At 42.7% G+C, this 55,529-nt stretch carries 73 protein-coding genes and 1 riboswitch (2 of these 74 only partly in view); of the genes, 19 read left to right on the top strand and 54 right to left on the bottom strand.

Annotated features, from left to right (window positions below):
- On the top strand, positions 1-550 hold the final stretch of the coding sequence (locus M1D94_RS10720) for a sodium:solute symporter family protein (protein ID WP_032725991.1). 941 nt of this gene lie to the left of the window's left edge; the window shows 550 of its 1,491 coding nt (coding positions 942-1,491); its start codon lies beyond the left edge, outside the window; it ends in the stop codon at positions 548-550.
- A gap of 33 nt (positions 551-583) precedes the next feature.
- On the opposite strand, the gene ctpA is transcribed toward M1D94_RS10720, so the two are convergent.
- Complete coding sequence (gene ctpA / locus M1D94_RS10715) at positions 584-1,984, bottom strand: carboxy-terminal processing protease CtpA (RefSeq protein ID WP_424935086.1); 1,401 nt, start codon at positions 1,982-1,984, stop codon at positions 584-586.
- Positions 1,985-2,136: 152 nt separating this feature from the next.
- Here ctpA and M1D94_RS10710 point away from each other — a divergent pair, with 152 nt between their 5' ends.
- Positions 2,137-2,838 (top strand): class I SAM-dependent methyltransferase, encoded by a 702-nt coding sequence (locus M1D94_RS10710; protein WP_014480045.1) that lies wholly within the window; start codon positions 2,137-2,139, stop codon positions 2,836-2,838.
- An 87-nt stretch (positions 2,839-2,925) separates the two neighbouring features.
- Complete coding sequence (locus M1D94_RS10705; RefSeq protein WP_014477099.1) at positions 2,926-3,177, top strand: hypothetical protein; 252 nt, start codon at positions 2,926-2,928, stop codon at positions 3,175-3,177.
- Between the two features lie 70 nt (positions 3,178-3,247).
- On the opposite strand, the gene ldcB is transcribed toward M1D94_RS10705, so the two are convergent.
- Both ldcB and deoD read right to left on the bottom strand, forming a co-directional pair.
- Positions 3,248-4,069 (bottom strand): LD-carboxypeptidase LdcB, encoded by an 822-nt coding sequence (gene ldcB, locus M1D94_RS10700; RefSeq protein WP_014480046.1) that lies wholly within the window; start codon positions 4,067-4,069, stop codon positions 3,248-3,250.
- 82 nt (positions 4,070-4,151) lie between these two features.
- Entirely contained in the window at positions 4,152-4,853 is a 702-nt protein-coding gene (deoD, locus tag M1D94_RS10695; protein ID WP_003241589.1) for a purine-nucleoside phosphorylase, read from the bottom strand.
- Between the two features lie 201 nt (positions 4,854-5,054).
- Between deoD and M1D94_RS10690 the strand changes: the two genes are divergently transcribed.
- The gene (locus M1D94_RS10690; protein ID WP_003231174.1) at positions 5,055-5,180 is read left to right on the top strand and encodes a hypothetical protein; all 126 of its coding nucleotides are present in this window, start codon (positions 5,055-5,057) and stop codon (positions 5,178-5,180) included.
- Between the two features lie 39 nt (positions 5,181-5,219).
- Here M1D94_RS10690 and yodL read toward each other — a convergent pair whose 3' ends face one another.
- From yodL to M1D94_RS10675, 3 genes are all read right to left on the bottom strand, one after another.
- Positions 5,220-5,534: a shape determination protein YodL gene (gene yodL, locus M1D94_RS10685; protein WP_004399431.1), complete on the bottom strand. Its 315-nt coding sequence runs from the start codon at positions 5,532-5,534 to the stop codon at positions 5,220-5,222.
- A 60-nt stretch (positions 5,535-5,594) separates the two neighbouring features.
- Positions 5,595-6,206: a phosphatidylglycerophosphatase PgpB gene (pgpB, locus tag M1D94_RS10680; protein WP_038828647.1), complete on the bottom strand. Its 612-nt coding sequence runs from the start codon at positions 6,204-6,206 to the stop codon at positions 5,595-5,597.
- A gap of 77 nt (positions 6,207-6,283) precedes the next feature.
- Positions 6,284-6,460 carry a YozD family protein gene (locus M1D94_RS10675; RefSeq protein WP_003231166.1) on the bottom strand — a complete coding sequence of 59 codons (177 nt, stop codon included), beginning with the start codon at positions 6,458-6,460 and terminating at the stop codon, positions 6,284-6,286.
- 118 nt (positions 6,461-6,578) lie between these two features.
- Here M1D94_RS10675 and M1D94_RS10670 point away from each other — a divergent pair, with 118 nt between their 5' ends.
- Entirely contained in the window at positions 6,579-6,722 is a 144-nt protein-coding gene (locus M1D94_RS10670; protein WP_003231164.1) for a hypothetical protein, read from the top strand.
- Here the strand turns inward: M1D94_RS10670 and M1D94_RS10665 are convergent.
- From M1D94_RS10665 to cgeC, 14 genes are all read right to left on the bottom strand, one after another.
- Positions 6,719-7,399, bottom strand: coding sequence for a hypothetical protein (locus M1D94_RS10665; protein WP_014480050.1), 681 nt, complete (start codon positions 7,397-7,399; stop codon positions 6,719-6,721). The genes M1D94_RS10670 and M1D94_RS10665 overlap by 4 nt on opposite strands.
- A gap of 147 nt (positions 7,400-7,546) precedes the next feature.
- Entirely contained in the window at positions 7,547-7,771 is a 225-nt protein-coding gene (locus tag M1D94_RS10660) for a YozE family protein (protein WP_003231160.1), read from the bottom strand.
- A gap of 86 nt (positions 7,772-7,857) precedes the next feature.
- The gene (locus M1D94_RS10655) at positions 7,858-8,136 is read right to left on the bottom strand and encodes a YokU family protein (protein WP_004399539.1); all 279 of its coding nucleotides are present in this window, start codon (positions 8,134-8,136) and stop codon (positions 7,858-7,860) included.
- Entirely contained in the window at positions 8,133-9,548 is a 1,416-nt protein-coding gene (kamA, locus tag M1D94_RS10650; protein WP_277708743.1) for a lysine 2,3-aminomutase, read from the bottom strand. The genes M1D94_RS10655 and kamA overlap by 4 nt, the downstream gene beginning before the upstream one ends.
- Positions 9,549-9,576: 28 nt before the next feature.
- Complete coding sequence (ablB, locus tag M1D94_RS10645) at positions 9,577-10,404, bottom strand: putative beta-lysine N-acetyltransferase (RefSeq protein ID WP_021481488.1); 828 nt, start codon at positions 10,402-10,404, stop codon at positions 9,577-9,579.
- The gene (locus M1D94_RS10640) at positions 10,382-11,692 is read right to left on the bottom strand and encodes a peptidase (RefSeq protein WP_080332525.1); all 1,311 of its coding nucleotides are present in this window, start codon (positions 11,690-11,692) and stop codon (positions 10,382-10,384) included. The genes ablB and M1D94_RS10640 overlap by 23 nt, the downstream gene beginning before the upstream one ends.
- A gap of 8 nt (positions 11,693-11,700) precedes the next feature.
- Positions 11,701-12,354: a 3-oxoacid CoA-transferase subunit B gene (locus tag M1D94_RS10635; RefSeq protein ID WP_004399417.1), complete on the bottom strand. Its 654-nt coding sequence runs from the start codon at positions 12,352-12,354 to the stop codon at positions 11,701-11,703.
- The gene (locus tag M1D94_RS10630) at positions 12,339-13,028 is read right to left on the bottom strand and encodes a CoA transferase subunit A (RefSeq protein ID WP_032725995.1); all 690 of its coding nucleotides are present in this window, start codon (positions 13,026-13,028) and stop codon (positions 12,339-12,341) included. Before M1D94_RS10630 ends, M1D94_RS10635 begins: the two co-directional genes overlap by 16 nt.
- 6 nt (positions 13,029-13,034) lie before the next feature.
- Complete coding sequence (locus M1D94_RS10625; protein WP_038828644.1) at positions 13,035-14,369, bottom strand: aspartate aminotransferase family protein; 1,335 nt, start codon at positions 14,367-14,369, stop codon at positions 13,035-13,037.
- The gene (locus tag M1D94_RS10620; RefSeq protein ID WP_003230835.1) at positions 14,350-14,505 is read right to left on the bottom strand and encodes a hypothetical protein; all 156 of its coding nucleotides are present in this window, start codon (positions 14,503-14,505) and stop codon (positions 14,350-14,352) included. The genes M1D94_RS10625 and M1D94_RS10620 overlap by 20 nt, the downstream gene beginning before the upstream one ends.
- Entirely contained in the window at positions 14,499-14,648 is a 150-nt protein-coding gene (locus tag M1D94_RS10615) for a YjcZ family sporulation protein (RefSeq protein ID WP_015251877.1), read from the bottom strand. Before M1D94_RS10615 ends, M1D94_RS10620 begins: the two co-directional genes overlap by 7 nt.
- 43 nt (positions 14,649-14,691) lie before the next feature.
- Positions 14,692-15,471, bottom strand: coding sequence for a spore maturation N-acetyltransferase CgeE (cgeE, locus tag M1D94_RS10610; RefSeq protein WP_041849936.1), 780 nt, complete (start codon positions 15,469-15,471; stop codon positions 14,692-14,694).
- A 28-nt stretch (positions 15,472-15,499) separates the two neighbouring features.
- Positions 15,500-16,780, bottom strand: coding sequence for a spore maturation glycosyltransferase CgeD (gene cgeD, locus M1D94_RS10605; RefSeq protein ID WP_424935084.1), 1,281 nt, complete (start codon positions 16,778-16,780; stop codon positions 15,500-15,502).
- Between the two features lie 64 nt (positions 16,781-16,844).
- On the bottom strand, positions 16,845-17,150 hold the full coding sequence (cgeC, locus tag M1D94_RS10600; RefSeq protein WP_172850596.1) for a spore maturation protein CgeC: 306 nt from the start codon (positions 17,148-17,150) through the stop codon (positions 16,845-16,847).
- Between the two features lie 204 nt (positions 17,151-17,354).
- On the opposite strand from cgeC, the gene cgeA reads away from it, so the two are divergent.
- Both cgeA and cgeB read left to right on the top strand, forming a co-directional pair.
- Positions 17,355-17,756 carry a spore crust protein CgeA gene (cgeA, locus tag M1D94_RS10595; protein WP_032726000.1) on the top strand — a complete coding sequence of 134 codons (402 nt, stop codon included), beginning with the start codon at positions 17,355-17,357 and terminating at the stop codon, positions 17,754-17,756.
- A 6-nt stretch (positions 17,757-17,762) separates the two neighbouring features.
- Entirely contained in the window at positions 17,763-18,716 is a 954-nt protein-coding gene (gene cgeB, locus M1D94_RS10590; protein WP_070547468.1) for a spore maturation protein CgeB, read from the top strand.
- 70 nt (positions 18,717-18,786) lie between these two features.
- On the opposite strand, the gene M1D94_RS10585 is transcribed toward cgeB, so the two are convergent.
- Positions 18,787-19,935, bottom strand: coding sequence for a phytase (locus M1D94_RS10585; protein ID WP_141949931.1), 1,149 nt, complete (start codon positions 19,933-19,935; stop codon positions 18,787-18,789).
- Positions 19,936-20,305: 370 nt separating this feature from the next.
- Here M1D94_RS10585 and M1D94_RS10580 point away from each other — a divergent pair, with 370 nt between their 5' ends.
- Positions 20,306-21,331 (top strand): SDR family NAD(P)-dependent oxidoreductase, encoded by a 1,026-nt coding sequence (locus M1D94_RS10580; protein WP_014477115.1) that lies wholly within the window; start codon positions 20,306-20,308, stop codon positions 21,329-21,331.
- A gap of 43 nt (positions 21,332-21,374) precedes the next feature.
- On the opposite strand, the gene msrB is transcribed toward M1D94_RS10580, so the two are convergent.
- Positions 21,375-21,809 carry a peptide-methionine (R)-S-oxide reductase MsrB gene (msrB, locus tag M1D94_RS10575; RefSeq protein ID WP_021481498.1) on the bottom strand — a complete coding sequence of 145 codons (435 nt, stop codon included), beginning with the start codon at positions 21,807-21,809 and terminating at the stop codon, positions 21,375-21,377.
- The gene (msrA, locus tag M1D94_RS10570) at positions 21,810-22,343 is read right to left on the bottom strand and encodes a peptide-methionine (S)-S-oxide reductase MsrA (RefSeq protein ID WP_041849940.1); all 534 of its coding nucleotides are present in this window, start codon (positions 22,341-22,343) and stop codon (positions 21,810-21,812) included.
- Between the two features lie 131 nt (positions 22,344-22,474).
- On the opposite strand from msrA, the gene M1D94_RS10565 reads away from it, so the two are divergent.
- Entirely contained in the window at positions 22,475-22,900 is a 426-nt protein-coding gene (locus M1D94_RS10565; protein ID WP_004398634.1) for a MarR family transcriptional regulator, read from the top strand.
- A 49-nt stretch (positions 22,901-22,949) separates the two neighbouring features.
- Here the strand turns inward: M1D94_RS10565 and M1D94_RS10560 are convergent, their stop codons facing one another.
- The 7 genes from M1D94_RS10560 to ilvA form a co-directional block, all read right to left on the bottom strand.
- Positions 22,950-24,287 carry an MATE family efflux transporter gene (locus M1D94_RS10560; protein WP_038828636.1) on the bottom strand — a complete coding sequence of 446 codons (1,338 nt, stop codon included), beginning with the start codon at positions 24,285-24,287 and terminating at the stop codon, positions 22,950-22,952.
- 71 nt (positions 24,288-24,358) lie between these two features.
- Complete coding sequence (gene ypmT, locus M1D94_RS10555) at positions 24,359-24,553, bottom strand: protein YpmT (protein WP_014480063.1); 195 nt, start codon at positions 24,551-24,553, stop codon at positions 24,359-24,361.
- A gap of 12 nt (positions 24,554-24,565) precedes the next feature.
- Positions 24,566-25,129, bottom strand: a complete 564-nt coding sequence (locus M1D94_RS10550) for a YpmS family protein (RefSeq protein ID WP_014480064.1) — start codon at positions 25,127-25,129, stop codon at positions 24,566-24,568.
- Positions 25,130-25,138: 9 nt separating this feature from the next.
- Positions 25,139-25,906 carry an SGNH/GDSL hydrolase family protein gene (locus tag M1D94_RS10545; protein ID WP_032726008.1) on the bottom strand — a complete coding sequence of 256 codons (768 nt, stop codon included), beginning with the start codon at positions 25,904-25,906 and terminating at the stop codon, positions 25,139-25,141.
- A 77-nt stretch (positions 25,907-25,983) separates the two neighbouring features.
- Complete coding sequence (gene scuA / locus M1D94_RS10540) at positions 25,984-26,565, bottom strand: cytochrome c oxidase assembly accessory protein ScuA (protein WP_282627237.1); 582 nt, start codon at positions 26,563-26,565, stop codon at positions 25,984-25,986.
- A gap of 146 nt (positions 26,566-26,711) precedes the next feature.
- The gene (locus tag M1D94_RS10535) at positions 26,712-26,963 is read right to left on the bottom strand and encodes a DUF2535 family protein (RefSeq protein WP_161619397.1); all 252 of its coding nucleotides are present in this window, start codon (positions 26,961-26,963) and stop codon (positions 26,712-26,714) included.
- 85 nt (positions 26,964-27,048) lie between these two features.
- Complete coding sequence (gene ilvA / locus M1D94_RS10530) at positions 27,049-28,317, bottom strand: threonine ammonia-lyase IlvA (protein WP_003230803.1); 1,269 nt, start codon at positions 28,315-28,317, stop codon at positions 27,049-27,051.
- A 248-nt stretch (positions 28,318-28,565) separates the two neighbouring features.
- Between ilvA and M1D94_RS10525 the strand changes: the two genes are divergently transcribed.
- Positions 28,566-29,561, top strand: coding sequence for a sigma 54-interacting transcriptional regulator (locus tag M1D94_RS10525; RefSeq protein ID WP_064671098.1), 996 nt, complete (start codon positions 28,566-28,568; stop codon positions 29,559-29,561).
- A 20-nt stretch (positions 29,562-29,581) separates the two neighbouring features.
- Positions 29,582-30,223, top strand: a complete 642-nt coding sequence (trhA, locus tag M1D94_RS10520; RefSeq protein ID WP_004398522.1) for a PAQR family membrane homeostasis protein TrhA — start codon at positions 29,582-29,584, stop codon at positions 30,221-30,223.
- Between the two features lie 39 nt (positions 30,224-30,262).
- On the opposite strand, the gene M1D94_RS10515 is transcribed toward trhA, so the two are convergent.
- The 10 genes from M1D94_RS10515 to M1D94_RS10470 all read right to left on the bottom strand — a co-directional run bounded on the left by M1D94_RS10515 (position 30,263) and on the right by M1D94_RS10470 (position 38,584).
- Complete coding sequence (locus M1D94_RS10515) at positions 30,263-30,883, bottom strand: hypothetical protein (RefSeq protein ID WP_032726009.1); 621 nt, start codon at positions 30,881-30,883, stop codon at positions 30,263-30,265.
- Positions 30,884-31,390, bottom strand: coding sequence for a dihydrofolate reductase DfrA (dfrA, locus tag M1D94_RS10510; RefSeq protein WP_049141329.1), 507 nt, complete (start codon positions 31,388-31,390; stop codon positions 30,884-30,886).
- 142 nt (positions 31,391-31,532) lie between these two features.
- Entirely contained in the window at positions 31,533-32,066 is a 534-nt protein-coding gene (locus M1D94_RS10505) for a phosphatidylglycerophosphatase A family protein (RefSeq protein ID WP_041849945.1), read from the bottom strand.
- Positions 32,067-32,083: 17 nt separating this feature from the next.
- Complete coding sequence (locus M1D94_RS10500) at positions 32,084-32,695, bottom strand: YpjP family protein (RefSeq protein WP_009967559.1); 612 nt, start codon at positions 32,693-32,695, stop codon at positions 32,084-32,086.
- 259 nt (positions 32,696-32,954) lie between these two features.
- Positions 32,955-33,728, bottom strand: a complete 774-nt coding sequence (locus M1D94_RS10495; RefSeq protein WP_041849946.1) for a class I SAM-dependent methyltransferase — start codon at positions 33,726-33,728, stop codon at positions 32,955-32,957.
- 41 nt (positions 33,729-33,769) lie between these two features.
- The gene (gene brxA, locus M1D94_RS10490) at positions 33,770-34,204 is read right to left on the bottom strand and encodes a bacilliredoxin BrxA (RefSeq protein ID WP_003230794.1); all 435 of its coding nucleotides are present in this window, start codon (positions 34,202-34,204) and stop codon (positions 33,770-33,772) included.
- Between the two features lie 106 nt (positions 34,205-34,310).
- Positions 34,311-35,987, bottom strand: coding sequence for a dihydroxy-acid dehydratase (gene ilvD / locus M1D94_RS10485; RefSeq protein ID WP_009967560.1), 1,677 nt, complete (start codon positions 35,985-35,987; stop codon positions 34,311-34,313).
- 288 nt (positions 35,988-36,275) lie between these two features.
- A complete protein-coding gene (locus tag M1D94_RS10480) occupies positions 36,276-37,409 on the bottom strand; it encodes a conserved virulence factor C family protein (protein WP_041849947.1) in 1,134 nt (377 codons plus the stop codon).
- Positions 37,410-37,468: 59 nt separating this feature from the next.
- Positions 37,469-38,086 (bottom strand): Mn(2+)-dependent (deoxy)ribonucleoside pyrophosphohydrolase, encoded by a 618-nt coding sequence (gene hdhQ / locus M1D94_RS10475; protein ID WP_041849948.1) that lies wholly within the window; start codon positions 38,084-38,086, stop codon positions 37,469-37,471.
- Positions 38,087-38,107: 21 nt separating this feature from the next.
- Positions 38,108-38,584, bottom strand: a complete 477-nt coding sequence (locus tag M1D94_RS10470; RefSeq protein WP_041849949.1) for a glutathione peroxidase — start codon at positions 38,582-38,584, stop codon at positions 38,108-38,110.
- 343 nt (positions 38,585-38,927) lie between these two features.
- Here M1D94_RS10470 and metA point away from each other — a divergent pair, with 343 nt between their 5' ends.
- From metA to cspD, 4 genes are all read left to right on the top strand, one after another.
- Entirely contained in the window at positions 38,928-39,833 is a 906-nt protein-coding gene (metA, locus tag M1D94_RS10465) for a homoserine O-acetyltransferase MetA (RefSeq protein ID WP_021481508.1), read from the top strand.
- Between the two features lie 230 nt (positions 39,834-40,063).
- On the top strand, positions 40,064-41,212 hold the full coding sequence (locus tag M1D94_RS10460) for a diglucosyl diacylglycerol synthase (RefSeq protein ID WP_003246153.1): 1,149 nt from the start codon (positions 40,064-40,066) through the stop codon (positions 41,210-41,212).
- An 80-nt stretch (positions 41,213-41,292) separates the two neighbouring features.
- Positions 41,293-41,439: a hypothetical protein gene (locus M1D94_RS10455; RefSeq protein WP_120028300.1), complete on the top strand. Its 147-nt coding sequence runs from the start codon at positions 41,293-41,295 to the stop codon at positions 41,437-41,439.
- A 15-nt stretch (positions 41,440-41,454) separates the two neighbouring features.
- Positions 41,455-41,655 carry a cold-shock protein CspD gene (gene cspD, locus M1D94_RS10450; RefSeq protein ID WP_003153604.1) on the top strand — a complete coding sequence of 67 codons (201 nt, stop codon included), beginning with the start codon at positions 41,455-41,457 and terminating at the stop codon, positions 41,653-41,655.
- Between the two features lie 51 nt (positions 41,656-41,706).
- On the opposite strand, the gene degR is transcribed toward cspD, so the two are convergent.
- Positions 41,707-41,889: a transcriptional regulator DegR gene (degR, locus tag M1D94_RS10445; protein ID WP_003230774.1), complete on the bottom strand. Its 183-nt coding sequence runs from the start codon at positions 41,887-41,889 to the stop codon at positions 41,707-41,709.
- 154 nt (positions 41,890-42,043) lie between these two features.
- Here degR and M1D94_RS10440 point away from each other — a divergent pair, with 154 nt between their 5' ends.
- The gene (locus tag M1D94_RS10440; protein WP_004398863.1) at positions 42,044-42,313 is read left to right on the top strand and encodes a DUF2564 family protein; all 270 of its coding nucleotides are present in this window, start codon (positions 42,044-42,046) and stop codon (positions 42,311-42,313) included.
- A gap of 27 nt (positions 42,314-42,340) precedes the next feature.
- Here the strand turns inward: M1D94_RS10440 and M1D94_RS10435 are convergent, their stop codons facing one another.
- Together M1D94_RS10435 and M1D94_RS10430 are read right to left on the bottom strand one after the other, a co-directional pair.
- A complete protein-coding gene (locus M1D94_RS10435; RefSeq protein ID WP_004399003.1) occupies positions 42,341-42,523 on the bottom strand; it encodes a zinc-finger domain-containing protein in 183 nt (60 codons plus the stop codon).
- On the bottom strand, positions 42,516-43,196 hold the full coding sequence (locus M1D94_RS10430) for a ribonuclease H family protein (protein WP_021481511.1): 681 nt from the start codon (positions 43,194-43,196) through the stop codon (positions 42,516-42,518). Before M1D94_RS10430 ends, M1D94_RS10435 begins: the two co-directional genes overlap by 8 nt.
- Before the next feature lie 82 nt (positions 43,197-43,278).
- Between M1D94_RS10430 and M1D94_RS10425 the strand changes: the two genes are divergently transcribed.
- The 3 genes from M1D94_RS10425 to sspL are packed head-to-tail and all read left to right on the top strand — an operon-like array spanning position 43,279 to position 44,536.
- On the top strand, positions 43,279-43,968 hold the full coding sequence (locus M1D94_RS10425) for a queuosine precursor transporter (RefSeq protein ID WP_014477139.1): 690 nt from the start codon (positions 43,279-43,281) through the stop codon (positions 43,966-43,968).
- Positions 43,968-44,366 (top strand): reverse transcriptase-like protein, encoded by a 399-nt coding sequence (locus M1D94_RS10420; RefSeq protein WP_015251853.1) that lies wholly within the window; start codon positions 43,968-43,970, stop codon positions 44,364-44,366. The genes M1D94_RS10425 and M1D94_RS10420 overlap by 1 nt, the downstream gene beginning before the upstream one ends.
- Before the next feature lie 41 nt (positions 44,367-44,407).
- Positions 44,408-44,536 carry a small, acid-soluble spore protein L gene (sspL, locus tag M1D94_RS10415; protein WP_003218255.1) on the top strand — a complete coding sequence of 43 codons (129 nt, stop codon included), beginning with the start codon at positions 44,408-44,410 and terminating at the stop codon, positions 44,534-44,536.
- Between the two features lie 7 nt (positions 44,537-44,543).
- Here sspL and exnP read toward each other — a convergent pair whose 3' ends face one another.
- From exnP to kdgT, 11 genes are all read right to left on the bottom strand, one after another.
- A complete protein-coding gene (exnP, locus tag M1D94_RS10410; protein WP_003230763.1) occupies positions 44,544-45,434 on the bottom strand; it encodes a 5'-3' exonuclease ExnP in 891 nt (296 codons plus the stop codon).
- 100 nt (positions 45,435-45,534) lie between these two features.
- Positions 45,535-45,681 carry a hypothetical protein gene (locus tag M1D94_RS10405; RefSeq protein WP_003230761.1) on the bottom strand — a complete coding sequence of 49 codons (147 nt, stop codon included), beginning with the start codon at positions 45,679-45,681 and terminating at the stop codon, positions 45,535-45,537.
- Positions 45,682-45,755: 74 nt separating this feature from the next.
- A complete protein-coding gene (locus M1D94_RS10400) occupies positions 45,756-46,013 on the bottom strand; it encodes a YpbS family protein (RefSeq protein WP_021481513.1) in 258 nt (85 codons plus the stop codon).
- A 64-nt stretch (positions 46,014-46,077) separates the two neighbouring features.
- Positions 46,078-49,659: a dynamin GTPase gene (gene dynA / locus M1D94_RS10395; protein WP_456280235.1), complete on the bottom strand. Its 3,582-nt coding sequence runs from the start codon at positions 49,657-49,659 to the stop codon at positions 46,078-46,080.
- A gap of 175 nt (positions 49,660-49,834) precedes the next feature.
- Positions 49,835-49,924: a Fur-regulated basic protein FbpC gene (fbpC, locus tag M1D94_RS10390; RefSeq protein WP_100069434.1), complete on the bottom strand. Its 90-nt coding sequence runs from the start codon at positions 49,922-49,924 to the stop codon at positions 49,835-49,837.
- 70 nt (positions 49,925-49,994) lie between these two features.
- Positions 49,995-50,501, bottom strand: coding sequence for an alkylpyrone methyltransferase (gene bpsB, locus M1D94_RS10385; protein ID WP_004398552.1), 507 nt, complete (start codon positions 50,499-50,501; stop codon positions 49,995-49,997).
- Between the two features lie 3 nt (positions 50,502-50,504).
- Positions 50,505-51,602: a type III polyketide synthase BpsA gene (gene bpsA / locus M1D94_RS10380; RefSeq protein ID WP_015714140.1), complete on the bottom strand. Its 1,098-nt coding sequence runs from the start codon at positions 51,600-51,602 to the stop codon at positions 50,505-50,507.
- Between the two features lie 72 nt (positions 51,603-51,674).
- Complete coding sequence (pbuX, locus tag M1D94_RS10375; RefSeq protein WP_041849951.1) at positions 51,675-52,991, bottom strand: xanthine permease PbuX; 1,317 nt, start codon at positions 52,989-52,991, stop codon at positions 51,675-51,677.
- On the bottom strand, positions 52,988-53,572 hold the full coding sequence (gene xpt / locus M1D94_RS10370; protein ID WP_041849952.1) for a xanthine phosphoribosyltransferase: 585 nt from the start codon (positions 53,570-53,572) through the stop codon (positions 52,988-52,990). Before xpt ends, pbuX begins: the two co-directional genes overlap by 4 nt.
- A 90-nt stretch (positions 53,573-53,662) precedes the next feature.
- Positions 53,663-53,762, bottom strand: a riboswitch (purine riboswitch).
- Between the two features lie 141 nt (positions 53,763-53,903).
- On the bottom strand, positions 53,904-55,409 hold the full coding sequence (gene ypwA / locus M1D94_RS10365) for a carboxypeptidase (RefSeq protein ID WP_041849953.1): 1,506 nt from the start codon (positions 55,407-55,409) through the stop codon (positions 53,904-53,906).
- A gap of 112 nt (positions 55,410-55,521) precedes the next feature.
- On the bottom strand, positions 55,522-55,529 hold the final stretch of the coding sequence (gene kdgT / locus M1D94_RS10360) for a 2-keto-3-deoxygluconate transporter (protein WP_015714144.1). It continues 985 nt past the right edge of the window; the window shows 8 of its 993 coding nt (coding positions 986-993); the start codon falls outside the window, past its right edge; it ends in the stop codon at positions 55,522-55,524.

The raw sequence follows: 55,529 nt of genomic DNA, 5'->3' as shown, positions 1-55,529 counted from the left end.
TCAAACATCTTACGGCGGCGTGGCACAAGGTTTTGCATATGCCACTATCGCTCTTGCTTCATTAATACCTTGTTCCATTATGGCAATCGGCGCATCGAATTTATTCGCCAACAACCTATACCGGGATTTGATTCATCCGAATGTGTCGCAAAGCAAGCTTACTCTTGTCACACGTTCAATGGTCTTTGTTGTCATCGGTCTCGCGCTGCTGTTTGGAATGCTGTTCCCGACTGCCTTAGTGACACTCCAGCTATTAGGTGTATCCGGCATGGTGCAAATTTTCCCTGCGATTGCTGTCAGTCTATTCTGGAAGCGTCAAACGAAAGAAGCGACAGTTATCGGATTATTAGTCGGCCTTGCGGTTACGTTTATTGTGTATACCACTCAATCCGCACATGGCATTTATGAAGGATTCTGGGGATTGGCCGCCAACATGATCGCTGTGGTGATCATGAATCCGCTGTTCGTTAAAAACGCGGGATCCAATCCTGTCATTGAAGGTTTATTTGGCAAAAAACAAGACGCTAATCCAAATCAAAAGGGTGCATAAAAAAACCATACGCGGCAGCCGCGTATGGTTTTTTTACATTTCTTTTTTCAGTGTTTCAATTGCCTTTTCCATTTGCGTATCATTATCAGACAGCTTCTTTTGAAGTTCTATCATTAATTTCGTTGTTGTATCGCCAGTCAGTATGCCTGTTTCTTTCAGCTTCTCTTTTTCCTGGAACTGTTTGACGACAGATACAAAATCCTGGTCATACGTACTGTTAACCTTTACCTTGTAACCAAGTGATTTGAGCATTATCTGAGCCACTTTGACGTTTGTCCCTGTATCACCTGATTTGTACGTTTTATCTGCGTCCAAATACGGCAGCTTCGCGTAATCAGGCAGCTCTGCTTTCACTTGAGGCTTGATGCCTTTTTTGTGAATCCATTCGCCGTCAGCAGTCAGCCATTTGGCAACTGTCAGTTTGACGGTAGAGCCATCATCATATTCTTTTGCCGTTTGTACTGTACCTTTGCCGAATGTCGTCTCGCCGATTAACGGTACGTCTGACGATTCATGAAGGGCAGCGGCCATAATCTCGGCTGCACTTGCTGTACCGTCATTTACTAAAACGACGGTCGGCTTGGTCACTTTCCGTTCTTTTTCGGCCTTCATGACTTCTTTTGAACCGTTTTTGTATTCAACCTGCATGATGTTTTTCCCTTTATCAATGAACAGGTTGCTCATCGTAATCGCCTGTTCCATTAAGCCGCCCGGGTTGCCTCTCAAGTCTAAAATATAGCCTTTGGCGCCTTTTTTCTCTAAACCGTCAATCGCATCTGTCAGTTCTTTAGCTGTTGTTTCAGAGAAAGAAGTGATTTGAATTTCTCCAATGTTGTTGTCTTTCATCTCTGAATAGACAGTCTCTACAGGAATGGTATCGCGCTTAATGGAAAGATCGATATTCCCCACTCCCGCTCTGTTCAGTTCCAGCTTCACCTTTGTGCCCTTTTTGCCTCGGATTAAAGCGACGGCTTCATTTACATTCATGCCTTTTACGCTTTTTCCATTTACCTTAATGATTTGGTCCCTCGGTTTGATACCGGCTTTTTCAGCAGGTGAACCTTTAATTGGGGATACAATAAGGATTTCTCCGTCTTTCTCCTCTACTTGGGCTCCGATTCCTTCAAAAGATGCTGAAATCGTCTCGTCGAATGATTTCGCTTGCTCTTGATCCATATATGTAGAATACGGATCATCCAGAGATTGAATCATTCCTTTAATTGCTCCGTCTACTAATTTGTCATCATCTGTTTTTTGGTAATAATCACTTTTGATTTGCTCATACGCTTTATTTAATTTGTCGAACTTGCTGTCTCCTGTGCTTGTTGATTTTTGGCCTAGGATACTGGAATTGCCCGTAATAAATAAAGTAAGCGCCGAAGCGACAACTGCAGTGATCAGCACAATAAAAAACAGTTTTAATTGCCGTTTCAATTAAACACCACCTTTTTCTTCTTACATTATTATCATGGACGAATTCTTATTCGTCAACTCGGAGCAGAAATGAAAGAGAAACGCCCTTCTTTTGCTTTTCATAAACCTATGTCTTTATACGACATATGATAAGGAAAAAGGAGGATTCGATATTGAGCCGATATTTAGAAATGCTGTCCTTATTCGGTGTCGCAGGGGCGCACCCAGGCGGGCTGGCTTTTTCAAAAGCGGTCTTGCAAAAGGCTGCACCCTCTCCGAATCAGCCGATTCTTGATGCCGGATGCGGAACAGGACAAACGGCGGCTTATTTAGGACATTTGCTGTATCCTGTAACAGTCGTTGATAAAGATCCTATTATGCTTGAGAAAGCGAAAAAAAGATTTGCGAATGAAGGGCTTGCCATCCCTGCATATCAGGCGGAGCTGGAACATCTCCCGTTTTCTTCTGAGTCCTTTTCCTGTGTCCTGTCAGAATCGGTCCTCAGTTTTTCACGCCTGACATCCTCTCTTCAAGAAATTTCAAGAGTTTTAAAACCCGGCGGGATGCTGATTGGTATCGAAGCTGCTTTAAAAAAACCGATGCCCCCTGCAGAAAAGAAGCAAATGATGGATTTTTACGGATTTACTTGCTTACATGAAGAAAGCGAATGGCATAAACTCCTAAGATCCTATGGCTTTCAAAAAACAGAAGCGATGACACTTCTTCCGGAAGACATGGAATTTGAACCAACCACAGAAATGGATTTATCGCAAACGATTGATCCCATCTATTACGATACGCTTCAAACACATTATCAGCTCATGCAGTTATATAGTGAGTACATGGGTCATTGTATTTTTATCGCGTACAAGTAAAACGGCGTATCGCCCCCTGTTTTCGTCCAACCTTTTTTTCCTATCTATCATATGCTGATAGAAAGTCAGGATAGGAGGGGAACAATATTGGAGAGATATTATCATCTTTGCAAAAACCATCAAGGTAAAGTCGTCAGAATTACAGAGAGAGGCGGGAGAGTTCACGTCGGCAGAATTACCCGTGTAACAAGAGACAGAGTTTTTATAGCTCCGACCGGCGGAGGGCCAAGAGGTTTCGGTTACGGATATTGGGGCGGTTATTGGGGATACGGAGCAGCTTACGGGATTTCCCTCGGTTTAATTACAGGGGTCGCTCTTGCTGGTTTATTCTTCTGGTAAGCATAGAACAAATGCTAGATTCACCAGACACAATGAAGCCCGCTTATCTAGTGTAAGCGGGCTTTTCATTTTAAATTTTCTTCACTTTTTCAAAGTACTCTTCAAGCGTTAAATCATTATCTTGGATGACCTTTGCGGCTTTTTTGCCTACATAGCGCAGATGCCATGGCTCATATTCATATTTCGTGATATCTTCTTTATTTTTCGGATAGCGAATGATAAAGCCATATTTATAAGCATTGTCCTGCACCCATTTCCCGTCTGCCGTGCTTCCGAACGCTTCATTTAGCTCAAAGCCATTGCTCCGGCTCGAAATGTCCATCGCAAGGCCTGTTTGATGCTCGCTTTCACCCGGGTAAGCGACCGCTTCCTTTGCCTTCTTTTCCCCTTTTAGGCTTACTTCATTGTCAAAAATGACTTTCTGTCTGTCATACGAACGGTACCCTGAGACAGCTGCCAGTTCATAGCCTTCCTTTTTGGCAGCATCGAACATTGTTTTTAATGCGTCGGCCGCTTCTTTTCTGATGTAACGTTTTTGAATCTTTTCTTCAAAAGAAAACTCTACATCAGGTATGACAAGATCGCTAGGTTCATAGTTTCCGGGCAGTGCATATTGTTTATTGACAAGCGCGAGTATATTTTCTGGATTTTGAATGGTTTCCAGACCATCGACTTTTTTAATATCATTGAAATACTGGCTTTCCAATGAAAACTCACTGTTTTGAGTGTTTGATTTTTTGCTGTCAGCTGTTTTTTGTTCTGTTTGCTTTGTTTCTGCTGTGGTTTTCGTATCCTTTTGAGCATCACCGTTCGACATGCTGCAGCCGGCTCCGACTATTGCCGTTACACTCAGAGCGGCAGCCAGTGAGAACCATTTACCGGACTTTTTCATATTACATTACCTTCCTTTTATCAATCGTTTCCGCATTCATAAAGAAGAGGCTGCCGGCACCCAGCACGCCTCTTGATATATTTTATTGTGATACGGAATGTAAAGCCACTTCTATCATATCATGAAATGTCGTTTGACGCTCTTCCGCTGTCGTTTCTTCTCCTGTTAATACGTGATCACTCACGGTGAGAATTGACAGGGCTTTTCTTCCGTGCTTCGCTGCTAATGTATACAATGCAGTTGTTTCCATTTCAACGCCAAGCACACCGTATTTTGCAAGTTTTTCAATTTGCGAATCGTCGTTGTAGAACTGGTCAGCTGTAAATACGCTTCCTACAGTCACCGGCACACCTTTATCCTTTGCGGCATCATAGGCATTTTTTAAAAGCTCGAAATCTGCGCAAGGCGCAAAATCAATGCTTCCAAAAGCGACTCTGTTCATTTGTGAATCAGTTGAGGAGGTCATCGCCAAAATGACGTCTCGCACTTTGACATCTTTACGAATAGCGCCGCAAGAACCGACTCTTATTAGATTTTGCACATCGTAGCTTTGAATTAATTCATTCACATAAATTGAAATAGACGGAACACCCATTCCCGTGCCTTGTACTGAGATTTTTTTACCTTTATATGTACCCGTAAATCCATACATGCCTCTGACTTCATTGTAGCATTCTACATTTTCAAGATACGTTTCTGCAATAAATTTTGCTCTGAGAGGATCTCCCGGCAAAAGCACTGTATCCGCAATTTGTCCTTTTTCAGCACCTATATGTACACTCATCTCATATCCTCCTGTAAATCTAAATTATCATCCAGCCCGTCCATTTTACAACGAATGTCATGATGAAACAAACTTCAGCATTGATTATAAAGGAATATGTCGAAAAAAGAAATGTTCGAGGATCTGTTTGGCACTTCCTCAGAAAAACGGATAATCGGGGTGTTAATTTGAAAACCTAACCGCAGGAAGGAGGGGTGGGACATGGGTAAAAAACATCGCAACCGGATCACCGGCCAAAAAAAGAACAATCATATACCTGAAAAAGATATCATTGCAGCTGAAGAAGCACACGGGAAAGAATATTCTGCTGCCAAACGCAAGCCTTAAAACTGCAGAAAACTGCGGGTTTCCGCAGTTTTCTTTTCATTATGTCGTTTGTACAATCAGACGATTGATTTTCCTCCAGCCGGCGGGAAGCAGTTGATAATATGTTTTCCCTTTTCTGCCTTCATCAATCAGGATCACGTCCCCTGTGGCCATAAATCTTGCATCATAATCACTCGGAACAGTGTCGAATACATTAAACAAAGAGAATGCTCTTTTCAGCACGTCTTGATGATCGCTCCCGTTCAGTTCAGTTCGATAGACGGCTCTGTAGCCCTTTTTTTCGCCAAACCGGGGTGTCTGAAATATTGTCACGTCATAGGAACAAGACTTCTTTTTAAACACGGATAACATCATCAAGATCCCCTCCCTTTTATTTCTTTAACATATTGGCGTTTTTGCTGTGTTTTCCTCTCTCTATTTTTGTCGAAACCGCTTAATCTTTTCGTCAAAACCTTTTACTAGGAAAAACAGAAGCAAGCCGAGGCTAAAGCCTCCTAACACATCTGTCACAAAATGAACCCCCAGATACACTCTGCTTATGCCGACTAAAACAGTAATTACACCGGCTATGATATATACCATTTTTTTATGCTTGGACAAAAACGGGAGATGTTTCACTAAAAAGTAGGCAATAACAGGATAGACACAAGCAGCATTCATGGAATGGCCGCTCGGAAAACTGAAGGATGATTCATGAACCAGCGGTGCAAAATCAGGCCTCACTCTTTCGATCCATTCTTTTAAGACTTTGTTTAACAGCCGATCTGTGCCGAATACTAAGAGCATCAACAGGCCGTCCCATGTTTTTCTGTAGAAAAACAGGCCTGCCCCAATGATGACAATTAGAGGGAGCAGAAAAGAAGAAGCACCAAGATGCGTGATCCCCGTCATGACTTCATTAAGCCATGGCTGACGGATCAAAACAGCTGCCTTGCTTATTGCTTCATCTGCAGATTGAACAGCATTTGTATGAATGGCCGCAGCTAGAATGAGAAAGAAAAGAAACAAACTAACGGGCTTGTACAATTTTAACCACCTCAATTTTCACAGAAGTCATAGAACATGAATAATAAAACCGGAGCTGACCGCTCCGGTTTTAAGCCTCACTCATCTTCATCCAGCTCTTCATCTATCATACATTTTTCTATCAAATAATCAAAGGTAATATCAGCGATTTCAAACAGCTCATCCTCACTCGGTATGTAGCCCCGTCTTGCAAGCTCTCTGTAAAAAAATTCAGCGATTTCTTCCGTATCAATCACAAGATCTATTTCTTTCATCTCCGTACCGCCTCCTTTTTTATGTTTTATGAAAAAACAGGCTGAATTATACCCGGTGTTCTAAACAATTCTTTCAGTCATATATTGAATAAAAAACGAGCCATGGGAGGCTGACGCTATGATTGCTAAAATGATGGAAGCACTGGACGGAGAAAGATTTGATATCATAATGGAAAAAACGCTCAAAGGAATGACGCGTGTGATGATTTGGGGCTGTCTGCCATATTTTTTATATGTCTTGATCCGTATGTTCACAAACTAACTGAAATGCTCTTTTAAACTTTCCAAAACAAACATCATCATGTCTTTATATTCTTCATCATGAAACATTTCGTACAGAATTTTGTAGTCATTATAAATATCCAGAAGCTCATCAACAATTGACACAGCAAGGATGTGAAGGGTATCTTGATCTTCATCATCGCCTTCAAACTGAAGAAGAGCAGACGATGCGATATCTTCGCCGATCTCATGGCCAGTTTCTCCGACATAATGGACAAACAACAGCTGATGCACAAACTGGTCCATTTCATATTTTCTAAGCACCAGCGTGAGATCCTCTTCCTCCGTTTCAAGCCACTCTCCATCCTTTAAACGGGTCAGCTCATAAATGATATCTTCCCAGCCATCTTCCAAATATCTCCAAATTTCTGTTCTATGGCCGATAATGCGAAAGAGTTCTTTTCCATAGTCTTTTACATAAACAACGTCCCCAATAAGGAATTCATACTCAATATCAAGCTTTTCCATGTCGACAATAACACCCTCATAATCTTTATAAAGCTGAATAGATGATTCAAAGTATAAAACTTCGTTATGATTGACTTCATAAAGATAGTGTTTATCAATTTGGTGTACTTTTGTGATGGTGCCGACTGTTCCATACATAATGACGACTACGATATCCCCTACTTGGAATTTCGGTTTATTTTGCTTCATGGTGTCTCCCCCTCGCCGCAACATTTCTCATACGCTATCGTATGCCGGGTGAAGCCAATTCGCATGGGCATGAAAACCAAAGGAAATATCCAATTATGGTATGGGGGACATAAAAAAATCCGCAGTGATCTGCGGATGAAACAGCTATTATCTGCCGTGCACTTCAGACTCGTATTGATCCCAAGCTTCATCAAACGTCGCCATCGTGTGAAGGTAATCAGCATTCAGCTCCAAATATGAACTGATTTCATGATAATCGGTTGATGTTTTTGGAAAGCTGTGATCCTCATACGCCTGATTGGCAAATTCACTGATGCTGTCCTTCGGCTTAGGGTGTCTGTATTTCAATAAATAGTGATAAAAGGATTTCATGGGTTTCCCCTCCTGGTGTCTGTCTTTTGTTGTTCTATTATACAGTTCAAGTGTAAAATTACAACAAAAGAATACTGAAACATGACTCAGGAGAAGTCAAAATAGTTGCGTTTCAAAATTCTTTCTGTCTCCATGAGCTGCTGATATGTCAGGCTTTCAGGCAGTTTTTTTGTTTGAATTAAAAGCAGCTGATCCTCAATCTCCTTAACCGTGTTTTCCTCTTGATAGGTCATACCGCAGGAAGAACATACCATGGCAGGGGTGTCTGTCAGTTCTATAGCCCTCGTTCCATCAGGGAGCTCCCAGTACACCGTGTTCCTGCCGGGCACCGCTTCAAGCTCGCCGCACCATTCGCATGTTTTCATGAAGAATCCCCTCCGCATTCAGCCTCTTTCTGTTTTTTCTGCTGCGCCAAAAATTTCTTTTCTTTGAGCTGATCTCTTTTCTCACGCCGATCTTTTAATGTTTCATGCTCCGGATTTGCGATGTATGCCTCTCTCCTTTTGATTCTGTCTACATTTTCAGGTGTAAACGAAACTTCTTTGTCAGCAAAAATGGCACTCAGCCCGATCGGCTCCTTTTTGTCAGCGGTTTCAGGGAAAACGGACTCAAAATAGGCGTCTGCCTGATTGGGGATATAATTTTCTGGTTCCGGATATGACGTAATCACACCTTCAAAATTTCTTAAGATCACTTTGTCAGGACTTTGTGACAGTACATAGTTTGGCTGCAGGGCGATTTTACCGCCGCCGCCTGGTGCGTCAACGACAAAGGTAGGAACCGCATAGCCTGAGGTATGACCTCTCAGCCCTTCAATGATCTCCAAACCTTTGGAAACAGGAGCTCTGAAATGCCCAATTCCTTCTGACAGATCACATTGGTAAATATAATAAGGACGGACTCTGATTTTTACCAAGTCATGCATGAGCTTTTTCATAATTGGAACCGAATCATTAATACCTGCTAATACGACAGCCTGATTTCCGACCGGCACTCCCGCGTTCACCAGCTTTTCACATGCCTCAACGGATTCTTCTGTCATTTCGATGCTTGTGTTAAAATGGGTGTTCAGCCAGACCGGATGATATTTTTTCAATATCTCGCACAGATGATCGGTAATGCGCTGCGGAAAGACGACGGGCGCTCTGGTTCCGATTCTGATGACTTCCAGATGCGGAATGCTGCGCAGCTCTTTTAAAATATATTCTAAAATTTGGTCGTTGATGAGCAGCCCATCACCGCCTGAAATTAAACAATCGCGGATTTCAGGTGTTTCCCGGATATAAGCAATTGCAGCATCAAGCTGTTTTTTTGGGACGCCCATTCCGATTTGTCCGGAAAAGCGCCTTCTAGTGCAGTAGCGGCAGTACATGGAACATTGATTCGTGACAAGAAACAGCACACGGTCGGGATAGCGGTGTGTCAGACCGGGTACCGGTGAATCTTCATCCTCATGAAGCGGGTCTTCCAGATCGTATTTTGTTTTGTGCATTTCTTCAGAAAGCGGCACAGACTGCATGCGTACCGGGCATCTCGGATTGTCGGGGTCCATTAAAGAAGCATAGTAAGGTGTAATATTTAAGGGGATCGTTTTGGTAGAAATTCTGACGCCTTCCTCTTCATCCTCGGTCAGATTGATGACTTTCTTTAAATCATCTAACGTTCTTACAGTGTGTGTCAGCTGCCAAAGCCAATCGTTCCATTTCTCTTCCGGAACGTCCTTCCATAACTCGATCTCCTTCCAATGCCGTTTCGGTTTATACCATTTGTTTTTCAAACGAACTCCTCCTCGCGCATATTTTGACTTACAGTTGCTTGCACCAAATATTCATGTTTTCAAGGCCTTCGGCTATAAAGCAATTATTGATCAGCCTTCCGCCATACTGATAACCTGAATGGTACAACACAGCATTCATCCCAAAAGACGAAGCACGGGCGAGAGAAAACACATGAAAGATATCCTTTCCAGCCATTTCTTTTTCTAACGCCTCGATTAAAAAGCTTGTTAACGAATGGCCGCGATATTCCGGCAGCACAGCGCAATCGGTTATTTCTGCATGCCCAAGCTCTGGATTGATTTCTGCGCTTGCTGCGCTGATCAGGCGGTCATGATCAAGCATGATATAATACACCGTATTTGCATTCATCGTCTTTTCAATATAAGCGGGGTCAAATACTGGGGTTGGGTACGTGCGAAATACTTTTTTATACAGCATCGATAGCTGGTACATGTCGTTTGTTTCTGCTTTTCTCATCGTAAAAACGGGTGTACTGTCGTTGCGAAGACGGGGCGCTGTGCGATATATGGCTTCGATGATCTCCTGTTCCTCTGTATAAGAATCTGTTTGTCTTCGGCTTTCTGACAGATAACGTACCATGACACAAGCCGAATGGCCGAGATAATAGCCCTTTAGATAGCCCTCCGGCGCAAATAATTGTTTGACAAGCATTGGCTCATCATGCTGCTTCGCATAGACGATGATTTTTTCTGCATTCTCTTCTTTTGCCGCTGCCACGATATCTGGCAGGGCCTTCTCAATGGCTCCGTCATAACGGACCACTCTGATTCGTTTATTAAAACCGTCATGGTCCAAAACTGCTGTGACACCGCTACTCTTTATTGACTTGAGCATCCGCATCCTCCCCATCTGTATGAAGCCCGCACCAATCCATGACAAAAAGTGCAATAATTTTAGCAGATTCTATCATGGCTTCAACCTCAATGTATTCATTGGCCTGATGAGCCGTTTTTGTTTCCCCCGGCCCGAAAACGATCACTGGTGTATCTCCTGCATGGTACAAAAGCCCTCCATCCGTTCCCCACGGGGAAGCCTCAATAATCGGCTCTGTCTGTTTCATTTTTTTATAGGCTGATTGCAGCACAGAAATTAAAGGGTGATCATCAGGTAAATCATTCGGCAGCCATTGAGCGCCAAACCATTCGACTTGTACGGGATGGCGTTTAAACCATTCGTCATGGTATTCTAAATCCTTCAGCCAGTTTTCCAATTCAAGTTTTACAGCTTCTGGTTTCTCATGGGGAGCAATTCCGCATCTCCCTTCTATGACGACACGGTCTGCAACTGAAGATGGCCAGGCACCGCCTGAGATGGTGCCGATATTCACCGGTACCGGTATTGGGATATTGTCATACAGCGGATCTGAAATTCTCGCATTGCGGACTTTCTCCAGCTCTTGTATCGCTGTGATAACGTGCATGCTTTTTTCAATCGCGCTTACCCCTTCGTAGCGTGTGCCCCCATGTGCGGATAATCCCTTCACAGTGATCCGAAACCACATTGAACCCTGCTGCTTAATAAATAGTTTCATATTCGTCGGTTCAGGAATCAGCGCCCCGTCAGCACGATAGCCTCTCATGATGGCGGACAGTGTACCGGCGCCGCCGCACTCTTCATCTACAACACTCTGAAACAATACATCTCCCTTCAGTTTGACATCGCAGGCGTGCAGGGCTTCTAAAGCAAAAAGAAGGGCTGTATTGCCTCCCTTCATATCCGTTGAGCCGCGGCCGTATATTTTACCGTTTTCTTCGACAGCTTGATACGGTTCATACTTCCAATCCTTTACGCTTCCTTCAGGCACAACATCGATATGGCCGTTCAAAATCAGGGACCTGCCTCCGCCGGCTCCCGTTTTTTTAGCCACGATATTCGGGCTCTCATGAAAATCGGATCGGTTAGATTTAAAGTAGGGATGCTGTTTTAATTGCTTTATGCTTGGCTCCCATACATCAATGTCCATATGAAATTGCCGCAGCTTTTCAAGCACAACAGCTTGGGCGTTAAACTCTGACCCCAATGTGCTTTTTTCCCCAATCAGCCTTTTGAGAAGACGAATGGCTTTGGCCGAATGCTGATCAAGCCACTCGATTACTTTTCTTTCAATGTCTTGCATCCTCATTCCCCCTCTTAAGAAAAAGGCATATCTATTTTGATTTCAGCTTCTGTCAGCCTCGTCACCTCATCTATTGTCGAGCCATTCATCAGCTCTTTTAAAATGAAGTGATGGCTATCGACCTCAAGAACCGCTTTTTCGGTAATAATCAAATCTACACAGCCTGCAGCAGTTAATGGCAGCGTACATCTTTCTGTTAATTTAGGCCTTCCCTTTTGATCTGTATGACTCATGACGACAACCACTTTTTTCGCTTTTTGGGCAAGCTCCATCGCCCCGCCCATACCAGGCACCTTTTTTCCCGGAACAAGCCAATTTGCCAAATCTCCTGATTGGCTCACCTGCAGGGCGCCTAAAATCGTAATGTCAATTTTGCCTTTTCTGATCATTGCAAAAGACATGGTTGTATCAAAATAAGACGCCCCTTTTACAGCGCGGACAGGATATCCCGCGGCGTTGCATAAATGCGCATCCTCTTCTCCCTTTTCGGGACTTTCTCCAATGCCAAGGACACCGTTTTCCGCTTGAAACATGACCTGCATGTCAGGCTTCAAAAAGTTCGGTACCAAGGATGGGATACCGATACCGAGATTCACAATCATGCCCTGCTTAATTTCAGTAGCAGCGCGTTTTGCAATCTGTTCTCTTTCTGCTACTCCCAAGCCCATTTCCACTTCACTCCCTCGCTTCGTACAACCCCCTCAACAAAAACCCCCGGTGTGACAATCATTTCTTCAGAAATCTCCCCCATCGGAACGATACGCTCAGCTTCGGCAAAGGTTCTCCTGGCGGCCATTGCCATAAGCGGATTCATATTGCGCGCGGTTTTGTCATACGTTAGATTGCCGAATTCATCTGCAATGTAAGCATTGATAAAAGCAAAATCAGCCGTCAGCGCCTCTTCAATCAAGTATCGTTTTCCCGCCACTGTTACGATGTCCTTTTTTTCGCAAACCATTGGATTATCAATGCCCACATCGGTTAAAATACCGCCAAGTCCCGCTCCGCCAGCGCGAATCCGTTCCGCAAGCGTTCCCTGAGGTGAAAATTGAACCTCTAACGTCCCCTCTGTCATCTGTTTTCCGGCTACAGGATTGGAACCGATATGCGAGGCGATCAGGGTTTTGACCCGTTGATTAACAATAAGCGGGCCGATCCCGATATCCGGGAAACCGGCGTCATTGCAAATCACAGTTAAATCCGTTACACCGCTGTCCAATATCGCTTCAATCAGTGAAGGAGGCGACCCGACTCCCCCAAAACCGCCAAACATCAGAACCGATCCATCCCGAACATCTGCAATTGCTGTGTCAATGCTGATTGCTTTTTGAAATGGCGCCATTTAATGTCAATCCTTTTTTAAGTTTTTTTCGACCGCTGCAACTGTTTCTGAAAAAATAGAGATAAGCTCTTCCATTTCACCGTCTGAAATGGTAAAAGGAGGAGCAATAATGACAGCATCTCCTTCTCCGCTGTCTATTCCAGCTTTGGAAGGATAAACAATCAGCCCGCGTTTTTTCGCCTCGCTGACAATAAGCTGGGTTACCGCCTGCTCTGGCGGAAACACTTTCTTCGTTTTTTGGTCTGCCACAAATTCAATGCCTAATAGCAGTCCTTTTCCGCGCACATCACCTATAATGCCGCTTTGAGATGCCGCCTCATCAAGCTTCTTCTTCAGCACAGCGCCCTTTTTTTCTGATTGTTTGATCAAGCCGTGCTTTAACACATATCGCAAAACTTCAAGAGCAGCTTTGGCTGAATAGGGATGTGCACTATATGTGTGACCGCTCATAATCACACCTGACCCTTGTTTTATCGTTTCAATAATAGAATCAGATACGACGGCAGCAGCAATAGGCGCATACCCCGCACCGAGTCCCTTCCCCAGTACAGCAATATCAGGTACGGTGTCCCAATGCTCTGTCGCGAGCATCCTTCCTGTTCTCCCAAGCCCCGTCATCACTTCATCTGCAATAAAAAGCACATCGTGTGTGCGGCATACCTCACTTAATCTCTCATAATATCCCGGAGGCGGAGTAATCGCTGCTCCTGCAGCACCAATAATAGGCTCAGCCACAAAGCCGGCGATGAATTGGCTTCCGATTCTTTTGATCATAGTGTCCAGTTCATCAGCTGCAGTCTGAACAAAGTCTTCTTCCGTCTCATAATTCAGCCGATAAATATGTGGAGCTGAGATAGCTGGATACCGCTCAATGAGATGGGTGAACCGGTATCTCCTTTCATAAAAACCAGACAATGAAAGCGCTCCCAAAGTTATTCCGTGGTAACTGCTCCATCGAGACAAAAAGATGGATTTTTGTGTTTGCTTTTTTTCCTGCCAATACTGAATGGCGATTTTCATAGCTGTTTCTATCGCTTCTGATCCGCTGTTGACAAAAAAAGACCAATTCACATCTCCGGGCAGCTCCTGTGCCAAGAGAGCGGCTAATTGCTCGGCGGGCTCACTCGTAAACTGTGAGCGGTAAGCAAAAGACACCTGATCAAGCTGTTCTTTCAGCTTCTCAGTCACATCACGAACTCCGTGGCCGATATTACATGTCACCGCACCTGACGAGCCGTCGAGATATTTTTTTCCGGTCTGATCATAAACATATGAACCCTTCGCATAACTGACAACCGGATAGGCCGAGCTAAGCTCTGGCTTAATCAAATAACTGCTCATGCTCCCACCTCAAAACCCCTTTTACCATATTGTATGAGTGTCCAAATGGCGGCATGACGTTCCCCGCAAAAACTTTTTCACATAAAAAGAGCCTTCCTAATAGGGAAGGCTCTTTTGAAATTTCAGCATCTAGCAAATAAAAGCGGCTCCAACAATAATTAATAAAATGAACAAGACAACAATTAACACAAATGTATTTGTCCCGCAGCCAAATCCGTAACCGTACCCAGAGTATCCATACATGCTGTTTTCATCCTTTCTTATCACGATATACGGCATTTTATGCGGGCCAAGTCCCAAATGGTTTGTGCAAACGCCTATTTCATGTAAGGAAATAATGAAATACAGTATGCACCCGCTCATATTTTTTAAACGTCAGCTTTTCGTAAAACTGAGTTGCACCGTCAGTGCTTGCAGCCACTAAGTAGGCTGCTTCCATTCCTAGTGATTTGGCGATGGACAGCATTTCTTTCACTAAGATACTGCCGTAGCCCTTCCTTTGAAACTGATCTAAAATTGCCACTTCTTCGATTTTAGCCGTTTTCTCTTGCTGATCGATAAACAGCTCGCCGCACCCAATGGGAACTTTCTGTGCCTGGTCGCTGTAACAAACAACAAGAATGATTATACCTGCTTCATAGAAAGGATATTTTCTTTTTAATTTTTGTTCAGCGATTGCTTCTCCAATATAAATGGAATCGTAAATTTTCATAATAGAAGATCCGTCGCAAAGACTTTTTGCCGTCCCCCATGCGGTTAAAGGATGTCCCATCTGCCCCTTCCAGTCACTAAGCTTCATGTCATATAGTAGCTCATCCTCGACGACAAAACCGCTTTTTACAAGCGACTGCTTCAAACCGAGCGGAAAAACATGCTGCGGCGACGCTTTTAAATGGAGATAATTCGCATCAAGCAGCTTTGGTACGGAGGGTAAAAAGTTAAGTAACCGCTCCAATGGAAACGTATCATGGAGCTGAACAAAGTTATGAGAAAAAATTTGCGGAAGCTGCGGATCTCTGTATACGCTGTAATGATCAAACGATGCCGATTCAGACGTTAACAATATATATTGATGTTCCGTTTTTGAATAATGTCCTGTCATGAACGTCTCCTTTTTATGACCTATACCTTTACTCTGTTGCAATATTCAATTTCTTTATAATCTCATCGTACACCGGATAAAACGGCTTTCCAATTGGAAATTGCTGAATATTTCGGAAAGAAGCGGAGATTGGCTTCTGATGTAAAAAAAACTTCCTTGTTACTTGTTCACTAATCGGGTGAAAGACGCCGTTTAGAAACAAAAACGGCTCGCGTTCGATGAAAAACAGACGTCGGCCAGGCGGATTTTTGATCAATTCAGATCGTTTCCACGTAATCGGCGGTCCTTCCGGAAGCGTCTCCATCTCTTCTTTTCCAATTGTCACTATGTCTTTTCTTTGAAATTGATAAAATTGAAACGCATACTGGTCCACAATTCGCCTTTTTTTTCCGGCTTCGATATAAAATATTGCAGGATGGTCAGCTTCCTTTACTAAAATATAATTCGGAATGTTTAAAATTTTTCCAATCCTATATTGGAATAAATATGGGTCTGGAACAGCGACAGTCCGATTTAGATACAAAAAACCCCACTTTTCTCCAACAGGATGCCTTACACCCTGATCAAAAAAATACACATTTTGATCTGAACCTTTTACAAAAGAGCCGTCAATCAAATCGGCGGGCAGAAACCGATATGCATTTTGAAATGAATCTGGGGTTTTATAGGTTGTGTCTAATACTTCATTTATCGGCAGAAATGGGGTAAAGTTGTTGAGTCTCGCCCAAAAAATTGCGTCGCCATGATTCCAATGCTTCATATCATCATCCCAGTAGCCTCCAAATTTATGGTGGATGAGATTAAGTAACGAACGGCGATGCATAACGGAGCAATGATCAACTTGAAAAGCGGCCTGATCAAGCACTGCATTGGCATTTCTGTAGAAATGTGAGATTTCCTCTCCCCTTTCGTTTACATGTACAACTTTTTGTTTTGAATAGACCGCCTGCGCTTCAGGCTTATGTGAAAACTCTTGCACCATACGGCTCAGCCGCTCAGGATGATAAACAGTGTCGTCAGTAAGATAGGAAATGTAATCGCCGTCTGTAAATGGGAGCGCACTGTTAATTAATGTGGCATAACGGGCTGTTTTTAATCGATCTGCAGGATACACGAAACTGTTATGATATTGAATACGCCGGTCATGAAGATACTTATGAATTACCGCATTTGTTTCTGCATTCGAATGATCATCCATGATAAAAAGCTCCCAAAGATCATGCGTTTGCAGTATCACGCTTTCGATCGCTTTTTGCAAATAATCGGGTTTGTTGTAACTTGTTAAAATAATAGACACTTTCTCTCCCATCTATACCGCCTCCCTCCGTCAAACATAAAAACGGCTCCGCAGCAAGCAGAGCCTCTGTCATCATTTAAAAAGCACCCCAGCTTACAACACTTGAGAGTGAAACATGAGATCTCGTGTTATTTAACGGGTTTTGGAAAATAACCAAATCAGTCAGAACTTCTTTTACGATGACATTTTGAAGTGTATCTCCGTTAATCAAATTGACTTTTGAAACCGGTACGCCCAGCTCTTTTGCAAAAACAAGCTGGCGTCTGAGGTCAGATGGATTTCCTTCAGAAGACGATTGACGTATCAGCAGAATCAGCAAAAGCAAAATAAAATGCAGTTCATCTAGATTTTCTTCTCGATCCACTTGTTTCTCTAAATCCAAATCATCCCTCTCCCTTATCCTTATCTCTGTTTCACAATATGTGCGACTCCGATTTATGGTATAGGCTATGTCCACTCCATTAAAAAATCAGCATTTTCCTTAAATAGATGAAAATTAGATCAGGTACGGCGTTCGACTCATACCAAATAACAGCCGGAAGAATATGATTAACGTGAGTTCACTATCGAATAGGAGGTGTGTGTAATGAGCTCTGAAAATGCACAGTTAAAAAAGGATTTAATTAAAGCCGTTTTAAGCCCTTTATTTCCAACTGCAACAGAAGGAGGAGAAAACATGGATAGTAACCTTAAAGACTTGCTTGAAGCTGCCATCGATCAAAGAGTAGATGAAAGTGAGATGGTTACGGCAGAATCTCTTTTAGACCCTTCCCTTCCGGCAAGATGGATTTTTGCCAGAGTTACGCCAGGCACGACAATCAGCATTGTAACCGATTCGGGAGACATGATCGGGCCGGTTGTCTTCGTTGCTTTCGATCAGGTTCACGGGATCGTATTTGTAACACAGGAAAGCTCCGTCACTCCAGCAGGCCAAGCTACAACATTAATTGATGTAGACAAAGTAGAAAGCGTTACGTTCTTTTCATAACATCCGATGAAAGTGTTGTATATCCAGTCGGGATACGGAGGAATATATTGTTATTTTGATCGCTGGGCTGAAGAATGTTTTCGGAACACTCATACAGAGTATATGTCTGCAGATACACTTGAAGCAGAAACTTTGGTGAAGATCGAAACGTTTCAGCCGGACTTCGCACTCTTGATGGTTGGAGACCGCGTTCCTCACGACTGGCTGACCTGGTTAAAGGGTAAGGGTATCCCCATATATGTTTGGCTGACCGAAGACCCATTTTATATGGATATCAGCCTACAGGTAATCAAGCTCGCTGACGCCATATTAACGATTGAACAAAATGCCGTTCTCTATTATCAAGGGCTCGGCTACCAGCACGTCTATTATGTTCCGATACCAGTTAATCATCGGCTGTTTAAAAAAATGGGCACCGAACATTCCTATCATTCAAATCTGTTAATCATCGGCTACCCTTACCCTAATCGGGTTCAGCTTATGAAAGAAGCGGTCCATCTGCCATTCACGGTTCGGGTAATCGGCAAGGAATGGAGAAAATATCTGCCTAAAAAAGTGCTCAAACAGCCGCATATTGATGTCGTCAGCACATGGGTTCCACCCGAACAGGCCGTTCATTATTATAATGGGGCAGACATCGTAATTAATGCGCATCGTCCCTATCATTTTGCTTTCAACCAAAATACTATGCGCATCAAAAATGCCAGTTTTAATAACCGAACGTTTGATATTGCTGCATGCGAAGCATTTCAATTAACAGATTTACCCGCGGCGCATCCTTTTTCATCCTTTATTTCTTATCACGGCATGAACGACTTTAAGGAAAAAGCCGCTTTCTATATCAACCATCCTGAAGAACGGCAAAAAGCTGCAGCAGCCAATTATAAAGAGACCGTACCCGCATTTACGTTTGATGAGCTTCCTGCAAAACTAAAAGCGATTCATCTGGCGCTTTCTTGAAAAATCGTTCATTGCTATGAACGATTTTTTTATTCATAGAAAAAAGCAGCTGCACAAGCTGCTTTCTATTCTAGCCGTCAGAACGGTCTTTCAGCTTCCTCGGATTTACCTGTTTATGAAGATCAGGCATTCCGCCGAGATGCTGTGCAATTTGTTCCCACGATACAATTTTGAAATTTTGATTGACGGCTTGTCCGTTATCGATATTTTCGCCATCCTGCGCCACAAAAATCCCGTACGGATATTTTGGGCCAAGTCCGAAACCGAGAACATCAATACCATCCGTGTCACTAGTACCGTCTATCTTCTCGCCATCTGTAATCTCAAAGTTGGCTACATAGCGATTTTTCCCCTGGCGTTCATACATTGCATAGCTGTTATTTCCTTGACTTGAAGCCATGAGATATCCTTTGCCATTTGGTGCATAATAGATTGTCAGTCCTTCAATATCAGCTGTCAAATGATCTCCTGTCGCACGGTCAACAACCTGCCCCTTTGACCCTCCGCCGGGCTCAGCGTTAAATTTCCAGATGGCCTCATCTTCCTCTGCTATGTATAGGTTTCCGTACTCATCATCCGCAACAAGGCCTTCGGTCTGAGAATTCAACTTAAATTCACGCACCTTTTTCCCTGTTACATAACCCTTTCCACCATCAACAATTTCATACTGCTCAAATTCCCCTTGTTTGCCTGTCACTAATGCGTAAAATGCTCCTGTTTTCTGGCTGTGATACAGGCCGAATCCATAAACCTCAGAAATATTGGTGGAAATAGGATGTTTCGGATCTGTAATGCTTTTCAATTTTCCTTTATCCCCGTCTATTGCATATACTTCAATTGTATTTTTTCCTTCGGACCGGTTGGATGCGGCAGCAATATCAATTTTTTCGCCGTTCAATGGAAAATCATAGCGCAGATCGACATTATTGAGCTTGCCAAACTCATAAGAATGAAGCTGTTTTCCGTCTAAATCATACACAACGAGCCCTGACTTCTTATTTGTTGTAATCAACTTGCTTTTTTCCGGGTGTTTTTCATGAACCCAAATGGCCGGGTCATCTGCTGCGTCATCGCCAGATGCGACCGGATCTGTCTCCGTGTGTGCAGTCACTTTGAAATGATGTTCCTCATTCACATAATGAGCCGACACCGAGGTTGCTGTCAGGCTAAGCAATAAACCCGCGGCAGTGCTTAGCAGCATTGTTTTTGAAACCTTCATTTGGTATCCTCCTCTTTTATCACTATCACTATTATTGTAAAATATATACATGTGATTACCGTGAGGAAAATGAACCTTTTTTTATAGGGTTTCTGACTCATAAACAACTTATTCCCCAAAGAGGTACGTGAGATGACTTTGCCAGCTTTGCTTTTGCGGAGCGAAATAAAAATATGTTGAATATTTAGTACATTGTTTTTTTAGTTTTGTTATTCCCTAGTTACGTCCGTTTTTCCATTTTCCATTAAAAAAGAACACTTTGTGACATGATCATTCCCCTAAATTTTGTTTTATTGGTTGCTTTCATTAATTCGATTACAAAGTTGAACATATGATGCATGGTAGAGAAACGAGAGTTGGAGGATAAGCCATGCCTAAACAGCAAACAGCAGAACTAAAACCATTTTTCCATAACAAAACAGTTTTAGTCACTGGCGGAACGGGTTCAATCGGGAGTCAAATTGTCAAACGCCTTTTGCTGCTTACACCTAAACAGGTGATTGTATTCAGCAAAGACGACAGTAAACAGTATGTCATGAGCCAAAAGTATGCGGAGGATAAGCGGCTATTATTTGTACTCGGAGATGTACGCGATCACAGAAGGGTGAATCAGGTGATGAAAGGCGTCGATATCGTCTTTCACGCGGCTGCGCTGAAACAGGTTCCGACATGTGAGGACCATCCATTTGAAGCGATTCAGACCAATCTCATCGGCGGACAAAATGTGGTGGAAGCTGCTCTTTCACACCGAGTGCAGCATGTCATTAATATCAGTACAGATAAAGCTGTATCTCCTGTGAACACAATGGGTGCCACCAAGCTGTTATCTGAAAAGCTGTTTCATCAAGCAAACCGCCACGTCCAAAACAAAGGAACCTTGTTTTGTTCGGTCCGCTTTGGAAATGTTCTCGGTTCCAGAGGTTCGGTCATCCCCATATTATTTGAACAGATGATGGAGGGTGAACCTCTGACCATCACAGACAAAAACATGACCAGATTTTTCATGTCAATAGACGATGCAGCTACATTGACATTACAATCGGCTGCTATTACAAAAGGCGGAGAAACCTTTATTTTCAAAATGGAATCACTGAAACTTGAAGAACTGATTCATGGGTTTGAAGAATATGCATCGCAGCACGGGCTCCCGCGGCCGGCTGCAGTAGAAGTGGGCAAGCGTCCAGGTGAAAAGCTTCACGAAGAATTAACATCTCCACATGAAATTGAATCACTGTATGAATGGGGCAACCTTTATGCAATCCTTCCAGAGCCGGAAAAACATCCTGACTTTCGCAAAGTCAATCTGCCTGGGTATCAATCAGATCAAGCCCCGCTCATTACGAAAGAAAGAATTGCTCAGATTATTGAAGAATTGCATCAAGAGAAAAAGGCATAAAAACAAGCCTGTCTATCCATTAGGCAGGCCTGTTTTTAACAGTTTATTTATTAAAGAGATGCAGATAGCTTTCGTATCCTTCTTCTTTCAGCTTATGCTTCGGAACAAACCGCAGCGCTGCTGAATTTATGCAGTAACGAAGTCCGTTTGGACCCGGTCCGTCATTAAATACGTGGCCAAGATGAGAATCAGCAGTTCGGCTTCTTACTTCTGTGCGAATCATGCCGTGGCTCGTGTCCAGTTTTTCTTCCACTTCTTCTTCTTCAATCGGCTTTGTAAAGCTTGGCCAGCCGCAGTGGGAATCAAATTTATCTTTGGATGTAAACAATGGCTTGCCTGACACAATGTCTACATACAACCCTTCTTCCTTATGATCCCAATATTCATTTTGAAATGGCGGCTCCGTACCGTTATTTTGCGTTACTTCATATTGCATGCGATTTAATGACTTCATTTTTTCTTCTTTATTGTACGCCATTTATTTAGCCCCCCAATGCTCGCTGATAAATCCCGCTCGTCCGGAACCTGTCCGGTAGCGCTGATAATGTGCTGGATTCTTTTTATAAAAATGCTGATGGTAGCCTTCCGCTTCATAGAAAGGTTCAGCTTTTAAAATGTCCGTTACAATCGGATCTTTAAAGATGCCGCTTTCAGCCAGACGTTGCTTGGAAGCTTCCGCAAGCACCTTTTGTTTATCATTATGATAAAAAATGGCTGCGCGATAGGAACTGCCGCGATCAGCAAACTGCCCCCCGGCATCTGTCGGATCGATTTGCTGCCAAAATAATTCAAGCAGTTTTTCATAAGGGAATACATCAGGATTAAACGTGATTTGAACGGCTTCACGATGTCCCGTCGTTTCACTGCACACCTCTTCATACGTAGGGTTTTCAGTATGGCCGCCTGTATACCCGGACACCACTTTTTCAATTCCCGGCTGTTCGTCAAAAGGTTTAACCATACACCAAAAACAGCCTCCTGCAAATGTGGCGATTTCTTTTTTTTCAGACATACTGGTGCCTCCTTTGTTAATACGTGGTATTATTATATTATAGCATGTAAAAATAGAATGAAAATGATTCTGCTTTTCAATAAAATCTATAGGTTTTAAGCAATATGCTTATGTAATGGAGGTTCACAAATTTGAAAGTAAGAACACAGATGATGTACGATATGGAAACTTTACTCCGTAAAGTCTTTAAACAAATACGCAATGAAATCAATGAAATTTTAGATAAAGAGCTGTCGCGGAATGAATTCACCATTCTTCGGATCCTCAGTGAACAAGGGCCTAAAAAAGTCACTGAATTTGCGCCTATTTTAGAAGTATCGGCAAGCCACATTACGGCTGTGACAGATGCGCTGGTAGAAAAGGAATGGATTACGAGAATCAGATCGAAGGAAGACAGACGCATCATCCGCATTCATATCACTGAAGCGGGCGAAAAAGTCCTTCAGCACTTTAACGAGAAAAAAACGGAATATTTCTTTAAACGCTTTGACTGCTACACTGATGCTGAACTTGCCACGTTAATCGAGCTCTTCAGCAAACTTGATAAAAAACGGTGAAAAAAAGCACATACCGATATATAGGTATGTGCTTTTCGCAGTGCTTCACTTATTTTTCAGTAAACAGCTTCATTGCTTTCCAGCGGCCATATCTATAATACAAAAATGCCGCGCAGCTGCTAAATAAAAAACTCATTCCGATTCCAAGCCCGATTCCTTTTTGTCCAAGCCAAGCTGAAAATAGAGCTGTGAAAGGATATCTCAACACCCAAAACGAGATCAAATTTAATACCAGAACCTGCAGCATCGCTCCCGCGGCCCTGACGATTCCGTTCAGCACAAAATTAATCCCAATAAAAGGGTAGAAAAACGCGATCCACTTCAAATATTGTTCACCAAATGCGACCGCATCGGGCTCACTGATAAATAACCTTATGAGATATTTACCAAATACCCAAATCATAACCGCAATCACCAGCATGCAGGAAATAACAGCCATCACACCTAGCCTTGCAATTGTTCCCACTCTTTTTTCGTTTCCGATTCCAATATTTTGCCCTGCCATACTGTTGACGGCCGTACCGGCAGCCATTGCTGGAAGCGTGATGATGCTATCAAGCCGCTGCACTGCGCCAAAGCCTGATACCACGTGATCCCCGTATGAGTTAACAACACTCATAATCGCCATCATACCGCCTGTAATCACCATCATCTGCAGACCTGCCGGAATCCCGAGTTTCAAAATCAGCGCGGACTCTTCCCACTTGGGCATTCTCGGAATTGAGAATGGCACAAGCTTGTGTTTGACGACATAAAACAACCCATATAGAAACGCAATTCCCTGTGACAAAATCGTTGAATAAGCCGCTCCCGCTATTCCCATGCGGAACACAGAAATAAAGAGCGGCGCAAGCACTGTATTCAGTACAACAGCAAACGCAATAAACCGGAGAGGTGTCTTGCTGTCGCCCAGCGCACGAAGCACAGTACTGATAAAGTTATAACCAAACAAAAATAAAATGCCGATAAATTGAATCTGTAAATACGTCTCAGCAAGCGGTATCATTGACTCCGGTGTTTTTAGAAGACGCAGCAAAAGCTCTGAGAGAAAAAAACCGGCAGCGCCGAATCCGATGCTTAGGCCTGTTAATAAAACAACAAAAGCGTTAATATACGATGCCATTCCTTTTACATCATCTTTTCCTTTTTGCTGAGATAAAATTGTTAACGTCGCATTGTTAAGGCCCAAAATAAAAGACAGCACGGTCAAAACAATCGTGCTTGATACCGCGGCTGCCCCAAGGGCCTTTGCCCCCAGTAAATTGCCGATCCACAAGCTGTCTATAAATTGAAAGGAAACCTGCAATGCGTTTCCAAGCATAATAGGCATTGAAAACAGTACAAGCTGTTTCAGCACGTTCCCCTGTGTAAAATCGTATGCTTTCATCTTTTCTCCTTGTGTTCTCAAATTTTCTTCCGACCGCACGAAAAAAGAGACGTTGTTTCATGTCTCTTTTTTCATGACTTATCGGGTTTTTTTCGGTCTCGCATACCGAATGTAAACACCATCACACTTAGGAACAAGGCACAATAGGAAACATTCAAATACATTTGATCCATATCTTCAGCAGCCAGATGATGATAAGCAAGCCAGCCGAAGTACAGGGAAAATGTAAAGGATAATAAACTGAAATACTGGTAAATCCGTTTCATTTTCAGTCACCTCTATTGTTTAGGATGGTAATAGGAAAACTCAATTTCATCTTTTTCTAAATTTATCTTATCCGCTTTGACATACATTCCATTCGTTAAAGGCATTTCTGACAAACGCACTTCAATGCTTTTTTCTCCGGGGTGAACATGGACAAATGACGGCAATTCATAAAAGCTGTCCATATAATTTAACACAAAGCTAATTGGTATACTCAATTTCCCTAACGAAAATTTCGTGACATTCAGCTCTACATCACCGTTTTTTTTCACAGTCGGCTCAAAAGCGATAAACGCATCAATAGACGTGGAAAATGCCTTGATTTTCCCTGCGACATGAACATCATCATCAATCTCTACTTTATAATCAAGCTTGTTTGATGCTTTGTCGTTTAAATATGAGTTAACAAACGCAGCTAATGATTCTTTTGTGCTTGTCACTTGAAATCCATACTCGCTCTCAGATGAATCCTTCACCTGAGCCTGTTCCCCCGGGAGCAAAACAAGTGCCACAAACCCGGCGGCGAGGATAAAATTGATTGCAAGCAATATAAAAAACAGTCGCTTCCACTTATTCATGCTGTCACCCTACTCTTTCGGTAATCCTTCTTTTTTAATGGCTTGATAGACGCGCTTTGCGATAAGAGAATAACCCGTACCATTAGGATGAAAATCATCTTCCTCAGAAATTCGGCTGCTGTCACTTTTTTGATTGAACAAATCTTCGATATGAACGATTTTTGCATGTTTATCTTTTTTCAGCTCTTTTTCAGCAATATGGTTCCAATCCGTGACGACACCGTTTATTTCATTTAGTTCTGATAATGTAAACGTAAACGGATTGTACATGCTGACATAAATCAGCTCAGCGTGATCATTCAGCTTGCGAATTTCAGAAATGATTTTTTCAAAGCGCTTTTCGTACGGTTTTTCCGCTTCCTGAAACGGTTCAACGGTTAATTGCAGAAAGTTTTGGCGAAGGATTTTCATCAAATCATTACCGCCAATTGTAAAAAAGACATAATCTGCGTCCTTTATGCCTTTTTGAACCTTTTTATCTTTTAGTTTTTCTAATAAATCATCCGAACGGTTCCCTTTTACGGCATAATTTTTCACGTCGACCGTTTTGACTTGTTTATCTGACCGGATAGAATCCGCCACCTTGCCGACATATCCCTTTCCGTCGGGATCTCCGATTCCTTCTGTCAGCGAATCTCCGACAGCCGCTATGACAATGTGTTCTTTTGTTTTCGTTTCATGGGCTTTTTGTTTTCCCTCAGATGATGTACGTATGCTCGTACACGCAGTAAGAAGCAAAATCAAACTGGCCATGATTGAAAAAATGCGCAGCTTCAATCTTGTTGCTCCTTCCCATTCTACTAGTGGAAAGTGTATCATGTTTTAGAAGATTTGCAAATGCCTAGTCTCTTAGCTTACTTGAGTGTACTGGCTGACTTCACATCGGAAATGATATCATCGTACGGTGTATTCTCCACTCCATTGTAATCTTTCAGCACCTTACCGTCCGGACCTACCAAATAAAAAGAAGATTGATGAATCACTTGGTCCTCTCCCTCCGGCTTCTTTACGATCGCTTTAAAGCTCTTAAGTGCGAACTCCTCAATCTCACTCTGGCTGTATCCCGTGAGAAAATCCCAGTTATCAAAAGATAATGGATAATTTGCGGCAAATTTCTTCAGCTGTTTCGGCTTATCGTTTTCTGGATCAACACTAAATGATATGATGCGGACATCTATATTTTCGGCTTTCAGTTTTTTTTGCAGATCGGTCATATGAGCGGTCATTGGCGGACATATAGTTTCACAATTGGTAAAAATAAAATCCGCCAGCCATACTTCTCCTTTTAAACTCTCTAAAGAAACGTTCTTGCCGTCTTGGTTTTGAAATGTAAAAGGCTCCACCTCGTAATTGAGCGGATCTTTAATCTGCTGTCCTCCGCATGCACACATAAACAGAAAAATCAGCCCAGCCGTTAACCCCTTGATAACCTTCATGACATCCACCCTTTCCAGCCAGCATAAAAACGCTTTCTAAAACCGTCCTTACTGTCCCATGTTTGTATTCGATACTGAGCAAAAAAAATCCTGCATGCCTCCCATTAACGATTACAAAGGAGGGCATGCAGGTAAAAAACGGCATGTTACGCGTTGTGCTTTAACACCTCTTGATGAAAAACAGCCTTATAATCTGCCCACTTCATCCGGCGCTTCATATAATGTCGGAAAGAATACACTTTTGCCCTGCTGTTTGATGAAAACACTTCTTTTAAGTAGAATTGCAAATGGTGATGTAACATAAAGAAATAGTGCTCATCTTCCTTTAATACAGGTATTTCTGTCACTTTCACCTGAATCCCGTCATCGCGTTTGAACTCTAGGCTTTTGAGTAACAAGCTATCAATCCTCTTTTTTGTTTTTCTTCTATTATATATGATGCCAGCCGGGCTGTCTGTCATTTTGCGCGGTTGTGTAAAAAAATTAGATTAGCAAATGGAACAAGTCCTCATCCTTGTTCACCTCTACATAATGAAACGGTTTTTTGTTCATCCGTTCAATCAGCGGCCCATAATCGGCTTTGTTCTGCAGCTCGATGCCGACAAGAGCAGGTCCATTGCTTTTATTATTTTTCTTCGTATATTCAAACCTTGTAATGTCATCATTCGGCCCGAGGACTTCGTCAAGAAATTCGCGGAGCGCCCCCGCTCTTTGCGGAAAATTGACGATAAAATAATGCTGAAGACCTTCAAAAATCAAGGAACGCTCCTTCATTTCCTGCATTCTTCCGATATCGTTATTGCCCCCGCTTACCACACACACCACGTTTTTCCCTTTAATTTGATCCTTGTACAAATCAAGCGCTGCGACAGAAAGAGCTCCAGCCGGTTCAGCAACAACCGCACATTCGTTATATAATTCAAGAATGGATGTACATACTTTTCCTTCAGGCACAAGGAGAATGTCATCAACGACAGTTTCCAGCGTCCGGAAGGTTTCCTCGCCAATTTTTTTAACAGCCGCACCATCTACAAACTTATCAATTTTATCAAGTGTGACGACATGCCCAGCTTTGTTTGATTCAAAGTAGGATGCCGCTCCCGCCGGCTCAACAGCAATTACCTTTGTATCAGGAGACACGTTTTTCAAATATGTACCTACCCCAGAGAGAAGGCCGCCGCCTCCGACACTTGCAAAAAGAAAATGCGGTTCTGTATCAATGTCGTTTAAAATCTCGACTGCGAGCGTTCCCTGTCCGGCCATCACATCCGGATCATCGAACGGATGGATAAACGTCCGAGATTCCGCCTCACAGCATTCAGCAGCGCTTTTATACGCGTCGTCAAACGTATCGCCTGTCAAAATAATATCGATAAATCCTTTTCCGAATAGTTCAACTTGAGATACTTTTTGTCTCGGTGTAGTAGACGGCATAAAAATTTTCCCGTGAATGCCAAGATGTTTACACGAAAATGCCACACCTTGAGCGTGGTTTCCGGCACTTGCACACACAACTCCGTTCTCTGTCTGCTCGCTGGAAAGCTGTTTCATTTTATGATAAGCCCCTCTGAGCTTAAAAGATCTGACAACTTGCAAGTCTTCGCGTTTTAAATAGATATTGCATTCATATCTCTCAGAAAGTCTGTCATTCCTCTGCAAAGGTGTGTGAATGACAACGTCCTTTACGTTTTGGTGAGCCTTCAAAATGTCTTTCACTTGGATGAGAGAGTTTTCTTTAAGCAACGGTTTCATGTACAGATTCCTTTCTTGTTTTAAATCCCTATTTAATATGCCATTATAACATGAATATTCAAAAAATAAGACAATTATTTTTATTTAATAATTAAAAAAATACAGACTATGTCCACCACATCTTGTGGTAACTTCTGTTCAACCATTATCCTGCAGAGCCAAGAAAAAAGATGATCGTAAAATAAAGGGTGTTTTCAACCAAAAGGCATGATATAATGAAACCAATTAGAACCAAAAGGAGCCAATTGATGAATAGTGCACCAAAACTCAATACATTTCAACATCTAATCGGAGAACATCAAACTTTCCTGGAAGCGAAGCGAATCGCCAAGCAGTTCTCGTTATCGGAGCTTCCTGTCTTAATAACAGGAAAAATCGGAACAGGCAAAAATCACTTCGCACATGCCATACACTTGGAATCTTCGAGAAGCAATGAACCGTTTATAAGCGTCAATTGCAACACCCATTCGGAAGAAACCCTTATTCATGAGCTTTTTGGCCCTAACGGAAACACAGGTGTTTTTCAAAAAGCGGTACGAGGAACCCTTTTTCTTGATGATGTATGGCGCATGCCTGCTTCTGTACAAGCTCAGCTGTTAAAAGCGCTTGATTCAGACACGGAGAAACCGCGAATGATCTGTGCTTCTGCAGACCGATCCGTGGAACATACATTCAGGCAAGACTTATTCTACAGACTGAACATTTTAACGCTCGCACTGCCAGAATTATCGGAACGAAAAAGCGATATTCCGCTTTTGACACAGCATTTTCTCTCAAATTCCGGTCGGCAATTGTTAATCGATCCCTCCGTTTTTCCCGTGCTTGAGAAGCATGCATTTGAAGGCAATGTCAGGGAATTAAAAAACGCTGCAGATTATTTGGCGGCAGTATCAAGCGGGGGAACGATTCAGCCATATGACCTCCCGCCATATATTAGAGGCGCGATAGACGGAAAAACGTCGAAGAAAAAAGCGAAGCTGCTGACTTTAATGGAAAAAGCTGAGTTTTTGTTTATTTTGGAAACAATAAAAGTATTGAACGAAAAAGGAGAACCTGCCAGCAGACGGATCATTTCTGAACACAGCAAAAATACCCAAACCTCGTTAACTCCTCAGCAGGTCAGAAGCCGTCTCGACTATTTGGAGAAAAAAGATTATGTCACCAAAAGCCGCGGACGCGCAGGCACAAAAATTACCTTTGAGGGCTTGAGCTTTATAGAGACGTTAAAAAATCAAATGATCTAGCGATCGAAAGGAGAATGTACTTGTTTACAATCAAAGAAGAGATCGCCAATGCGATTACACACGGCATCGGTGTCCTCTTATCCATCCCAGCATTAGTGTTTCTAATCATATTTGCGGCTAATTACGGGTCTGCATGGGACATTGTCAGCTTTACAATATTCGGTGTCTCTATGCTGCTGTTATATTTGAGCTCCACCCTGCTTCACAGCATCACACATAAAAAAACGAAGGACATTTTGGAGATTATTGATCATAGCGCAATTTACGTACTCATCGCCGGAACCTACACGCCTTTTTTGCTTGGGCCGCTGAAAGGCACACTCGGCTTTACCCTGTTGGTTATCGTATGGTCACTTGCCCTAGGCGGAATCGTTTTTAAAATTTTCTTTGTGAAACGGTTTATCCTATTGTCAACCTTCGTGTATTTAGTCATGGGGTGGCTGATGATTATTGCAGTTAAACCTTTATATGCTTCACTAAGCGGAGCGGGATTCAGCCTCCTTTTTCTCGGCGGCATTTTATACTCTGTCGGAACCATCTTTTACATTTGGAAAAAGATCCCCTTCCATCACGCCATTTGGCACAGCTTTGTATTGGGCGGGAGCGCTGCCATGTTTTTCTGCGTGCTCTTCTATTGTGTAAAGGTGCCGTTCCTTTCGTAACAGTAACAGAAAAGCGCAGTCTTCACGACTGCGCTTTTTTTATGCACGTAATTGTTTTTCATTGGCAGGTATATAAGCTTTTGAAAAGGACAATTCAATGTCTGCCGGTTTTAAGCGTTTAAAAAACGAGCCCTTTTGCATGTTATCTGTTCCTTTCGTTTCCACCATCACCAACGGAAGATGATAGCGGGCCGCAAGTTCTATAGGATCAATAGAACCATCTAGTGAAAGAATCAGGCTTTGTCCCTTTTCCAGCTGTTTTGTCACATCTTCATATACCTTTTCTGAATCACCGTCTGAAATCACATCCATCCGATCCAGCCATTGCCCGATAAAAGGCAAGCGGAACACTATTGGGTTGGCGATAAAGCCAGCCGGTTCCTCAATATATCCAGCAATTAAGGCCAGTTCAGCCAAACGCAAACGGGGATGCACATACAAAACAGGACCTTGTGGTATTGGCTCTGGCTGATGGATTGTCACAACTGAACCGGAGATGCCGATACAGCCTTCCAAAAACGCCTTTGGCTGTTCGTACACAAGAGTCATCTGTTTTTTGTATGACAGACGGGGATCAAGCATTGCTTGATTAAATAATTGTTTCATATTTTTTAACAGCATATACACAATATAAACCACTAGAAGGCTGTAGCGAACCAATTAAAATCCTCCCGCTTTAGAAGAATTCTTTTTTTCATACATTAGAAATTCGTAATCATACGGGTTTTTTTCGTCTTTGATCCCCTGCTCAGAAGAAACCAGCTTCCAATTGGATTCATCAAATTCAGGGAAGTGACGGTCACCCTCAAACTCGTGATGAATTTTCGTCATATACAGTCTGTCCGCATAAGGGAAAAGGTCCGTATAGAGCTGAGCCCCTCCGATCACAAAGCATTCTTCAGGGCCTGAACAAATGTCCAGTACATCCTTTAATGAACCGACAACCGTGCATCCCGGAAATTCTGAAGACGGCGCTGAGGTAACGACAATATTTTTCCGATTTGGAAGCGGACGTCCGATCGATTCAAATGTTTTTCGGCCCATAATGATTGAATGGCCCGATGTTACTTTCTTAAAGTATGCAAGATCATTGGGCAAATGCCACGGCAAATCATTGTCTTTGCCGATAAGCCTGTTGGCATCCATCGCAAAAATGAATGAAATCATACGCTTACCGCCCCTTTTTGCTCTAAAACATGTCTGCATAAATCCTTAAACTGTTTCATTTTTTTCATCCTTTAAAAGTAGTCTTCTAGTAGTGTAACACAATAAAAAATCATTTCTGAACCCAGAAATGATTTTTTTATAGTCAGCTGACGACAGGCTTTTCATCCTGTTCTTTTTCTTCATCTTGCAGATCCTGATGCGTATGTGCAATTCTGCTCGCCGCTGCTGCAGCAAGAGCTGCCACAATATCATCCAAAAAGGTGTGAATACCGTCTGGACTTTCATCAAGTTCCTTAATAATTCCAATCTTCTCTTTATCCAAATAACCGAAATTGGTCAAACCGATCGACCCGTACACATTAACGATGGAAAGCGGGATAATTTCATCTATGCCGTAAAGCGGTTCATCCGTTTCAACAAGGTGCTGCAGCGGTTCGGGGAGAACCTTCTGTTCTGCAAGCTGATCGAGTGCAAGGCCTGTCAAAACAGCATGAATAATTTCACGTTTGTTCAGGACTTTTTCTACATTCTCCATGCAAACACTGAGCGGCAGATTTGGATTGTATTTTTCCTGAAGTTTTTGAACAATCCGTGCAATATCTTCTATCATAACGCCCCGTTTGTTCAGCATATCCTTTGTTATATCGACCATTTCATTCATTGTGTACTTTTTCATGTCTAATGGCATCTCCTTTAGGCACTCATCCAGTTGGGAGGCGTGTTGCGGTCCCAGTAAATACTCCCAAGCTCATGATGTGATTGAAACCCATCTTCTGCTGTATGATAATGAAAATTAAACCAGTAGCCGTCATGAGGCGGGTGGTCTCTTCGCACATGGAATCTGAGAAGATCTTCTCCAGTTGTCCGATTGTAAACGTTGAAAATTTTTTCCGTTTTGCCCGCTGAAGGCATGCTTGAGATCACAACATCTTGGTACGCCTCATCATCTTGCAATGTCGCTAAATAATCACTAATCACATTTTCGATTTTTGGCAGGATCTCTTTCCGATAGTCATCCTCAATGACAGGAGCGATTCTGCTGCCGAATTTTAAAAAGGACTGATCCTCAGCGCTGTCAAGGAGCTGTTCCTTGTACGATTGAAAAAGCAGTTCAGGATCTCGCCTGTCATCCGACTCATCATCGTACAGGTCATGCTCATCATAAAAAGCGGTGTAATCATTCTGCTCAAGACTGCTCGGCTGTCCGGAAGGCTTGTCCGCCATAAGGGCAGCCGGAGGAGATACGAGCCCGAACGTTACAATGGTAAATAAAACCACAAGGGTCTTTCTCATCCACAATTTCATGACTGCTTATTCCTCTCTATTTTATTGTCATGTTTCTCTTATTTTAGCACATCCAAAACATGCAAGTCATGTACTATATGAAACTGATATGCAAATTAGGAGATTCGTTGCTATGCACTTTGTGTAAAAACGCTTACAATATTCCATGAAAGGAGGCTTTCCGCATGATTGACGCTCTGTTTGCCACAGTTTCACTCTTAACATTGTTATACTTTGTCGTCATGGAGGTCACCGATTAACAGAAAGCCCGTGATATGAATCACGGGCTTGTTTGAATGACGCCATAATGGAACAGTGCTGTTTTTCTTTTCATGACGTTAAAACCAAACTGTTCAAATCGCGGGCTTTTCCAGTGGTCTTTTAGCACAACGCTTTTTCTGGCGACTCGTACCGCTTCATTGATACATCCTTCGTGCAAAACGGAATCTTCTGCCAAATCACGTAAAGGCGCGATGCCGTCAGAGGTTTCTACAGGTTCATGAAACATTGGATCGAAATAAACCACATCAACAGAGTTGTCAGGAAGCTGCTTGATGTGTTCAAAGCAATCACCATTCTTCACCTGGATTCTTCTCATCGCAGCTTGAAGCTCTTCTATACCCGTTTCCCATGAATGCAGTCCCGTCCTCACTAAAACAGACACAAGATGGTTTTTTTCAATCCCAACAACAGAACCCGTTTCGCCTACTGCCATACTTGCGATAATGGCATCTGACCCCAGCCCGAGTGTGCAATCTAAAAACGCATCCCCTTCAGATAAGCCGGCAGCCCGAAGCATAGGCTCTTTCTCCCCCTGCAAGAAGCGTTTGGCTCTGAACATCGCTGTATTCGGATGAAAAAAGAATTTGGCACCTTGTTTCGTATACAGCTCAAACCGCTCTTTGCCGACCACTAGCAAATCACGTTCAGCTGACTTCAACAGGTGTTCAACCGTTTGTTTATTCCGGCCGCAGTATGGCATATTTAGCTCTTTAGAAAGCTGCTTTGCAGTTTTTATGGTGTGTTCAGACGGTCTATAGCTTGTTGTTATCATCTTCTGTACTCCCAAAAAGAAAATGCCCGGAAAACGGGCATTTAGCAGTGCGCATCGAAGGCAGCAGTCAGATTTTTCATAATTTCTTCCATATCGTGTCCTTCAATTTCATGACGCGGAATAAAATGTACGACTTCTTTGCCTTTCAAAAGAGCCATTGATGGTGAAGAAGGCTCCTGGCCAGTAAAATACTCACGCATTTTCGCAGTAGCTTCTTTATCTTGGCCCGCAAATACAGTCACCGTATTGTCAGGTGTTTTGTCATTCTGGAGGACTGCCTGTGTAGCCGCAGGACGCGCAAGGCCTGCCGCGCAGCCGCATACAGAGTTAACGACTACAAGAGTTGTGCCCTCTGCCTTTTCCATAAAGTTTTCTACTTCTTCCGCTGTTGTTAACTCTTCAAAACCTGCTCCAGTCAGCTCGCGGCGCATCGGTACGACAAGCTGGCGCATGTATTCTTCATAAGCCATTGACATAAAAAAAGCCCCCTCTAGTATCCTTCATCTGAAGTAAAGGATACTATAGAGAGGGCCGGATTTCAAATGTTCACACCTTAAAATAAAAGAAAGTGTCCCCAGCTATCTAGATTTTCATAATACCGCCGGTGTTGGCACTTGTCACAAGTTTAGAATAACGTGCCAGGTAGCCGGTTTTCACTTTCGGTTCAAAACCTTTCCAGTTCGCTTTTCGTTTTTCCCACTCTTCTTCTGGCACTTGTACATCCAAGATACGTTTTTCAATATCAACGATAATATGGTCTCCGTTTTCAACAAAGGCAAGCGGCCCGCCCTCAGCTGCCTCAGGTGATACGTGGCCGATTGAGAGGCCACGGGAGGCTCCGGAAAAACGTCCGTCCGTAATCAATGCCACTTTTGGTCCGAGTCCCATTCCAACGATTTGGGATGTTGGCGCCAGCATTTCCGGCATGCCAGGTCCGCCTTTTGGCCCTTCGTATCTGATGATGACAACGTCGCCTTCTTTTACTTTTCGGTTGATAATGCCGTCAAGCGCCTCGTCCTGAGAATCGAATACGACAGCCGGCCCTTCGTGTCTTGTAATCCCATTCTGTACGCCGCCTGTTTTAATGATAGCGCCGTCCGGAGCTAGATTACCGAATAAAACAGCAAGGCCACCCTTTTCAGTGAATGGTTGATCCAGCGGATGAATGACGTCATAATCCTTTACTTCATGTCCGGCAATGGTTTCTCCAAGAGTTTTTCCTGTAACAGTCAGCGCATCTAAATGAAGCGCTCCTTCTTTCTTGGAAAGCTCATTCAGAGCCGCTGACACGCCGCCCGCTTCATGAAGATCTTCAATAAACACATCCGATGCAGGCGCCAGCTTGGCCAAGTGCGGCACGCGCTCAGCGACTTCGTTAATGCGTTCTAAAGAGTATTCAACGCCGGCTTCGTTTGCAAGGGCAAGCGTATGAAGAACGGTATTTGTAGAACCTCCGAGCGCCATATCGAGTGCAAACGCGTTATCAATCGCTTTTACTGTAACGATATCACGCGGTTTGATATCTTTGCGAATCGTTTCCATTAATTGCGCAGCCGATTTTCTCACAAACTCTTTGCGTTCCGGAGATGTCGCCAGAATGGTTCCATTACCCGGCAAGGCAAGACCAAGTGCTTCTGACAGACAGTTCATTGAGTTCGCCGTAAACATGCCTGAGCAAGACCCGCACGTTGGGCATCCGAACTGCTCTAGTTCTTGAAGCTCGTTTTCGTTGATTTTCCCTGCTTGGTAGGCGCCTACCCCTTCGAATACTGAGGAAAGAGAGATTTTTCGCCCGTCACTTGTTCTTCCTGCCGCCATCGGTCCGCCGCTGACAAAAATCGTCGGAATGTTGATGCGCATTGCCGCCATAAGCATTCCCGGTGTGATTTTGTCGCAGTTCGGAATACAGACCATTCCGTCAAACCAGTGTGCGGATACAACCGTTTCCACAGAGTCTGCGATAATTTCACGGCTTGGCAGCGAATATCTCATACCGATATGCCCCATTGCGATGCCATCATCTACCCCAATGGTATTAAATTCAAACGGAACGCCCCCTGCTTCTCTGATTGCTTCTTTTACGATTTTCCCAAACTCCTGCAAGTGAACATGACCGGGAACGATATCAATGTATGAATTACACACCGCAATAAACGGCTTGCCGAAATCCTCTTCTTTTACTCCTGCTGCACGAAGCAAACTGCGGTGCGGAGCTCTATCGATTCCTTGTGTGATCATATTACTGCGTAATTCTGCCATGGTGATCCTCCTAAATTCTTTCAATTGTTTGATTGGATTTTATTTTGACAATTTTCAGTTTATTTATGGGCTGTTTTTGCAAATAAGATAAATACAGGCCGCCCTCACCTTGTTTTGTTCTTTCGTGTTTTTATATTTATATAGCTTTCTTTCGATTTGAACCCTCCAACTATTAATATTGTTACTTACTATAAATAGTTTTCGGATATTTTTCAACAATATTCGAAATAATTTTTATAAAAAGTGAATTCACATAAAAAAGGTGCATGATCTGCACCTTTTTTATTTCTATTCGCCTTTTTTTCTGCTTTCCGTCATTTGTTTCCAAACAGAACCTTTTGCTTCTTCTCCATGCTCAATACGTTCAAGCGCCATTTTGACTTGAAGGCTGACCTCAAATTCGGGGTCATCTTCGGCAGCGCGCAAAGCTTCAATTGCACTTTCATCCCCGACTTCGTATAGGAACATGGCCGCACGCCAGCGAACAAGCTTGCTGGAGTCGCTTAACGACTTGATCATAGCAGGAATGGCTTGAGGATCGCCGATATCAGACAGGCAGTCTCCGGCCGTTCTTCTGACTGATACAGCTTTGTCCTCAAGTGCTTTATACAATAGAGGAAGAACATCAGGTGTTTCAATCATCCCTAAGTACACAACAGCCTGTCTTCTGATGGACACCTTTGGATCATCCAATGCCTTCTGTAAAACCGGGATATCCTCTTCTTTCGGATCCATCTGTTCCAAGTGTGCATAACGCTTTTTCCAGTCCTCATCATCCAGCATGTCAAGCGTTACTTTATACGCTTTGCGCTGTACAGTTTGTTTTGATTCGCCCTTTCCTTGAGCGGCTGCTTCAGTCAGTCGTTTCAGCCGTTCATCACTGTATGCCGCCTGAAGCTCTTCTGTCACGTCATGGCCGATTTCATCAAAGTCACCGAATCTGACACCTTGTTCTTTCCAAGCCCGCTCAAACACAACATTGGAAGCTTCAGATCTAAGTTTTAAGATCGCCTTCTGAAAGCGTTCAGGTAAGCCGAAGCGTTCTTCCCGCTCTCCATCGGTTAATTTAACTTGCATAGGAATGCCGCTGAACATCTGCACAAAAACTTTTACCTCTCCAAAAGATTCTTGATCAGAACGATTTTCTTCTCCGCTTTCAGCACTTTCCATCCCAAATGCAGTGCGGACTTGCGGTAATATGTCTTTCCAGTCGTATCTTGCATTCCGTTCAACAGCAAGAAAATCTGCGACGTGATATACCCCTTTAACTCCATCTATTTTAAGAATTTCCGCTATAACAGGCGGTGCGCCTTCTGCTTGCTCAGGTTTATAGTTATTGCTTTTGCCCGCCGGAAGCTCTTCCGTTAAGATGACTTTCATTGTATTCGGGCTTGGTGTAGGTTCAATTGATTTTATCTTCATGATCGTCCTCCTATAGCATATCTGTGACTTATTCTATCATAGTCGCTCCAAGCCTTCTATTACGACGTTTTGGCATCAATCCCGGGTATTTCTTTTTCTAATTGGCGGACAAACTGAAGCATAAAATTGTGTCTTTCTTCTGCCAGTTCCCGTGCAGTGTCTGTATTCATCATATCTTTCAGCCGCAGGAGCTTATGAAAAAAATGAGCGTAGGCGCTTTGCTCATCTCCATAAAGGCCATGCCCGTTTGCGCCCGCAAACATGAAAGCTCTCGCAATGCCGACAGCACCAATCGCATCAAGTCTGTCAGCATCCTGTACAGCTTTTCCTTCAATTGAGAGCGGCTCCTTCGCCAATTTCCCCCTGTCCCGAAAGGACATCCTTGTTATAATATGAATCACCCTGTCAGCATTCTCTTTTCCTACTCCGAAAAAAACGAGCTGATCATATACATCGCTCACAGAAAGCCTGACCGTGTCAGGCAGCTTCACATCAATTAAATCATGAACCAAAGCCGCCGTTTCAACAATGAACAAATCCGCTTTTTCCTTTTCTCCAATATACGCTGCAAGATCTGCTACTCTTGATACATGATGCCAGTCATGTCCAGAGCTTTCGTCAGTCAGGATAGATTGAACCCATGTCCTGATTTGCTCTGCCTGCTTCAATTCCTTCACAAAAACACCCTCTTTTTATTGCTATAATAGCTTCACGATATCGTTTTCCAGCTCTTTCGGATTTGTATTTGGTGAATAACGGCCAACGATTTCTCCATTTCTATCCACTATAAATTTCGTGAAATTCCACTTGATCGCCTTAGTTCCCAGCATCCCTTTCGCATGTTCTGTCAAATACACAAACAGCGGGTGGGCGTTTTTCCCGTTTACATCCACTTTTGAAAACATAGGAAATGTAACACCGTAATTTGTTTCACAAAATTCCTGTATGTCAGCCTCTTCACCAGGCTCTTGGTTCATGAATTGATTGCAGGGGAACCCTAAGATCTCCAGCCCCTCCTGCTGATATGTATCATATAATTCCTGCAGCTGCTTTAATTGAGGAGTAAAACCGCACTTACTTGCTGTATTCACGATCATCAGTACCTTTCCCGCGAAAGGCTGAAGTGTCATGTCTTTCCCTGTGATTGTACGTACCTTCATATGATAAATAGACATGTAAGTCCCTCCTATGTCCCTAGTGCTGATTATTTTACCTTTTTTAAATCGCAATTCAAAATGTAAACATCAATTAAGAACTCATAAGAAACCTAACGATATGAGCGTCCGTTCATTATCAATTCATATGGCTCATTTTTTATCTTAATCATTCTATAAAACATTACAATTCCCTCTGACATCATGGAAAATCATTTTACTGTGAAACCAAAAGGCGTGTCAGTGCGTTTTATTTAAAGAGTTTTCTGTTGTTTCCCCCTCAACACGCATAGATAGATTGAAAATTGGCGTGAAAATTCCTATAATGAAGAAAATTAAACGGGGAAATAATGGAGGTGGCACGTTGCCTATTAATATACCAACACACCTGCCGGCAAAACAGGTGCTTGAAAGTGAACATATATTTGTAATGGATGAAAGCAGAGCATTTCATCAGGATATCCGGCCGCAAAAAATTATTATATTAAATTTGATGCCGAAAAAAATCCAAACAGAGACTCAGCTTCTCAGATTGCTTGGAAATTCGCCTTTACAGGTTCATTTCACATTTTTAATCCCAAGCACACACACGCCGAAAAATACTGCGAGAGAACACCTTGACGAATTTTACACGACTTTTTCCAATATCCGTCACAAGAGGTTTGACGGCATGATTATCACCGGTGCGCCGATCGAGCATTTGGCGTTTGAAGATGTTTCATATTGGGAAGAGCTCAAGGAAATCATGGAGTGGAGCAAAACAAATGTCACTTCAACCTTGCATATTTGCTGGGGTGCTCAAGCAGGTTTGTATTACCATTACGGTGTGGAAAAAATTCAAATGCCGAAAAAAATCTTCGGTGTGTTCGAACATACCGTTCTTTCAAAACACGAAAGATTGGTAAGAGGTTTTGACGAGCTATACTACGTGCCGCATTCCCGGCATACAGATATAAATATGGAACAGCTTCAAGCAGTGCCCGATTTAAACATTCTTACCGCATCAAAGGAAGCCGGGGTTTGCTTAATTGTGTCAAAAGACGAAAAACAAGTCTTTTTGACAGGGCACCCTGAATATGATACAAATACGCTTCTTCAAGAGTATGAAAGAGATTTGGAACGAAACCTTTCTACTGTCGAGGAGCCTAAACATTATTTTGCAAAAGGCAGCAACGAGCCAGTGAATCGCTGGAAAGCGCATGCCACATTATTGTTTATGAATTGGCTGAATTATTACGTTTACCAAGAAACTCCTTATGAATGGGACTAATTTTTCTTTTTTTAGTGATACGCTGAGCAAAAAATATGATAAAATACATCTGATTCAGTCTGCGTATAACAAAAATTTAAAATACTGGAATCCAAATCATTTAAAATTAGCTTAACTTTTTCACTGCATTAATAATTCGATTATGTATTTGTGTTATGTTTATGTATAGACAATAACTCCTTACGATGCATGAAGCTTGCTTGTTGTTGATTACATTGAGGTGAATTTACTTGAATACCAATAAAAGAGTATTAATTTTGACTGCAAATTACGGAAATGGACATGTGCAGGTAGCCAAAACACTTTATGAACAATGTGTACGGCTCGGCTTTCAGCATGTAACAGTTTCTAATTTGTACCAAGAGTCAAATCCGATTGTTTCAGAGGTAACTCAATACCTTTATTTAAAAAGCTTCTCAATCGGGAAACAGTTTTATCGTTTGTTTTATTACGGAGTTGACAAAATCTATAATAAACGTAAATTCAATATTTACTTTAAAATGGGTAATAAAAGATTGGGCGAACTTGTCGATGAACATCAGCCCGATATTATTATTAATACATTTCCGATGATCGTCGTGCCGGAATACAGACGCCGAACTGGAAGAGTCATTCCTACCTTCAACGTTATGACTGATTTTTGTCTTCATAAAATTTGGGTTCACGAAAACGTGGATAAATATTATGTGGCAACAGATTACGTGAAGGAAAAACTGCTGGAGATCGGCACTCATCCAAGCAATGTAAAAATCACAGGAATTCCAATCAGGCCGCAATTTGAAGAATCCATGCCGGTTGGCCCGATATATAAAAAGTACAATCTTTCACCAAACAAAAAAGTGCTTCTGATCATGGCAGGTGCTCACGGTGTATTAAAGAACGTAAAAGAGCTGTGCGAAAACCTTGTCAAGGATGACCAAGTGCAAGTGGTTGTCGTGTGCGGGAAAAATACGGCTTTAAAAGAATCTTTGAGTGCGCTTGAGGCGGAAAATGGTGACAAATTAAAAGTTCTGGGCTATGTGGAGCGCATTGATGAGCTATTTCGGATCACAGATTGCATGATTACCAAGCCCGGCGGCATTACTTTGACAGAAGCCACAGCCATTGGAGTGCCTGTCATTCTGTACAAACCCGTGCCTGGCCAGGAAAAAGAAAATGCAAACTTCTTTGAAGACCGCGGAGCTGCCATCGTTGTGAACCGTCATGAAGAGATTCTCGAATCAGTCACTTCCCTTCTTGCAGATGAAGATACCTTGCATCGCATGAAGAAAAACATTAAGGACCTTCATTTAGCAAACTCCTCTGAAGTGATTTTAGAGGATATCCTGAAGGAATCAGAAATGATGACTGCCAAACAAAAAGCCAAAGTGCTATCGTAATGGCGTACTTGAGAGCATACGAAAATCGTGTGCTCTTTTTATTTATATTCAGCCATCAATAAAAGCGGTTACATTTTTTTATGGAACTTGCCCTTCTTTTGAAAAATAAGCCGTTTCGCAACTTGACGGGTGCTCCCAGATGGTGTATAGTTGAACCATCATTTAACAATGAATCAAAGTTAAATGATGACAAAATTTTTTTTAGCACATGGGTGCTACAGTACTAGGAGGAATTAAGCAATATGCAAAACGGTAAAGTAAAATGGTTCAACAACGAAAAAGGATTCGGCTTCATTGAAGTTGAAGGCGGAGACGATGTATTTGTTCACTTCACAGCTATCGAAGGAGAAGGATACAAATCATTAGAAGAAGGACAAGAAGTTTCTTTTGAAATTGTCGAAGGTAATCGTGGACCTCAAGCTTCTAATGTTGTAAAACTCTAAACTCAATACATGATGATGAGATGACAAATAGAGGAGAGGCATTCGCCTCTCCTATTTGATTTTCATCTGGATTTCAATCGCCAAAATGTTTTGTTTGCACCTCTGTTCAATCTCTTCAACATACTTTTCCATTGACGGTTTTCCTTTTTTCGCAATATCCGCCAGTTCTTCTAAATCACTGTATATTTCTATAAATGTTTTGTGAAGGATCAACTTCAAGTCTTTATCATCCATAGCTGCGTTCCCCTTCTCTATCAAGATACCCAAATAGTAAAACAGTCCTATTTATTCTGGTTCAATAGTTATATCGGCTTATTTTTATTTTCTTTTCTATTTTGGTACATAAATTTCAAAAAAACTCTGCAAAATAATGGCGGAGGTGTTTTTGGTGACTTCAGAATTTCATAATGAGGATCAGACTGGCTTTACGGATAAGCGGCAGCTGGAACTAGCGGTGGAAACAGCGCAGAAAACAACAGGAGCTGCGACGAGAGGCCAAAGCAAAACATTAGTTGACTCTGCATACCAAGCCATTGAGGATGCTAGAGAACTGTCACAATCTGAAGAGCTGGCAGCTCTCGATGATCCTGAATTTGTAAAGCAGCAACAGCAACTGCTAGATGACAGCGAGCATCAGCTGGATGAATTCAAAGAATAAAAACCGCAGCTTCTGCGGTTTTTATTTTTAGTGATTGGTTAAGACATCTCCGTATTGTTTCAGCTTTTCACCAACCGTACATTTATTGATACAAAATGAATGCGCATAAGTTTTGCCAAATTCTTTGCGAAACTGCTTCTTAATAAAACAGTCCTTGCAATATTCATCGTGCAGTTCTGTCAGTTCTTTAAAGATCATTTTCTTATCCAATATCGTCATCTCCGTTACGGTCTAATTTCGTGTGGCTTTCTACGAATTGATGGGATAGAATTTTTTTAGCGAGGCCGTCAGCTTCCTGATTGTCTTTTCGTTGTATTGTTTCGTAGGTTGGAGTAAGCTTCAGCGATTCAAGGAGTGCTTCTATTTTGTCAAGCCATTCATTATGAGATGGATCATAACAAGGCCAGCTGCCGTCAAGCTGATTCAGCACAACAAGCGAGTCCCCTTTGATTGTAATTGAATTTCTGCTTGCCCCAAGCTCTCTTACTTCTCTTATTGCTTCATAAAGCGCTGCGTATTCAGCTTCATTATTGGTTTTCAGCCGGAAGCTTTTATTTTTTCTCAAGCGATGCCGGATTCCTCCCAATGAATAATAGATGACGATCCCGAGACCGGCCAGTTCGCTCTCCTTATCGAAACTGCCGTCAAAATAAACAGTAATGTCATCAGGCTCTTGAGCAAGCTCCTCTGTCAGCTTTTCCAATTCCTTCAGCGTCCAGCTGCCGCCTTTCTCGTCTTCGAACTCTAGCTCTTTCATGTATGGAAAACGACCAAGTTCTCTGGCGAGCATACGTGCCTGCTGTGCTGTCAGCCAGTCTTCGCTAAAAAATGAGACGGATCCCGTTCCTTTTGCTTCTATTTTCAAATGCGGTCTGAGCTTCATTACAATCACCTTACCATTCATTAGTTGCCGGGCTTATGCTATAATCAAACCAATCTTACCCCGGAAAGGAAGCTTTTTCATCTTGTTTAATAATTCGTTTTGGATCTTTTTTGCGATCATTCATTTTATCATTGTTCTTTTATTTTATAAAGGATTTGGCAAAATGGGACTGTTTGTTTGGATCGGTTTTGCGACAGTCTGCGCCAACCTCCAAGTCGTCAAAACAGTTGAACTGTTTGGCTTAACAGCGACACTCGGGAATGTGATGTATGGCACAATCTTTTTTGCGACAGATGTGCTGAATGAAAAATACGGACCAGCTGAAGCCAGAAAAGCGGTATGGCTCGGATTCTCAACGCTCCTGACGCTGACATTTGTCATGCAGGGTGTGCTGCTTTTCGAACCGGCTTCCAGCGACATATCACAAACAGCGCTGGAAACGATCTTCGGATTCCTTCCGCGAGTTGCGTTAGGAAGTCTGCTTGCCTTTATCTTCAGCCAAACGCTGGATGTTTATGTATATTCGGCAATTAGAAGGATATTTCCTTCTGATCGGCTTTTATGGCTCAGAAACGGCGGCAGTACAGCAGTCAGCCAGCTGTTTGATACATTCATATTCACTGCAGTCGCCTTTCTCGGCATTTATCCGGCAGGCGTGTGGCTTCATATTTTTATTTCTACATATTTGATTAAGTTTGCGGTATCTTTGATTTCATTGCCTTATGCTTATGCAGCCAAAAAAATGATACCTAAAGATGAAAGGAGTTCATAATGCCTACAGAAATATACGTAGACGGCGCAAGCGCTGGTAATCCCGGGCCTTCGGGTATCGGCATTTTTATCAAACATGAGGGAACAGCAGAATCCTTCTCTATTCCAATCGGAGTGCATACAAATCAGGAAGCGGAATTTCTTGCATTAATTGAAGGGATGAAGCTATGTGCAACGCGCGGGTATCAATCGGTTTCCTTTCGAACCGATTCAGATATTGTGGAACGCGCCACTGAGCTTGAAATGGTTAAAAATAAAACGTTTCAACCGTTCGTAGAAGAAATCATCCGATTAAAAGCGGCATTCCCTCTTTTTTTCATCAAATGGATACCGGGCAAGCAAAACCAAAAAGCCGATCTTCTGGCAAAAGAAGCGATTCGGCTGAATGAAAAGAATTAAATCTTGATGATTGGTTCATCCTAATGGCGAGGTGAACTAACATGAAAAAGAAAGATAAAGGCCGGCTGACCGGCGGTGTTACTCCGCAAGGCGACCTGGAAGGCAATACACATAATGACCCTAAAACAGAGCTTGAGGAGAGAGCAAAAAAAAGCAATACAAAACGCTAGAGAAGATCTAAACGATCTCTCTAGCGTTCAGCTTTTCAAGCATACGCTCAATTCCTTTGATTTGGTGGCGGCGAAGCATGTCAGCCGCCTGCTCCATTTGCAAAGTAAATAAAGCGTCTTTCAGTGTGCAGGCCAGCGGCACTGAGCAATGAATTTCCGCAAGCTTCCTCGACATCTCCAAATCGCTTAAACCTTGCTGAATTTTTCCCTGCTGTCCTTTTGGAAGAAGAGAAAGATTTTCCAATAAACGGTCAATCGTTTCGTATTCACGAATCAGTTTGTAGGCTGTTTTTTCTCCAATCCCTTTGACTCCGGGATAGTTATCACTGGAATCTCCCATAAGCGCTTTAATATCAATCAAAGCCTTCGGCATTACGCCTGTTTCTTCATAAAAAGTCTCTTTTGTATAGACTTTATAATTTCCGATTCCTTTTTGAAGCAAAGCAACGCTTACTTTATCCGTTAACAGCTGAAGTAAATCTCTGTCCCCTGTTACGACCGTAATGTCCGCTTCATTCGCAAATAAATCGGCAAGAGTACCGATACAGTCATCCGCTTCATAGCCGGCAAAGCCAATATTCATGATTCCAAGCTCTGCGGCTGCTTCCTTTGCCAAATCAAACTGCGGAATCAGCTCCACAGGCGGCGCGCTGCGGTTGGCCTTATAATCTTGGAACAAGTCATTTCGGTACGTTTTGCTCCCCATGTCCCAGCAGCAGACGACGTGTGTCGGCTGGAATGTTTCCACAGCTGTAATCAAATGCTTTAAAAAGCCGTTGACGCCGTTCGTCGGCACCCCGCTGTCATTTATCATAAAGTTGCGATGTACGGCCGTGGCAAAAAAGGCCCGGAATAAAAGAGCCATGCCGTCAACCAGCAATAGTTTATTATTATTCATCAAATAACTCCCTTTTCTTTCATTCCTTCTATTTTATCATAAAGCAGCCCAAAAATAAAAAACAGTATCTCTTTAATTAGAGATACTGTTTGGATATTTATCAATCGTTGTGTCTTTTGTTGCTGGCGATCAGCTTTTCAGCTTCGCGTCCTGCGTAAGAGTCAAAATGGGTTTGAAATCCGTTTTTCTTTTTGGCATTGTTATTCGCCTGTGCATTTCTGTTTCCGAGCTTTGTTCTGCCCAACATGAATCCCCCCTTACGTCGGATGCATATAGTATATGCTTCCGGCAGGAGGTTCACTCGCGACAGGATCATCCAGCTTACATGCGGCTTACGTATTCTCTGACCATTTCTTTTGATACAAGCCGTCTTGTCGGGACGATGCCTTTTTTAGCGAGCTGATTCATTTGCTCGGTAATTTCATTAATTGCTTCTGTAGTATAAGGCTCATCGTTTTTGCATTTCGCAACAGCTTCTTCAATCGCCAATTCACGCATATTTTCAAGACGCATAAATGCTTTGATATGCTCGTGCTGTTTTGATGAATGTGCTGAAATTGCTTTATGTACCTCTGACATTAATCGTTCATCTCGCTTTTTTCTATTTAGTCTACCATGACTTGAAATACAAGCCAACTGAATTTTACATTTTTATTGTATTGTCTGAATTTTTCCAGGAGATGCACGCCTGGTACGCTATTTCAATCTCTTTCGCATGTTCCCCTTCCGCATATCCTCTTAAATATGTCTCTTTTTGATCCGTTATTTGCGCGATTGCTTTTTCGCCCATATCTTCCTGTAAGCGTCTGAGGTGAGCTGTGTAATGAGAAATCAGGCTTTCTTCTTCATTTTTTATCCATGCCTCTGTGATTTTCGTAAGTTTCATCCGTACAGCTTCGATAAAGGCCGATTTTCCTTTCTGCTCAAAAAACTGCTTCGGTGATTTGACCTCTTTTAGTTCCTGCTCAAAAGCACATTCTTCTATTTCTGGTTCAACTTCCTTCAACTGTATGCCGTTTGAATGCTGATCACCCGCATAAACGGAAAAATAGCCGTCCTCGTTTAATGTTTTTTGAAATTGATCCAGCCATTCTTCATTGATATGCCGTTCGATGAAACCGCTCATACGAACATCAAGCGTTTTGATTTCCTGAATATATTCAAATTGATATTCATGTAAGGCTGTTGTCATCGCCTTACTGACGTTCTTTTTCCAATCCCCGTTTTGCAGCCCGGGATGAAATGCCGATTTTAATAAATCATTTGCAAAATATGATAATCGCTGTGTAATGTGATATAGCTGCTCTCTTGTATCTTTTTTTACTTTTTCAATGATGGTTTCTGAGTTCCGCCGTTTCTCGATATCGGCCGCTGTCCGCTCAAATGACAGCATAAGGCGCTGTTTCTGCGCTTCCTTCTCTTCTCGGGACTGATGCTGGGATTGGTGAAGCTGAAAAACGGTTTCGCATAGTTTGTCTGCCTCCGAACTGAGCTGCGCTGCTGACGCTTTTTTTACATCCACTTCGATAAACCGGTCTAAGTGTTTTCTTACTTTCGAGAACTGATTATAAAATGACTCCGGTTTTCCCACCAGTTCCTCCTTACTTGATACAGTAAAGAGCTGCGGCTCATAAACCCCTTCTTTTACAAGCTCTGCGCTGACATAATCGGTCACTGTTTCGAGCTCTGTTTTATCTTTTGCAAGGTCTGCAGCATTAATAATAAAAAACATTTTATCCATGCTGAGCGATTCTTTCACAAGTCCAAGCTTTCGCAAAAATGAACGGTCTCCTTTTGAAAAAGAGTGCTGATAATAAGTCATATAAAAAAATGCATCGGCATCTTTGATATATTGGAATGCCAGTTCTGTATGCCGTTTATTCATGCTGCTCGCGCCGGGTGTATCAACGATCGTAATCCCTTTTTCAGTGAGCGGGCATGTATAGTAGACCGTTACCTCTTTTACAGCACAGGCCGTTGTTTCCTCTGCTACATACGGCTTTAATTCAGATAGCGGAATCGTTAATTTCTTCTGTTCCTGTATATACTGCTGATACTTCTCATATGCAAGCAGGAAATTGCTGATCAATTTCACGTGTTCTTCCTGCAGCCTGTTTTTTTTGACTGCCTTTTCCCACTTCTCTGTGAAGGAACGGCCTGCCGGTTCCTTTGGTATTCCGGTGAGCTGCAAAATTTCAGCCGTTATGTCATCCTCTGTCTTAAACACTACATCCGCTGTTTTGTTTAAGTTGCCATTGATTGGCATTGTGATCTTGTTAATTGTCGCTGTGGTTGGCGTTGGTGAGGATGGCAGCACTCTTTCGCCGACAAGCGCATTGGCAAATGATGATTTCCCCGAGCTGAAGCCTCCAAAAAGAGCGAGTGTAAATTTCCGTTCCTCAAGCCTTTTCACCCTTTCACGAAACGCTGAAGTTTGCTTTAACAACATGCTGCATTCGCCTAAAAGGTCAGACAAAGTGTAAAAGCGTTTGATTTGGTCTTGAAGCGGCATTTCTTGTTCCATTTTGATTTCTGATTTCGGCATCGGCTGCGCCGTCAGCTGGCTTCGGCCTTGTTTCTGCTCTGGAGCCGCCACTCTTGTTTTCTTCGATTTAAACCATTCTGTGTCTATATGCATTGGGCATGCGGACTCTTCTTCCCAAATGGCCCACAGGCGATCGGTTTTCTCTCGGGCATTATTCTCTAAACGCGCCTGTTCTTGAAGAAAGACAAGTTTTTCTGATTCTTGGACGAGCCGGTCGTTAATCGTTTGCACGTCTTTGGAAACACGCTCTTTCACCATAGCGGAGAGCACCTTTATGATGTCTGCGGCTTCTCTTTTCGCCTCTTTCCGGATGAGCTCTGCCAAATCTTTTGTATATTGCAATACATATTCAGAAGAAAAGGCTGCACCATGCTTGACCGCGCGTTCAATGATGCTTATATCAAGCGGTGTGCGATAGGCCTGAATCAGCTTTTCACTTTCAGCGGTATAGACATCAAATGCCTTGGCGAGTTTATGAAGCGTGTCTATCATATGCCAATCCGCTTCGGCCTCTGTTCGTTTTGCCACATCAGAGAAAAAAGCATTCCGCCTTTTATCTCTTTCCTGTGCAGTTTTCGCTTTAGAAAAGAAAAAGCCGGTTTTAAAGGAAGGCTCTTGTGATTCTAAAAATGCAGCCGCCAATTCACGCATTTCAAAAGGCGTCAGGTTGGCGTTTTTTAAAATACGATTGATTTCTTCCTGCATCCTCTTCTCTGCCTCAGTCGTTTGTTTTTCGGCCTCATCCAATTGATCACGCAGCGATTGGACCAGTCCAGTTTGGATATTAAGCTGTTCAGCGAAACTCGGAGCGCCTGTGTCGTCTTTCTTCAGCATTTCCGTATGTTCCTTTAGCAGATTACGGACTTTTTGTTCGGTTAAAGCCTGCATATTGCTTTTTGATTGCTGTTCTATTCTTCTTAACTCTTCTCTCAGGGCCCCCATCTGATTGAACGGGTGGTCCGGTTCTGTTACTGACGTAAAATAGAGCGCTTCCTTTGAAATCCCTTCATTGCAAAGCATCTCCTCTACCTGCGCTTTATAGTCTCCAAATTTCGTCTCCGTCTCATCATGGCGGTCAATTTGATTGACGATAAAATACACATTCGGAATGCTTTCTTTTATTGATCTGAGAAACTTTACATTTTCCTCAGAGTGCACGTGATTATAGTGAACGACGTAAAACAGCGCATCCGCTTGGTGAAGAATAGAAGCAGCCGATAGAAAATGCGCATCATCTGTTGAATCTATCCCTGGAGTATCAATATACGCAACCCCGGAATCGATCTCAGTATATCTGTCAAAAATTTCGACGATTTCAATCTGTTCCCCGTCTTTACAATATTGCTGCACCTTGTCTTTCTGGTAAGGCCCTTCCAGCTCAGCACACGCTCCGTCTGTTGTATGAAGTCGAACTCGCTTTTCCCCGTTTCTGATCACAACAAGGTTAGCGCTTGTCGGAATCGGGCTTGTCGGCAAAATATTCTCCATTAACAGGCAGTTCAGCAGTGACGATTTCCCCGCTGAATAATGCCCGGTAAACGCGATATAAACCTCTTCATCAGCCGCTTTTTTCATGACCGCAGCCAGTTTAGCAGCCCTTTGTTCATCTTGATTCTCAATAAATTGCTTATAAAGTTCCCCGGTTTTATGCAAAAGCTCTTTTCTGTTTTGATCTGTCATAAGTCTGAACCCCTTTGTGCCGTTTCAATTGTGAACCTTTTTCGAAAGATCTGAATTCATTCCCTTTTCATTTTACACAAGAATAAACCAAATTTCTTTAGGTGAATAGAAAAAAGCCGCCATTACGGCAGCTTCTATAAAAGAAAATCTGCAACTTTTACAAGTTCCAGATTCATCAAACAGATTTATTAGAGATTCCTTTTAATACAAAACCAATTAATACACTATATGTACAAACCGCTCCAAGCAAAAACAGCATTGTCATTTGCTTCACCATCCTGATTGAGAATCTTTTTCAAATCCATTTTAACATGGTTGAGAATGATTTTCAATCGCTATTTTACGCTGTATTCCTGTAATGCTTTGTCTTCTGCGCGAATTCTGACGCTTAACAACACGGCATTGAAAATGGAAAACAGACACATGGTGACGTATGCTTGATAAAGCAGCGGAATCAGCAAAATTTCGAGTATAACAACGGCATAGTTTGGATGTTTCATCCATTTATATGGACCTTTTTTTACAAGCTCTACACCTGGAACAACAAGGATTTTCGTATTCCAATATGCCCCTAAGGAACAAAGCGCCCAATACCGTACGATCTGTACGCTTAAAATAACTGCAGCGATACCGAGCCACCAGCTGGACGGCTGTTTATTCATCAGCAGCACCTCGGCAATTAAGGACAGGAAAAAAAGGATATGCATCGTAATGATATACGGATAGTGGCTCTCGCCAAATTCAATTGCTCCTTGCTTCTTTACCTTTTGTTCGTTTTGCCTGGCCACTGCCATTTCTGCTGCTCTTTGAACAATGAGAATGGCGATCAACAACCAAAACATGAGTCAGGCCCCCTTTTCCCAGCTGAATAACAGCAATTCTGATGAGAAACCCGGCCCTAATGCGCCAATCAGTCCTCGTTCAGCTTCCTTTTTATGTCCGTTCTGCAGATGGTCTTTGATCACATACAAGATTGTGGCTGAAGACATATTTCCGTGCTTTTGCAAAATGCTTTGCGCAGATGAAAGCTTTTCTGACGACAGCCCGAGACTTTTGATGTATGCATCGATCACTTTTTTTCCGCCTGGATGCGCCAAAAAAACACTGATATCATGGAATGACAGCTTATGTTTGTCCAAAAAAATCTGTACATTTGTTTTGAGCCATTTTTCCACCAAGGTCGGAATGTCTCGTGAGAAAATGACTTTGAATCCTTGATCGGTAAAGTCCCAGCCCATGACATCTTCTGATTGTTTCATCAAAACAGATTGGGCGTCCATTATCTTCGGCGCAAGCTTCAGCTTTGACATCCTGCGGTCCGCCTTCTCTCCGCATAATAAAGCTGCGGCAATGCCGTCACCAAAAAGCGAGGTGCCGATCAGATTGCTTTTCGTTTTATCTTCCGGCTGGAATGTCAGGCTGCACAGCTCTGCAGCAATGACAAGCACAAAAGCCTCAGGATACGCTTTGCAGTATTCGGCTGCACGCGCAAGTCCGCTGGCTCCTCCTGCACAGCCAAGCCCCCAAATCGGGATCCGCTTCGTATATGGAGAAAACGGAAGTTCATTCATAAGCCGCGCCTCGATACTCGGTGTGGAAAGACCTGTACTGGAGACGAAAAAAACAGCTTCCACTTTCTCATAAGGAATGGCTTCTTGAAAAAATTCCGGATGAGAGAGGCACTCACGAACAGCTGCTCTGCTGTGTTTAAGTGTTTCTTCTATGTATATTTGATTTTTTTCTTCAAAGCTGTGCCCCTCTTTATACCATTCAATCGGCTTAACAAACTGTCTCGAATGGATTTGCCCGTTTTTAAAGGAGGATAACAGCCGGTCAATATCCTTAAAAGAATGCTGAAACATATAGCGGGCGAACTCGGCCGCTTTCTCTTGGTTTACATTATACGCAGGAAGACTTGTTCCAATGGATAAAATAAACGCCATGCGATCACCTCTTTGCATACATTGTGCCGCAACAATCTTTTTTATATGCAAAAAAACTCCGCCGCGGCGGAGTTAGACTGCTGTTTTTTGTTCAGCGAGGTCAGCTTCTTGTTCTGTTTTTTTAGCTTTAGAAAAAACGTTATATACAATATTTAAGACGACTGCAGTAAAGCTGCCCGCCACAATGCCATTCGTTGTAAGCAGCGTTAAGGCACTCGGAAGCTGTTTGAAAATATCCGGCACAACGGTCACACCGAGCCCCAATCCCACTGAGCAAGCAACAATCAGCAGATTTTCCTGTTTCGCAAAATCAATGCGGCTGAGCATTTTAATTCCGTAAGCAATCACCATTCCAAACATCGCCACCATTGCACCGCCCAAAACAGCGGATGGAATAATGGTCGTGAAAGCAGCGATCTTTGGAAACAGCCCAAATGCCATTAGGATCACACCTGTGACCACAATGACGGCATTTTTTTTGATCCCTGTGAGCTGAACAAGCCCGACGTTTTGAGAGAATGCCGTGTAAGGAAAAGCGTTAAAAATACCTCCCAGAAGCACAGCCAGTCCTTCAGCTCGATAGCCTTTAGACAAATCTTTCTCTGTCAAATGGCGGTTTGTCAGGTCACCTAAAGCAAAGTAAACACCAGTTGACTCCACAAGGCTGACAATTGCAACGATGGACATCGTAATGATAGGCGCTGCATGAAAAGACGGCGCGCCGAAGTAAAATGGCTGAATCATTTGAACAACTGCCGCGTCCGAAACATTATCAAATTGAACTTTCCCCATAAAATAAGCGATGAAGGTGCCAATCATAATACCGATCAAAATCGAGACGGACTTGATAAAGCCTTTTGTAAAACGGTACAGAAGCACAATGATACTCAACACGGTAAAAGCAAGAACAAGGTTGGAGAGATCTCCGAAATCTGCACTTCCTTCTCCGCCGGCCATGTTATTCATGGCAACCGGCATCAGTGTAATACCGATAATCGTAACAACAGAGCCTGTCACGACCGGCGGAAAAAACGATACGAGCTTTCCAAAGAAAAATGAAATAAGAATGACAAGAATGCCTGAAGCGATAATGCTGCCGTAAACTGTTGAAACCCCATATTCAGATCCAATCGCAATCATTGGCGATACAGCTGTAAAGGTACATCCAAGCACTACCGGAAGCCCGATCCCAAAAAATCGGTTGCTCCACACTTGCAGAAGTGTAGCCACACCGCACATAAAAATATCAATTGATACTAAGTAAGTCAGCTGCTCGACGGTCAGTCCCATTGCTTTTCCGACAATCAGAGGAACGACAATGGCGCCGGCATACATGGCGAGAACATGCTGAATCCCTAAAGACAGCGTTTTGCCGAATCCATTTCTCATGAATGAACCTCCTGTACGAAGGACACTTTTCCTTCTTCTAAAGACTGAATTCTTGCCAAAGATTCCACTCGGTAGCCCAGTTTTACAAGTTCATCTCTTCCCGGCTGAAATGACTTTTCAATAACAATGCCGATTCCCGCAATAGAAGCTCCCGCTTGCTTCACAATCGACACAAGCCCGTGCGCTGCCTGTCCATTTGCCAAAAAATCATCGATAATCAGCACATGATCCTGTTCCGACAGGTGGGTCCCAGACACTGCGATTTGGCTTTCTGTTCGCTTCGTAAAGGAATAAACAGACGCTGTCAGCAAGTTGTCGGTGAGTGTTAACGATTTATGCTTTCTCGCGAAGACAACTGGCACACCCAGCTTCAAGCCCGTCATTACAGCGGGGGCGATACCTGATGATTCGATTGTCACAATTTTGGTAATACCGTCTTTTGCAAACCTGGACGCAAATTCGTCACCAACTCTCTGCATAAGCAGCGGATCAATTTGGTGATTCAAAAAAGAATCCACTTTCAATACCTGATCAGATAATACGACGCCTTCTTCCTCTATTTTCCGTTTCAGTGCTTCCATCCTGTCTTACCTCCGTTATGAGAATAAAAAAAGCATTGCCCGCTCAAATAAAGAGCAAGCAATGCTGATATCACAAAAAACCGTACACGTGCGGTTCCATTGCTCACCCATAGTCGGACATTTACGGTGCCCGGTAGAAACTTGCGTGCCATATCCACGCGATTATATGAGTGTTCCTATTATATTGTAATAAATTATATCAAGATTCTAATCTCTTGCATAGGCTGAAAATAAAAATTCCCGAACTTTATTTTTGTTTTTTTAGATATCATTCGTATTTCAAAGGAATTCGATATAAAAGAGCCTGACGACTGCGCCGCCAGGCTTTTGATTAAGACAGATAGAGATTTGAATATTTGTTTGATAAATAATCAATTAAATAGCGAACATTCAGCTCTTCTCCTGTTGCATCTTTAATAATGTCTAACGGCTTTTTCCGTTTTCCGTGAATGTGCACCTTTTCCGTCAGCCATTGCTTTATCGGATGGAACTCTCCTCTTTCCAAGAGAGCGTCAAATTCAGGGAGATCCTCAAGCATTTTTTGTTTCAGCTGAGCCGCATACATGTAGCCGAGCGCATAGGATGGGAAGTAGCCGAAATCACCACCTGCCCAATGGACGTCCTGTAAAATCCCCTCTGCGTCGGTCTGCGGTGTAATCCCTAAATAATCCTGGTATTTTTGATTCCAGAGCGACGGCAGATCTTCCACAGACACTTCATTGCTGAAAATCGCTTTTTCAATTTCATAACGGATGATGATATGAAGAGGATACGTTAATTCATCCGCTTCGACCCTGATAAATGAAGGTTTTGATTCATTGATTGCCCGGACAAAATCATCCAGGGAGATGTCCTTGAACTGTTCAGGTGATGCTTCTTGAATCTTCTGATAGTACGGTGTCCAAAAATGCTTGTTGCGGCCGATAAAATTCTCGTAAAATAATGATTGCGATTCATGAATTCCCATTGATGCGCCGTCTGACAAGTTCGTGCCACTGAGTGCTTCATCAATATTTTGCTCGTATATCGCGTGCCCGCACTCATGAATGGTGCCAAAGATCGCCGTCCGGAAATCTTTTTCATCATATCTCGTCGTGACCCGAACGTCTCCCCGGTTCAGCGTAGTTGCAAACGGATGAACGGTTTCATCAAGTCTTCCGCCATCAAAATCGTAGCCAAGCTCCTGTAAAAAATACAGACTGAGCTCTTTTTGCTTTTCTTTCGGGAACGCTTTTGTAATAAAGCTTGTATCTGGTTTATTTTCGGAAGCTGTCACCTGTTTAACAAGAGGGATAATCGCTTCCTTCAGCTCAGCAAACAGCTGATCAAGCACCTTTACCGTGACGCCGGGCTCAAACAAATCAAGCAATGCATCATAAGGATGCTCTTGATATCCCCAATACGTAATAAAACGTTTATTGAATTCAATCAGCTGTTCTAAATAAGGAGAAAACAAGCTGAAATCAGATTTTCCTTTCGCTTCCTCCCACGCTGTTTCTGCCTTTGAACACAGAATCACGTATTCTTTGTATTCAGCCTCAGGGATTTTCTTATTCTCTTCATACTCTTTTTTCGCCAGTTCCACTGCTTTTTTCGTATCTTCCGACAAGTCATCAAATCGTTCATACAGGACATCGATAAGCTCCTTCATTCGATCTGATGTTTGGATATTGAATATATCTGTTGAAAGCTGGCCGATACTTTCGGCACGATCCTCTGAGCCGTTTTTCGGCGCGCCTGTTCTGGAGTCCCAGTGCATTAACGCAACTGCTTCGCTGTAATGTGAGATTCTTTTTAAAAGATCAAAAAATTCTTTTTCATATGTATGTATCTCCATATCCATTCCCTCCCTATTCTAGCCGTTCCATTACAGGCTAATGCAAGGGGGTATGAAAGTCAAATTGTTTGTATAAAAGGCTGCCGGTATGTTTTTATGGCAGCCTTTTTATTCAGTTGA

The organism is Bacillus sp. JZ109, from assembly GCF_053903135.1.
The sequence above is the reverse complement of the archived record's forward strand: the minus strand, read 5'-3'. Positions and strand labels throughout refer to the sequence as shown.

Coding starts and splice junctions, on each gene's coding strand:
- M1D94_RS10585 (WP_141949931.1), bottom strand. CDS start 19,935: ATGAAGGTTTCAAAAACAATGCTGCTAAGCACTGCCGCGGGTTTATTG.
- sspL (WP_003218255.1), top strand. CDS start 44,408: ATGAAAAAGAAAGATAAAGGCCGGCTGACCGGCGGTGTTACTCCGCAA.
- M1D94_RS10655 (WP_004399539.1), bottom strand. CDS start 8,136: ATGAAAACATGCGAATGGTGCGGCGAGCTTGAAGCGGTGCCCGGCAGG.
- degR (WP_003230774.1), bottom strand. CDS start 41,889: ATGGATGATAAAGACTTGAAGTTGATCCTTCACAAAACATTTATAGAA.
- M1D94_RS10500 (WP_009967559.1), bottom strand. CDS start 32,695: ATGAAATTGTGGATGAGAAAGACCCTTGTGGTTTTATTTACCATTGTA.
- dfrA (WP_049141329.1), bottom strand. CDS start 31,390: ATGATTTCATTCATTTTTGCGATGGATGCCAACAGGCTTATCGGCAAA.
- M1D94_RS10670 (WP_003231164.1), top strand. CDS start 6,579: ATGATTGCTAAAATGATGGAAGCACTGGACGGAGAAAGATTTGATATC.
- M1D94_RS10430 (WP_021481511.1), bottom strand. CDS start 43,196: ATGAAGCTCAGACCGCATTTGAAAATAGAAGCAAAAGGAACGGGATCC.
- pbuX (WP_041849951.1), bottom strand. CDS start 52,991: ATGAGAAATGGATTCGGCAAAACGCTGTCTTTAGGGATTCAGCATGTT.
- M1D94_RS10480 (WP_041849947.1), bottom strand. CDS start 37,409: ATGAAGATAAAATCAATTGAACCTACACCAAGCCCGAATACAATGAAA.
- ilvA (WP_003230803.1), bottom strand. CDS start 28,317: ATGAAACCGTTGCTTAAAGAAAACTCTCTCATCCAAGTGAAAGACATT.
- dynA (WP_456280235.1), bottom strand. CDS start 49,659: ATGACAGATCAAAACAGAAAAGAGCTTTTGCATAAAACCGGGGAACTT.
- brxA (WP_003230794.1), bottom strand. CDS start 34,204: ATGTCAATGGCTTATGAAGAATACATGCGCCAGCTTGTCGTACCGATG.
- cgeE (WP_041849936.1), bottom strand. CDS start 15,471: ATGACAGGACATTATTCAAAAACGGAACATCAATATATATTGTTAACG.
- M1D94_RS10505 (WP_041849945.1), bottom strand. CDS start 32,066: ATGAAAAAGTACACAATGAATGAAATGGTCGATATAACAAAGGATATG.
- M1D94_RS10525 (WP_064671098.1), top strand. CDS start 28,566: ATGAATAGTGCACCAAAACTCAATACATTTCAACATCTAATCGGAGAA.
- M1D94_RS10550 (WP_014480064.1), bottom strand. CDS start 25,129: ATGAATAAGTGGAAGCGACTGTTTTTTATATTGCTTGCAATCAATTTT.
- M1D94_RS10625 (WP_038828644.1), bottom strand. CDS start 14,369: ATGAGCAGTTATTTGATTAAGCCAGAGCTTAGCTCGGCCTATCCGGTT.
- deoD (WP_003241589.1), bottom strand. CDS start 4,853: ATGAGTGTACATATAGGTGCTGAAAAAGGACAAATTGCGGATACAGTG.
- cgeD (WP_424935084.1), bottom strand. CDS start 16,780: ATGGGAGAGAAAGTGTCTATTATTTTAACAAGTTACAACAAACCCGAT.
- cgeA (WP_032726000.1), top strand. CDS start 17,355: ATGAGCTCTGAAAATGCACAGTTAAAAAAGGATTTAATTAAAGCCGTT.
- ypwA (WP_041849953.1), bottom strand. CDS start 55,409: ATGGAGATACATACATATGAAAAAGAATTTTTTGATCTTTTAAAAAGA.
- M1D94_RS10660 (WP_003231160.1), bottom strand. CDS start 7,771: ATGAAATCCTTTTATCACTATTTATTGAAATACAGACACCCTAAGCCG.
- exnP (WP_003230763.1), bottom strand. CDS start 45,434: ATGAATAATAATAAACTATTGCTGGTTGACGGCATGGCTCTTTTATTC.
- M1D94_RS10580 (WP_014477115.1), top strand. CDS start 20,306: ATGCCTAAACAGCAAACAGCAGAACTAAAACCATTTTTCCATAACAAA.
- M1D94_RS10400 (WP_021481513.1), bottom strand. CDS start 46,013: ATGTCAGAGGTACATAAAGCAATTTCAGCACATTCATCAAAACAGCAC.
- cspD (WP_003153604.1), top strand. CDS start 41,455: ATGCAAAACGGTAAAGTAAAATGGTTCAACAACGAAAAAGGATTCGGC.
- M1D94_RS10420 (WP_015251853.1), top strand. CDS start 43,968: ATGCCTACAGAAATATACGTAGACGGCGCAAGCGCTGGTAATCCCGGG.
- M1D94_RS10640 (WP_080332525.1), bottom strand. CDS start 11,692: ATGAGGATGCAAGACATTGAAAGAAAAGTAATCGAGTGGCTTGATCAG.
- fbpC (WP_100069434.1), bottom strand. CDS start 49,924: ATGACAATGCTGTTTTTGCTTGGAGCGGTTTGTACATATAGTGTATTA.
- msrB (WP_021481498.1), bottom strand. CDS start 21,809: ATGGCGTACAATAAAGAAGAAAAAATGAAGTCATTAAATCGCATGCAA.
- yodL (WP_004399431.1), bottom strand. CDS start 5,534: ATGATGTTATCCGTGTTTAAAAAGAAGTCTTGTTCCTATGACGTGACA.
- bpsB (WP_004398552.1), bottom strand. CDS start 50,501: ATGTTTTGGTTGTTGATCGCCATTCTCATTGTTCAAAGAGCAGCAGAA.
- bpsA (WP_015714140.1), bottom strand. CDS start 51,602: ATGGCGTTTATTTTATCCATTGGAACAAGTCTTCCTGCGTATAATGTA.
- cgeB (WP_070547468.1), top strand. CDS start 17,763: ATGAAAGTGTTGTATATCCAGTCGGGATACGGAGGAATATATTGTTAT.
- M1D94_RS10635 (WP_004399417.1), bottom strand. CDS start 12,354: ATGGGCTTGGGAGTAGCAGAAAGAGAACAGATTGCAAAACGCGCTGCT.
- ilvD (WP_009967560.1), bottom strand. CDS start 35,987: ATGGCAGAATTACGCAGTAATATGATCACACAAGGAATCGATAGAGCT.
- M1D94_RS10560 (WP_038828636.1), bottom strand. CDS start 24,287: ATGAAAGCATACGATTTTACACAGGGGAACGTGCTGAAACAGCTTGTA.
- xpt (WP_041849952.1), bottom strand. CDS start 53,572: ATGGAAGCACTGAAACGGAAAATAGAGGAAGAAGGCGTCGTATTATCT.
- M1D94_RS10495 (WP_041849946.1), bottom strand. CDS start 33,728: ATGATAACAACAAGCTATAGACCGTCTGAACACACCATAAAAACTGCA.
- scuA (WP_282627237.1), bottom strand. CDS start 26,565: ATGAAGGTTATCAAGGGGTTAACGGCTGGGCTGATTTTTCTGTTTATG.
- M1D94_RS10690 (WP_003231174.1), top strand. CDS start 5,055: ATGGGTAAAAAACATCGCAACCGGATCACCGGCCAAAAAAAGAACAAT.
- ablB (WP_021481488.1), bottom strand. CDS start 10,404: ATGCTCAAGTCAATAAAGAGTAGCGGTGTCACAGCAGTTTTGGACCAT.
- M1D94_RS10405 (WP_003230761.1), bottom strand. CDS start 45,681: ATGTTGGGCAGAACAAAGCTCGGAAACAGAAATGCACAGGCGAATAAC.
- M1D94_RS10455 (WP_120028300.1), top strand. CDS start 41,293: ATGGAACTTGCCCTTCTTTTGAAAAATAAGCCGTTTCGCAACTTGACG.
- M1D94_RS10630 (WP_032725995.1), bottom strand. CDS start 13,028: ATGGCGCCATTTCAAAAAGCAATCAGCATTGACACAGCAATTGCAGAT.
- ypmT (WP_014480063.1), bottom strand. CDS start 24,553: ATGAAACGGATTTACCAGTATTTCAGTTTATTATCCTTTACATTTTCC.
- ldcB (WP_014480046.1), bottom strand. CDS start 4,069: ATGAAAAAGTCCGGTAAATGGTTCTCACTGGCTGCCGCTCTGAGTGTA.
- M1D94_RS10675 (WP_003231166.1), bottom strand. CDS start 6,460: ATGAAAGAAATAGATCTTGTGATTGATACGGAAGAAATCGCTGAATTT.
- M1D94_RS10615 (WP_015251877.1), bottom strand. CDS start 14,648: ATGCCGTATATCGTGATAAGAAAGGATGAAAACAGCATGTATGGATAC.
- M1D94_RS10470 (WP_041849949.1), bottom strand. CDS start 38,584: ATGTCTATTTATCATATGAAGGTACGTACAATCACAGGGAAAGACATG.
- msrA (WP_041849940.1), bottom strand. CDS start 22,343: ATGTCTGAAAAAAAAGAAATCGCCACATTTGCAGGAGGCTGTTTTTGG.
- M1D94_RS10665 (WP_014480050.1), bottom strand. CDS start 7,399: ATGAAGCAAAATAAACCGAAATTCCAAGTAGGGGATATCGTAGTCGTC.